Here is a 57,671-nt window from a genome sequence, read left to right as displayed (position 1 = left end):
ATCTGATTGATTTGGGGCTGTTCACCCCAGCCGAATTTGAAAGTTTGATCGCCTCTGAATATGTGGATGGCTATCACAAGTTTTTTGATGCCAACAATCCATCCCAATGTAAGGCCCCTGTTCTAAAGACGCCTACGGTCCTCAATATTGCCATTGACTCAGAACGACTGCTGCGGTTATGTGGTGAAAAGCTCAGGCAAGCCGGAGGAGAAATTTGGGACCAAACCGAATTTCAGCGAGTGGATATTGGCGAGGCCGCCTGTGTACAGGCCGTTCATCTACCGAGTGGTGCGGAAAAAACGGTCACAGGACGCTTACTGGTGGACGCAATGGGAACAGCCTCTCCCATTGCTTGGCAACTGAATGGCGGTCGGTCTTTTGATAGTGTTTGTCCTACGGTAGGGGCGGTGATTTCTGGCTTAGATCGCGAAGTTTGGGATGCCCGATACGGAGATGTCCTTAATAGCCACGGCGATATTTCCCGGGGCCGTCAGTTAATTTGGGAACTATTCCCTGGCAAAGGGGATGAGCTGACCTTCTACCTATTTCATTACCATCAGGTGCATCCCGACAATCCTGGCTCTTTGCTGGAAATGTATGAGGACTTTTTTACGATTCTGCCGGAGTATCGCCGTTGCGATTTAGAGGAGCTGAATTGGATCAAGCCCACCTTTGGCTATATCCCAGGGCATTTTAGTTTGGATAGTTCAGATCGCACCATTGCCTTTGATCGACTAATTGCGATCGGAGACTCGGCCTCCTTGCAGTCACCCTTAATTTTCACTGGGTTTGGCTCCTTAGTCCGCAACCTACCCCGACTGACGGATTTACTGGATACCGCCCTTAAACACGATTTGTTGCAAGCGAAACATTTGAATCAAATTCGGGCTTATCAGAGCAATGTGGCCGTCACCTGGTTATTCTCGCGAGGGATGATGGTACCCACGGGTCAGCATTTACCCCCTGAGCGCGTGAATGCCATGCTCAATACCTTCTTTGGCATCCTAGAAGAAGAAGATCCAGAGGTGACGGAGGCCTTTATTAAGGATCGGTTTGGCTGGCTACCCCTTAATCGGCTGGCCCTGAAAGCAGCCTTTACAAATCCCGCTCTCCTCCTGTGGATTTGGGTGGTGGTGGGTTCTAAGGACTTAATCCGCTGGCTAAGTAGCTATTGGAACTTTACCGTGGATGCCTTTGGCAATGCCTTGCTGCGCGCTTGGTTCCCTCGGATGGTGCGTTGGCTACAGCCTTTGCTAGAAAAGCGGTTTCCTCAACTGTGGCTGAGTTTATTAACGCGGAGCTATGCGGTGACTTATTCCCTGGGACAAGCCCGGGTGGAGCAAGTCCTCAAGCCTCAACCTAAATCCGAACCTGCAATTGTCAAGTAGTTGTGTTCTCCAACGAGTGGGCTGTTTCACATGCGATATACGGCAACTTTACGCACGAACTGCAGTATCAATTTCACTGATTTTGATGATGTCACAGTTGATTTTATAGCAACTGGATAGATTAATTTCTTTCTTTCACAGGTAATGATGCTAGCCATAGTGTTGCACAAATGGCAAAGAACATTAGCGTTAGATCAATCGTTTTACACATTTCAGGGGGCCAAAACCCCTTTATCATTGCGAGTAATAAAGCAAATTTAAAGCCGAGATATTCTAGAACTACAATAGCAAATCCAATAACGGGAAGATGAGCTTTCATTGAGTGACTTCCAATAAAGGTTATAAATACGGTCATCCTGAATTACAATAATCTAGACAAAATTTCGACTAGTTTGTATAAGAATGGCACCAGAACTAAGAAGTTAATGTATCAATTGCTGCAGTTCAGATATAGCGAATAGTCCACACTGACCTATTCTCTGAATCGCAACTTATTGAACGTCAATGATGCTGTTTCCAAAGTTTCTAACAGCGTTATTGTGCCACTGGATACTTGAAATGGCAGTAGAGAAAATCTGCCGCCATTCATCCGTTCTTGAAATTCAGTTACCCGTATTGTGCCCTCAGTTTTCGAAATTATGACCTTTACGAATAAACTTTTAAAGGTAGAAATAGGGAATGAATAGCAACAAAATCCTTAACAATTCTGCAACCTAAACCAGAATGGAAATGCGGGAATAGAATAGGTCGCTTTTATCTCCTGCCGAACCTCTCGATTCAAGTGCTATGTGCTTCACCTTAAATCTTTAGAAATCACGATGGTCTTGATGCGATCGCTATCTCGTACTGGATCTCCATACGTCTTATCAATTTCAAAGGAAATACCCTTTTTGGGGTAGGACCACTGCCATGTATTGGTGGGTGAGCGCTTAGGATTACCGTAAGCTTCTTTGATTTGTTTGCGTGTATCTCCTAACCCGATTCCTTCCTCCGTCTTCCCTTTATAGGGGCAATTATCTTTAATGCAATTTACACGGATCTCCTTTAAAGGTAATGCCCCTTCTCGTTGTAATTGATTAACCCGTTGTTCAAACACAAATTGAAACCCTTGGGATTTATAGTTCAGGGTGATAACGTCCAATTGCCCGGATGTGCACACTCCATCTACACATTTTGATTCAGTAAACCCACGGACGTTGCGTTTATAGTTCCGTCCTAACTGAGCCGTGATTTCTCTTAGTGAAGTAGAGCGAAGGTTAATATCACCAAAGCCAACGCCAGGCTTCAGGGTTGCATTGAGATACTTACTTTGAGTTTGAATCTGGGCAACTTCATTGCATGCACTTATTAGAGGAACGCTGAGCAACGTGACAATAGAAAAGAAAGATTTAGAATATTGCATCACTAACACGGACTGCAAAGGCAGGTTAATTTGTTAGGGTTAGGATGCCCATTTTCTAACTCATACTAAATCTGCTTCATCCGCCATAATATTGTCAAACTGTTTGTCAAAATCGTTCAAATTCCCATGGTTACAGAAAGTGGCGCATCGGCGGATAGCAAAATTAGCCAAAGGACCATTCAAGCTAAGCCAACCATTTATATACAGAAAGTGGCGCATAATTTGGAATAGCCATCATCTGAAACGACGGGTTTTCTTACCTACGTGCTTTTTTTCGTTCACCCGTGGCCAATATTCTGTAGATTGTAGAGAAGTGTCCCAACCCTGCTCATATCCAATCGCAAGGGTGCTGTAACCGCTGAATTATGCCCTGCATATGACTATGAAATGGACGGTTGAGCAAGTCATTGCTCTATCTCCGGACGATAAATCCACTAAAAACGGTAAAAGTTTAGCCAACGCAAGTAAATGGCCCACCCTAGGCACTAATGAACAGGCCATTTGGGGTGAATGTCGAGGAAGTGGCAAGAAACCGTACCGAACCCAAATTGATTTGAGCGAACCCGCCTTTCTCTGTAGTTGCCCTAGTCGCAAGTTTCCCTGCAAGCATTCCCTGGCCTTATTTTTACTGTTTGCCAATCAAGCTGATTTATTTACCCCGACCGATCCGCCCGATTGGGTACAGGAATGGTTAGAGAAGCGATCGCAAACCGCATCACGGAAGCAGACTAAAGCCAAGGCCACCGCTGATCCAGAAGCCCAAGCCAAGCGGATGGCCCAGCGGGAAGCCAAAATTAGTGCAGGCTTGGCGGACTTAGACCAATGGTTACGGGATTTGATGCGTCAGGGTTTAGCCACTGCCCAAACGCAACCCTATCGCTTTTGGGAAAATGCGGCTGCTCGCATGGTTGATGCCCAAGCCCCAGGTTTAGCTCGCCGTCTACGGGATATGGCAGGCATTCCGCATACCGGCGGCAATTGGCCCTCTCGACTGCTGGCTGAATTGGGCAAGCTCTATTTATTGGTGCAAGGCTATCAACGATTGGCAATCCTACCCGAAGCAGTGCAAGCAGAAGTGCGATCGCAAATGGGTTGGACGCAAAAACAAGAGGAGCTACTCACGAACCCATCCTCTCTGGTGCTCGAAGATACCTGGTCTGTATTGGGCAAACACATCACTACCGAAGATAACTTAAATGTCCAGTGCGTCTGGCTTTGGGGATGTACCCATCAACGTCCTGCATTAATCCTCAGTTTTGGGTATCAAAATCAACCCCTCGACACCAGTTTGATGCCCGGTACGGCCGTGCCCGCCACACTCGTGTTTTATCCGGGGCTTTATCCACTGCGAGCATTGGTGAAAGAACGGCAACCCAGCGTTGACCTCCCCCCGCCCACCTTAAGCGCAGCGACCCTCTCAGCAGCAATGACCCACTATGGGGAAGCCATAGCCACCAATCCTTGGTTAAACCACTGTCCCCTGCTACTGGCAGCCGTTATTCCCCAACTGAGCGATCAAGGCTGGCGGGTCATCGACCCCCAAGGGGATCAATTACCGCTGCGGCCAGGGTTTGATGCTTGGCCACTGCTCGCCTTAAGTGGTGGACATCCTGTCATGCTGTTTGGGGAATGGGACGGTCAGACCCTCTTGCCCCTTAGCCTCTGGGCCAACAACCGCTTTATGCCCTGCTAGGAGGTCATTATGCCCACTCTCTGGGAAACCTTAATCGCCAATGCCTTGATTGGCACCGATCGTCAACCCCCACAGCTGCCAACCGGCGAGGGACCCTTACAAGCGTTGCTCAGCCAAGTGTCGTTGGAGCCAGAAGCCACACTCTTGCAATCTGCAGGCATTTTGGCGAGTTATCAACAAGCCGGGCAATGTCCGATCTCTGGGTCGGGAACGGTCCCTAGCCCCTGTTCTGCTGAAACCTTATCCCAGTGCAGTGACCGCACCCATCACCATTTACAAACGATTCTCAATGGTGAGTACAAAGCGGTCTTGCCCGAACTACTGGGTTTGATGGCCCAGGCGAAGCAGCTTGTTCCCCCAGCAGCCTTGCCCGCTTTATTAGATCAAGGGCGAGGCCAAACCGAATTACGCTCCAGGATTCAAGCCGTCATTGGCGAACGGGGTCGCTGGCTTGCCCAGCACAATTCGATGTGGGCCTACGCTGTTGGGCAACCTTTACCGCACACAGAGGCTGGGGAAATCGATCAACAGGCTGTGGAAAACTTGTGGAAAACTTCTGATCCCCCCCTCCGCATCGATCTGTTGAAAACTTTCAGAAGTCTTAAGCCTCAAGCCGCACAGGAGATGTTAAATACCACATGGAAGCAAGAAAAGGCTAAGGATAGAGCAACTTTTTTAGCGCTGCTCCACGCTAATCTCAGCTTGGCAGATGAACCCTTTCTAGAGATAGCCTTAAACGACCGCGCTCAGGATGTCCGCACCCAGGCAGGCACGTTGCTGGCTGGCTTACCTGACTCTCAATACGGTCAGCGGATGGCCGACCGGGTGACAACCTACGTTCAGTTTGAGGACAATACCGTTACCGTCCAACTCCCGAAAGAGGATGGCTCTTGGAAACAGGAGGGCCTAGAGCCTATCCCCGGCCAGTTCGGCAAGCGTGCCAGCCTCCTCAGTCAAATCGTCGCTGCGGTTCCGTTAGGGAAATGGTCCGGGGAACCCGCCTCATTGATTCGTATTGTTGAATCCCATCAGCATGGCGCTGCCGTTTTGGCAGGGTGGACCTTAGCTGCCCAACAACAAGCCCATGGGACTTGGGCACAAGCGCTAAGCCAATATTGGCTCAGCCAACCGAAAGCCGAGAGTTTGATCGAGGCTCAGTTGATTTTTGATCTACTCCCAGCCCCAGATCTGGAAACCCAGTTGGAGAACTGGTTGCAAAGCATGAAATCTGATTCTGCTGTTTGGAAAGAAGCCCTAAATCATCTCACGTCCCTAGGTCCATCCCCCAGTTTTGAATTCAGCCGCAAGATTTGGGCCTGGGTGAAAAGCGATCTCTATCCGCAGCTGACTCAGACCAAGCGTGCGTATCAGATGCGATCGCAACTCCAATCCTTAGCCCACTACCTGCATCCAGAGATCATCCATGAGGTCGATGCTTACCTCAACACCTTAGATATGGAGGTGCTGTCTAACTATCATCAAGATAGTTTGCTCAACTGGCGAGATACCCTCAATTTCCGTCAGGAAGTGTGGTCAGCGTTTGATATAGCGTTTTAAAGCGGGACATTCCCGAGCCCATCCATCAGGCTTGGGGAATGCTTTGAAATTCAGGCACTAATTCACTTCAGAATCATAGGCGACACGGGGCTTCAGGGCGCGTACCAAATCATGTCGCGTAATGATGCCCATTAAGGTTTGATCCGTGTCCACCACAGGTAAGCGGTTAATTTTCTTGTCGAGCATGATGTTGGCCGCAGTGGCTAACGGCATATCAGGCTGAGTGGTGATTGGTTTTGCAGACATTACATCCTGAACTAGCATTCCCAAGGCCTTCTGCATATGTTGGTGGAATTGCTTGGGAGACTCAAAATAAATCACACTGCCCAGCAATGTCATATACAAAGGCGGTTTCATGGGAGATTCTCTCACCAATAAATCACCTTCAGAAATAATGCCCACAACATGATGGGCTTTATCCACCACCGGTAAACCACTAATCCGATGTTCCTCTAGCAGCTTAATCACAGTCTCTAGGGAATCCGTAGGAGAAACAGCAATAGGATCTGCCGTCATAAAATCTTTAACCACAGGAGAAGAGACTGTCATTGGCTTACCTACAATGTCTGAACGGACCAAAATAAGGTCGACCGATTAACTATCGAACTTAGCGAGACGGTAGAGGTGAAGGAACCCTAGACGCTGCCAACCCCCAGTCGGGACGTAAATTCTTAGCTTCTCGTTGATAGATATGGTGAATGGATTGATTGGCGTTGGGGGTATTGAAATGAATCAAACAGCGAATACAAAAATCTAAATCGCTCTCAACATACATTTGCTGAACGTCGAGCAGAGGGACATTTTCCCAATTGGGCCGTTGACGAGCAATTGCAGCCGGAAAAATCACATCCAGATCTCGGGTAACCGAAAACGTGACGCTAATAATCTCATTCAGATCGAGGTTGTTTTCTGTCTCGATGGCGGCCATGAGGTCGTTGACTGCTTCTTGAATGGCAACCACAGAGTTTTCAGCAGCAGTCGTCGCTCCCCGAATTGCACGCACTCTCCATGACACAGAATTATCCTCCATAGCTAGATCATGCCTCAGGATTTAAGCAAACCTGCGTCATGTTAGCAAACTTGACATCTTTAGGACATTGATGGGCGTCACCACCAACCAATGATGCTTCACCTTAACTATTTATTGAAGCATTTGAAGGCTTCTTAACCTTAATTGCCGACTCCCTCAATATTACCCCCACTTCTTCCCCCTCAAATTGAGGAGAAGTCACGGCCGATAGAGCCAGAGGGGGAGGCCATTCGTGGATAGCTCAAAATCGATCCAATCCAGCATGGGTTCAGACAAAGGCAGCTTTGCTTGTTGGCTTCCCGGTACCAGCTTGCTCCAAAAGGGCTTCTGTTCTTCAATGGTTTTGCACTTGGCCTCCTCAGGATCGAGTCCAGCTAGCTCAGCGGCCCAGCGCCTAGCATCCTCTTCGGTTCCTAAACGATCCACCAAGCCTAATTCCAAGGCTTGTTGTCCCGTAAACACACGGCCATCGGCAAATTGCTTGACCGTCTCCACCTCTAAATTGCGGCCATCGGCAACCGTCTGGACAAACTGAGAATAACTGGTATCGATCAGGTCCTGGAGAATTTGTCGCTCCGGCTCTGTGAGTTCTCGATCAAAGGCCAAAATATCCTTGTAGGGTCCTGATTTAATCACCTTAAACGAAACCCCGACCTTATCGAGCAAGCGTTCTAGATTATTACCGCGTAGTATCACGCCAATGCTACCTGTGATGGTGCCTGGGTTGGCCATGATATGCTCAGCACCCATACCGATATACACCCCACCCGATGCCGAAATATTGCCAAAGCTAGCGACAATTTTCACCTTTTCTCGCAGTCGCATCAGAGCACTATAAATTTCATGGGAGTCCACCACGGTGCCGCCAGGGCTATCCACTCGCAGCAAGAGGGCTGGATAGCCTTTTTCTTCGATGGTTTTGAGGGCTTCAAGAACATGCTTGCGGGTCGCACCTGCGATCGCACCCTTCACTTCTAAACGGGCTATTTGTTTGCGGGCACCACCCTTAAACGGCCAAATCATGGGCAAGATTTATCACTGAACGTAGTCAACACTATAAAACTAGGAAGGAACTGCTGACACAAATGGGCCAGAAACGAGGGTCTTCAGCACTAGACTTCAGACAGCGCCAGCCACCAGACAACAGGCTTCCCAAAGTTTGTATTCTAGCTTGGGTCACACACCCCTGCTTACCCCAGATAACCGCCTATGGAAATTGTGCTCTCCGAAGGAGACCCCCTATAATTAGACTAAATATTACAGAAACTTTAAGCTTCTCAGCTTAGATTTACGAAATAGCCCCTTTGCAACGATCCCTTTACGATCTGCATCAATGGTTAATCGCTTATCTGCCCTTTCGCCCCACCCTTTGGATAAATGATGCCCGATAGTCTGACAGACTCCCAGCGCTTCCCAGAACGCCTTGCCTTGATTGCTCCCTTCTTCCTTTGGGGAACGGCAATGGTGGCCATGAAGGGGGTGTTAGCCCACACTACACCGCTATTTATGGGGGGAGTCCGCATTGCACCCGCTGGACTGCTGGTGATCGGGGCAGCCGCGTTGCTGGGTAAGGCGCAACCGAAGGGATGGCGAGCTTGGTTGTGGATTCTGCTGTTTGCAGGGGTCGATGTCACCCTATTCCAAGGCTTTTTGGCCTTAGGCTTGTCCCGAACATCCGCGGGACTCGGTTCGGTGATGATCGATTCTCAACCCCTAGCCGTTGCCCTGCTGGCCCTAGTTTTGTATGGGGAGCGGATTGGTCTGTGGGGGTGGCTGGGACTGGGTATTGGCATCAGCGGCATTAGCTGTATTGGCTTACCGGATGCCTGGATTTTGCAGCTGGGGACGGGGGCATGGCTACAACAAGATTGGCAAGAAATTTTGACCTGGCAGTCCTTGAGCCAAGTTAGCCAGAGTGGCGAATTTCTGATGCTGCTGGCGGCCTTGTCAATGGCGGTGGGAACAGTCATGATTCGTCAAGTCTGCCGTTATGCCGACCCCATTAGTGCAACCGGCTGGCATATGCTGCTAGGGGGATTGCCGCTGTTTATGGGATCTGGTATCTGGGAATCTGAGCAGTGGGTTCATCTATCCCCTTCAGATTGGCTCTCCATTGCCTATGCCGCTATCTTCGGTAGCGCTGTTGCCTATGGTTTATTCTTCTATTTTGCGTCTAAGGGGAACTTGACTAGCCTCAGCTCTTTGACGTTTTTGACGCCTGTTTTTGCCCTGATCTTTGGCAATTTGTTTCTATCGGAGGTGCTGAGTCAGGTGCAAACCTTTGGGGTTTGTCTGACCCTCCTTAGTATTTACTTCGTCAATCAAAGAGAGCAACTACCGAAGCCAGGAGAGTTGTTTGCCACACTCGAGCGGTATTGGCTGGGCACGGAAAAATCCGAAGTGGCTGAAATTCCGGTCCGCGTTGATGCGAAAAGCAATGCTAAATAACTCACTCAATCACTTAGGGTTTGGCATGGGGTAAGAGTCCATTCAACATGACCCCCACTAAGCTGGAGAGTCCAATTCCCTCCAAGGTTAGGGGGCCAAGGGTGAGACTCATATTGCCAACCCCAAGCACCAAAATCACGCCGACAACCACCATATTGCGAGAGTGCAGGAGGTTACTGCCTGATTGCACCAGACTATTCATGCCCACGACGATGATGGTTCCAAACAGCACGATCAGTACTCCGCCCATCACGGGCGGCGGAATGGTTTTGAGCAAGGCTCCCAGCTTGCCGGAGAAGGATAGCAAGATGGCAATCAGCGCCGCCCAGGTCATAATGCCAGGATTATAGGTTCGAGTTAAGGCAACGGCTCCCGTGACTTCCGAGTAAGTGGTATTGGGCGGACCGCCTAATAAAGCGGCGATCGAGGTGGCCAGGCCATCCCCTAACAGGGTGCGGTGCAGCCCAGGATCGCGGAGAAAGGATTTCCCCGTGACCGTGCTGATCACTAAAATATCGCCGATATGTTCAATGGCCGGGACGATCGCAACGGGGATAAAAAATGCGATCGCAGGCCAATGCAGGCTTGGTGTTGTAAACGGTGGCACCATCCACCAGGGTGCTGCTAGGACAGGAGCAAAATCCACGACTCTAAGGATCAACGCTCCAGCATAGCCAATGGCGATTCCCAGCAAGATTGGCACAAGTTGTAACCGTCCCCGCGCCAGTAGAGCCACCATCGTTGTCCCCAAGGACAGAGCCGCTAAAAACTGGGCCATTGCCACACTATAGGTCGGTCCTGCCTCAGACGCCATTTGAATGGCAACGGGTGCAAGGGAGAGGCCAATCACCATAATCACAGGTCCCGTGACGATGGGAGGCAGGAAGCGCAATAGGGTGTCAGGGCCTTGCCAGGCCACCAGCCCACTCAAGAGGATGTAGAGTAGGCCAGCAGCCATTAATCCTGATAACGTCGCGGACAACCCAAATTTTTCAATGCCAGCCGTAATCGGGGCAATAAAGGCAAAGGAAGATGCCAGAAACACAGGTACCTTTCCCTTCGTAATTAATTGAAAGATCAGCGTGCCGATTCCTGCTGTAAATAAGGCCACATTCGGATTGAGTCCCGTCAGGATAGGGACCAATACCAAAGCGCCAAAGGCAATAAACAGCATTTGTGCACCCAGGAGCGCATCCTTGAGCCGTAGGGAATAGCTTGAGGAGGGTTCAGCAGGGCGAATCTTTAAGGGATTCATGTATAGAAAGATACGGTAGAGATCCAGATATTTTCTGTGTCCTTCGTATCACTAACCTGAGGCTCGATCGAGTTTAGTCCAGGTTATCTTCATAGTTTCAAGTCTTGTCGCTAAACGACCTTGGTAATCAGCAGCGCCTGCTGATGAATCGCGAGTAGTTGTTGGTGCAGGCTCTGCAATTGCTGAGACCGATGCTGAGTCATCTGAGTTTCAAAGTCCAAGTGATCCAGCTGATTTTCTAAGGTTACCAGTTGAACTTGCAGGGGGGCTAAGGCTACTTCAATCTGATCGATTACCGCTGCTAGAGAGAGTGCGCCCAGCCTTAAGGGTTGTTTCCGAGTCATTTCTGTTTGCAGCTGGGTGAGCTGAGTTTGCCAGTGCTGGAGGTTTTTTTGCAGAAGGGGTTGGCCGTCACGGCGCAGCTGCAACTGTGCTGACCATTCTGCTTGTTTGAGGGTCATCTGATGATACAGATCGGAGATTTGATCTTGGAGGAGGCGAGCCTGTTCGCTCGATAAGACCACTGAGCCCGGCTGGGGAAAGGGGGCTATCTGGGGGGCTAAGGACTGAACCTGAGCTTGCAGAGCAGACAAATCAGTCAACCAAGTTTGTCGCAATTCTGCACGAGCTGCATCCCAGCCAGAAGAGGCAGGCTGTTGGGCCAATTGGTGTCGAATCGTCGCTTTGAGTTCGGCCAATGGGGGCGGCGTTAAAGCAGAACGATTATGCAAATCTTGGATCAAAATCGTCAAACTCTGACCACATTGCAAGGCTTGGGTTTGGAGTGTATTCATCATGGCCTGCAAGTCTGTTAAGGGCAGTGGGTCAGCATTCTCTCCTGTCTCCTCTAGGGCTGCAACCTGATCGGTCAGGGCCGCTAAGTCTCGTTGAAGATCCTTGAGATCTGCTGGATGCCCCTCTTGAACCCGCTCAAGCAGTTGATACTGGATGCTCTGTAGATCCTTTTGCAGATACAGCTGGATTTTGGCCACTCTCAGGGCAGCATAGTGACCCGATAGCTGATCTAGCTGCTGACGATTGCGTAAATTAAGCAGAATCGACAAGCTGAGGGGAGCAGCGACTAGCCCCACCTTTTGAGTGGCAATTGTGGCAATTGCCCCCATCAATACCATTACAGTTGCGAGAGGCTCGACCCCCTGAAGCCAATCCTTTTTTCGTAGCGCTGGCTCTATAGCGTCCTTCGAGATGCTTGCCATGACTGCTCAGTCCTATCGATCGGCGTTGATGCTGGGAATTTTTGCTACTCAACCTTGACGGTTTCTCTATTGTCAGCATTCTCAACCAGAAATAGAGAAAGTCTTTACAGGAATTTAATTGTCCTCATCAGGGCATAGACCGAGTGATCGGGGGAGGAGTAGATAACGGTGACGCATCAGGGGCCTGCGGTGGTTCAAACCACTGCTGATTGGCGGTTAAGTACTCCTCAAGCTGTTGCCGATTGACTGGCGGCGAGAACAAATACCCTTGCCCATATTCACAGCCTAAATGGATCAGGTGTGTAGCCTCTGCCTCCGTTTCAATCCCTTCTGCGATCACATTCATGTTTAAGGTGCGTGCGAGGGAAATGATGGTGTTCACAATTTCGGTATCTTTCGGGTTGGCCATCATCCGGCTGACGAAGGAGCGATCAATTTTTAAGGTATCTAAGGGGAATCGGTACAAGTAGCTGAGCGAGGAGTAGCCTGTCCCAAAGTCGTCTAGGCTAATTTGAATCTTGCGATCGCGCAGTTGCCGCAACGTTGTAATATGCTTTTCCTCATGAGCCATCAGCATACTTTCGGTCAACTCTAATTTTAAATAACTTCCATCTAAACCGGACTGAGTCAATATCTGGTCTACATCATGGATAAAATTAGGCTCTTGTAATTGTTCACTCGCTAAGTTGACGCTCACTCTAAGGGTGGAGGCGGAGGGGAATTGCTGCTGCAAATACCGGAGCTGGATACAGGCTTCTTGGAGAACCCACTTGCCTATCTCGATAATTAACCCTGTATCTTCAGCAATGGGAATAAACTCCGAAGGCATGACTAATCCCCGTTCTGGGTGCTGCCAACGAACGAGTACTTCAACATCCGTTAACTGTCCAGCTTTCAGCGCAATAATCGGTTGGTAGTACAGCACTAACTCTTGACGGTCTACCGCAGAGCGCAGATCGCGCTCTAATTGCAGCAAGCTCAGGGTCTGGGCATGCATCTCTGGGCTAAAGATGACAAAACAGCCCTTACCTAAGGCTTTGGCTCGATACATGGCAATATCGGCATCCCGCAAAAGCAAGGTGGCATCTGTATATTGTTCGTGGCTGGAGGTAATCCCAATGCTCGCCCCCGTAAAGACGCTATGATCACCTACCTGAAAAGGAGATGTTAAGGTCTCTAAGATCCGTTCTGCCACTTGAGTGGCATCCTCAATCCCTTGGGTCCCATCCAATAAAATGGTGAATTCATCGCCCCCTAGACGGGCAACGGTATCTGCCGATCGGACACAATGTTCTAGCAGATTTGCGATCGCAACCAGCAGTTGGTCTCCCACCGTATGGCCCAAGCTGTCATTAATAATCTTGAACCGATCCAAATCAATAAACAGGAGGGCAAACTGGTAATTCGGAACCCGGCACTGACGCTTCAGGGACTGGGAAATGCGTTCCATCAGCAGGTTGCGATTCGGCAGTCCGGTTAATTCGTCATGGAATGCATCATAAAGCAACTGGGCCTGAGCCCGCTTTTGTTCCGTAATGTCGTAAATAATGCCATCTAATCGAATCGGGATTTCCTGGACATCGGTGATGACATGGCCTCGATTTTTTAGCCATCGAATTTCACCGTCTGGTCGCAAAATTCGATACTCAATACTTAAATGGCCTGCCGCCAATAAATGCTCAAAAAAGTGCAAAACTTGGTGACGATCCGCAGGGTGCACCACTTCTGACCATAAATCAGGGTTATTTAAAAATGAGGTCACCGCATAACCATGTACTTTCTCAGCGGCAGGATTTAAGTACAGGAGCTGAAACCCGTCAACGGCAGCCGACCAAACCACATCATCAAGAGAGTTGAGAATACTTTCTAACCGCTGTTCACTATCCTGCAGTTTCTGCTGCATGGATTGACGCTCATTCATTTGGGCATGCAACTGGGCATTCACCGCTCGCAGCGTTCTATTTTGGTCTAGAAGCTGTTCATCTTGCAGGTAACTCTGCAACGCGGCTTTCACCGTCAAGCCCAGATCCGTTTCATCCCAAGGCTTGGCAATATAGCGGTATAGGTTTGCTGCATTAATGGCATGGATAACCGCCTCTAAATTGGCGTCGCCCGTCAGCAGGATTTTTCGGGTTTTCGGATATTGAATCTGTAAGTAGCTGAGTAGAGAATCCCCCCCCATATCCGGCAGATTCTGGTCACAAATGACTAAGGGAATCGAAATCTGATCGGCTTCTAATTCTGAAAATAGCTCTAGCGCCTCTCCGCCACTTTCAGCCACCTCAATCTCATAGGTGCTTTTAATAATCCGCTGGAGTTGATACCGCAGACTACTTAAGATCAATCGATCATCATCAATACAAATAATGGTGCCTTTACTCACAGCTGTTTCACTACGCGTCCTGGGATGAAATGCAACACCTTTCCCTGCATGGTAGTGGGGAGTATTAATCTCAATAACGACTGGAACATGGCGAGGGGCAATGTATAGACAGGTTGGTTTTTATGCGGTTGCAATGGGTAACCAAACCTCAAACTTAGTATGCCCGGCTTGACTTTGGCATTCGACCCGCCCCTGATGCTTCTCGACAATCTTGCGGACAATATCTAGTCCCAAACCACTGCCTTCACCCACAGGCTTGGTGGTGAAAAAAGGGTCAAAAATCTTAGCTCGAAGGTCTTCAGGAATACCACAGCCTGAATCGGTAAAATGAACCACTATATGATCCTGATCGCGTTGAATGCCAATCTCAATCTGCCCATTGTAATCCATCGCCTGCATGGCATTATGCAGTAAATTGGTCCACACCTGAGCGAGTTCTTCTGGATAGCAAAGAATATCTGGTACCGATTCAAAGACTTTCGTCACTTCTATGCCTTGTTTAAGCTGATTATGGTAGAGGGTTAGCACCGTTTCCACCGTATCGGGGATTGCCGCTTTGACCTTCTTGTTGTTGAGATCTTGGCGGGCATAACTCTTGAGGGCAAATACAATTTTGGCAGCTCGTCCCACGGCTAACCGGATATTCTGAGTATTGTTATAAACCACCGTCAGATCATAGGCAACCTCCAAAACATCCGTATTATTGGGCAATTGCAATACAGGTAAAAAAGGCTCTAATGGAGGGAAGATTCCCATTTTACTGAGGGTCCCAGCTAACTCAATTTCAGACGCTATTTCCCATTCCTTTAACGCCTTTTTTAGGGTTCGCCTTAATTGCCGTTCTTCCCGAGATGTTAAGAGTTCTTGTGACTGTTGGGCAACATTAAGCAATTGAAAAAAAGCTTCTGATTCCTGTTGATTGAGCTGTTGTAATAGCTGAGGTAATCGCTGCAAAGACTGTTCGAGGGATGACGCAATATTTTCCCCGGCTGCTTGAATCGCGCCTAAGGGGGTATTAATTTCATGGGCCACGCCTGCGGTCAGTTGCCCCAGGGCCACCATTTTTTCGGACTGAATCAGTTCCTGCGATCGCTGTTGAACTTGCTGTTCCAACGTTCGATTGTATTCTGCTAATTTCTGTTCATTGTCTTGCAGGGCATTCACCATCACCTGCTTTTCTTGCAAAGAATGACGGAGATCATCGACCATATGATTAAAGGAGCGGGCCAGTTCCCCCAGTTCATCGGATCGGTTTAGCGCCACGTTTTGATCCAGATCGCCCGCTGAAATGGCCGTCGCCGCTTGATTGATTTTGAGAATCGGCCGAGTCACCCAACGGGCTGTGGCAATCCCAATTAAGATGGCGATCAACAACGCAGCAACGGATAGCCCAATCGTGGACCGGGTATTGGCATAGATTTGCTCCATAAAGTCGGCTTCAGGAACCACCACCACACTTAGCCAGTCCAAACCATGCTGATCGCGCAAGGGGCTGACTTGAATAAAAAATCGCTGTCCCTGAATCTCGACATCGAGCTGTTGGGGATGGGTAATCTCTGGTAAATTGCCAAAGCGATCCAGCAAGGCTTGAGTGGTTGATCGGGTGATGGCATCTTGGCTGTCCAGGGCAGATAGGCGTTGAGGCCCCTGTGCTGATGGGGTAAAGGGTTGCTCAGCCGTAGAGGTTGCCACTAATAATCCCGAACGCTCTAGAATAAAACTTTTCCCCGTTTTGCCAATTTTGAGGTTGCGTAGGAAGTCACTAAACTGGGCAATCGTCAAATCGGTGGCGATGATGCCTTGAAATTGGCCGGTTAGATCGTAATAGGGCTGCCCCAGGGTAATGGCCAAAGTGGGGGGATTGACCCAAGCATAAATGTCTGTCCAGGCGGGTTGATTGGCCTTTTCAGGAACGGTATACCAAGGTCGCTCATGGGGTACAAAATTGGGGGATGTTTCTAGTAACCGTCCCCTTTGCCCCTGTTGCTGAAGGGAATAGGTCTGCAAATTACCTGTAAATTCTGTGACCTGATAGGTGAAGGTGCCATCATCATTTGCAGCTAGCCCCACAAACTCTCCTTGAGGAGTGCCAAACTGAATATAGCTGACCCGATCAAAGACTTGAATTTGCCGCCAAAAATGGCGTTCCATACTCTTCAAATCATTCACTTGCAGCTGTCCCAGCTCTAAGGCATGTTGGTTCAGCTGGTTGACGGCATGGGGCGCAGCCAGATAGGTTTGGGTACGCTCAGCAATGCGATCTTCAACTTCTACGGTAATTTTTTGGGCCAATTCCTCAATAGACGCTTGACCATTCCGAAACGATAAATAGCCCACTAGCCCCACAGCCCCACAGACCTGTAAGACAAAGGGAACAATCAGAATGGTCCTCAGTTTCTGTCGTCGGGCAAACTTGCCTGGATAGGAGCGGAGGAACTGAATCAACATTCGTGAGTATCACCCACCGTTAAGGTTTCTAACCCCGACCGAATGACCTGTATGAGTTCTTCTTCGTTCCAGGGTTTAGCGAGATAAGCGTGAAGCTGCATGTTTTGATGAATGCGATCGACCGCAGATTCATCGGCTTGGCCGGAGAGGAGGACCGTCACAATTTCAGGAAATCGCTGATTTAACTCAATCAGAAATTCATCGCCCTTAATCCCTGGCATCAGCCAATCAGAAATAATCACCAATATCTTGATCTCATCTTCCTTGAGTTCATCGATGACTTCCCAGGCTTCTTCTACACTCTCAGCAATTTCGCATAAATGTTGATCCCCAAAGTACTTACCAATTTGATCTCGTAGACTTCGTAAAATAACAGACTCATCATCAACACAGAGGATTGCCGAATTTGCCATGGATTTATTCCACCAAAGGTCTGAATGGATATCGTCTGATTTGAAGTCTTAAGCGCTGCTTCAAGGAATAGCCTAGCCAGCTCAATTGCCCCAAGCTCCGGGCAAACCATCAAATCAGGAGTTATAAACGCTATGAGTTAGATTGCGATCTCAACTTATAGGAACCATACCCAGTTTGCCCACTTTTTGATCTGATTTGAAATCGATATAAGTGAATAAATTTTAAGTAAATAATTTTAAAGTAATGCTGCTGCCCGTTCAGCAAGTCCAGAACGCTCCCCCTGGTACAGGGTGATATGACCGGCAATGGGTTCAGCTTTGAATCGTTCAACCACATACGTTAACCCGTTGCTCGCGGCATCTACATAGGGGTTATCAATCTGTTCTGGATCGCCCGTCAACACAATCTTAGTGTCTTCCCCTGCCCGAGTGAGGATAGTCTTGACTTCGTGAGGGGTCAAGTTTTGGGCTTCATCCACAATCAAAAACTGTTTGGGGATGGTACGGCCCCGAATATAAGTCAGGGGTTCAATTTGCAGTAAGCCCTGCTCAATCAGTTCTTCATGTCCCCGACGCCAATGTTGGGGTTGTCCGTTTCTGTCTTGTGTGCCGAATATTAGATCAAAATTGTCATAGAGGGGTTGCATCCAGGGGGTTAATTTTTCCTCTATATCCCCGGGTAAATATCCTAAATCGCGTCCCATTGGCACAATCGGACGGGCAATCAGCAAGCGACTGTAGCGCTTTTCATCCGCAACCTTATGTAATCCAGCGGCAATCGCCAACAGCGTCTTCCCCGTTCCCGCTTTCCCCACTAAAGTCACCAAGGAAATGGAGTCTCGAAGGAGCAGCTCAAAGGCAAATTTCTGTTCTCGATTGCGAGCCCGAATTTGAGAAATGCCGTGATGAGGAAATTTAGGTAATGGCGTTACCGCTCCACTCTGTTCGCTGGCGAGTGCCAGAGCGGTATGGGAGGGATTGACACTGTCAATTAAGGTTACGGCTTGGTTGGGCCATGTTCGGGTCGTTAACGAAGTCTGGCCAGCCTGAAATAACTGGCTGATGGTTTCAGTACTCACCATCAGCTCTGCTATCCCTGTGTAGAGCCCCTCAAAATCTACTTTATCGGTGGAATAGTCCTCAGCCGCTAGGCCCAAGACATCTGCTTTAATGCGGAGATTCGTATCCTTGCTCACCAGCACGACTGGACAGTGGCATTGATGCTTGAGTTCTAATGCCACCGCCAAAATAGCATTGTCGGCCTGGTCTCCTTCTAATTCCGGGGGAAGTTCTTTAAGGGTGATGCGATCGCACAAGGCAACCCGTAGGATTCCGCCCTTCGGTAACTCAATGCCTTGGGTCAGCTGCCCTTGGATACGGAGGTCATCCAGCGTCCGTGAAACCTGGCGAGCATTTCGGCCTGTCTCCTGCGGTTGTTTCTTGAACCGATCCAATTCTTCAATAATCGTAATCGGCAAAACGACATCGTTGTCCTCGAATCGAAAAATGGCATTGGGATCGTGCAATAGCACATTGGTATCGAGGACAAACGCTTTTTTCATAGGGGGAATTATAGCCTCATCAGAGAGTAAGAAGCCTAACACTCTAATTTATTAGAGTACACTAGCCATGACGATACCGTCCCTAACAACAAAAGGGATTCAGCCTTCTCCCTCAATCATCCGAACGACTCAGATCAGCAAACAGCTAACTGCTCCACCAACCAGGCTGCAGCAGTTAGCCATAGGGTCCTCTGCTTAGAGAGCAGAAATTATGTTTGAGAGCGCAGCCGACGAGTTGCAAATACAGCCGATCCCATCCCGCCAGAAAGCACAATCGCCACCAAGGGAATCTGTGGAGATGGGGTGGTGGGGACAGTACTAATTTCATTGAGATTGACGCCTTTATGGGTAACGGGAACCGTCAGAATATCCTGATGTCCAGACTCACCAATACTCACTTCCCATTCCCCAGGCATCTTTTGATCCGTCTCAAGGGTGAACTGGCCGTTTTCGTCTGTTTGAGTTTCCAGCACCGGCTTAGATAAATCATTAGGAGCATAGATTTTGACTTTGGCATTTTTATGGGGTTCACCCGTACTAAAAACAGCCGTAAACTGAACCTTGTTGGTATCCTCTAGCACATAGTTTGTTTCCAGCGCATGGGCCATCGCTTTAGCTGGCAAGCCTAATATAGCGAAGAGGATAAGGGGCATTAGTACTTTAGATTTCATATGCATCAGTTCTCCCAATGATCTCTAATTCTTAACGATGGTGCTAGGGCAGAAAAAGTTCGCTCTCAGTTGGCTACATAATATCTACAAATTCTGAAAATTTCACCTCTCTCATTCCATGATTCCCCATAAATCCAACACCGAAATCCTCTAACCTTAATCTCGATGCCAAACCTTGATTGCACTATTTTGGCTGCTACTGACTAAAGATTGCCCATCGGCAGCAAAGGCAAGTGAATAGATATCTCCCTCATAGCCCGTTAGCGTATGACGTAACTTCCCCGAAGAGAGGTTCCAAAGTTTTACGGTGCGATCATGACTGCCTGTTGCTAACGTGTCACCATCTGGACTAAATGCCACCGCCGTCACCGGCAGGGTATGGTCCGTAAACGTCTGACGCAGTTGTCCTGACTGCATATCCCAGAGCTTCACTGTCTTATCTTGGCCAGCACTCGCCAGCTGTTGACTGGTTGGACTAAAGGCAATAGAAATCACCCGACCCGAATGTCCTTTGAGGGTCCGGACCAGCTTTCCCGTCTTCAATTCCCAGAGCTTCACCGTCTGATCTGCACTTGCACTGGCGATGGTCTGACCATTTGGACTGATGGTGACAGACCGAACTTGGCTGGAATGTCCCGTCAGAGTGCGAACCAATTTCCCCGTTTTGATATCCCATACTTTTAGCGTTTGATCTTCACTCCCGCTTACCAACAACTTAGCATCTGGGCTAATCGCAACAGACCATACCGTTGCTGGATGGGCCGCAAACGTTCTCAGTAATTTGCCCGTTGTCACCTCCCATAATTTGATCGTGCAATCTCCACTCGCACTCGCCAATATCTTCCCTTTTGGTCCCAAGGCAATTGTCCAAACCTTGTCTTTATGATCCGAGAGCGTCCGAATCAATTGACCTTTGCCTAAGTTCCAAAGGGTAATATCGTTTTGGTCCCCGCTGCTGATTAGCGTCTCGCCATCAGGACTTAAGGCAACGGACCAAATGTCTTGATTGGGCAGATTGGGAACGGTTTTCTGGTGGGCATTTTTCCAGTTAATGCCAGCCTGACACTGGGAGAAGAGTTGTTGGGCATGGGTATACAACTCAGAGTCTTTGGCCACGTCTTGAGTTTGAGCAATACAGTTTTCGTAGCGTTTTTGTTGAGCAAGAGACTGCCAGAATTCCAGCTGTTGGGCTTCTTTTTGCTGCTTTTGAGTCTCTTGCTGATGACGGAGAGCCGTCATCAGCAAGAGGAGAGCAATCGTTCCCGCTCCTGTGACCCACCAAACTCGCTTGGGAACAGACTGTAATTGGCGCGAGGATACAGACTGTAATTGGCGCCAAGAGAGGGAAGAGAGATTGGTCCAGTTACGCCAGTGACGTAAATAACGACCTAGGTTGCTAGACCAGTTTCGCCCCATAGTGGCCAGGCGACTTACAGCAAGCTTATGCTGTCCTAATCCCAAAGCATGATGAAACGGCATTGCCGTGTGATTACTTTGAGCCGTTGCCCTCGTCACTTCAGTGGCTTGTCCTGGGGATTGAATCACCTGAACCTGGCGAATAATAGCGGATTCAACCGGAATGGTGTCAGCATCCGTTAATCCTAAAGTCGTTTGAAAATGTCTAAACTGATCCTGCAAATAATCACTGACTGGATATTCTTGTCGCACCGCCTCCACAAAAGCCACCGCATATTCTTGCAACTTAGTTTGGTAGAGTTGCCCAGGTTTACTGACCTCAGCCTCAATCACCTGAGCCCTTTCAGAATCTAGATCTAAGCTGGCCTGGAGGTTGTCCAGAATCACTCGATTAACAGGAGACACCTCACCTTGATCCGCATAAGATTCAAACTGCCGACGATAGATAAACTGAGGCTCATGTACAGGAGATTGCGCTAAGGCTAAATTTTGCACCGCCTTTACGTTATAGATCTGAGGATCAATCGCCGGAATCTCTTGTTTCACCTTACGCCTAGCATAGGCATACCATTCCTCAACTGAAATAGTGCCATCACAGTTTTGATCAGCCGCCCCCGTTCTCAACCCTTCTACCAAATAAAACGTATAAGGCGACAACTCCGATCCCTTATGAACGAAGGCATGGTGAGACTGAGTCGCTGAAGCCGATATGGTTCGTCCTACCCCGCCTAAATATTGGGGCAGGTTTACATGGCCAGACTGTTGAGACAGCGTAGCAGGTGAGGTTTGTCGGTAGCAGCAGTCCAACATCACAACTTGGCGCTCTGCTTTACAGTCATTCAGAATGTCCTGTAATAAGTCGACAGACACCAGCGTTGATCGCACCACCTTATCTTGGGAGTTGGTCCGACTCATACTAGTAGTTAAGCCAAACCTGCCATGTTCGTCTAGAACGACACCATGTCCTGAAAAATAGATCAGAATGAGGTCATCCGCGTCCCGATCCTGGCAGAAGCTTTCTAAAGACTCGGCTAAGACCTGGGGATTCGGATTGAGTAGCGTATGTACCTCATTAAAAGCCGCAATTTTGGGATGTTCCAGCACTTGCTTCATCACGGCAATATCCTGTTGCACGCCGGGAAGCGGCTCAAAGCCGTACTCACAATGGCTCACACCAATCAGTAGCGCATTTTTAGTGGTAGGCACTCGGGCCATCGAGTCTAGCGTAATCTTTGGAGCGTCCAATAAACGCTCCAAAGAGTTGAGCAGCGGCTGGTTATCCGCCTCAGGGGGAAGGGAGAGGGGATCCGTCTCTAACTCATGCTCAAGAGAATCCTCTTGCCCGTGACCCGCTTGAGCATCTCCAGGAATGGCAATTGAAAAGCTCAGTAGTTTTTCCTTATTCAGCAACAAGCGACAACGAGCGCGAGTCCCTGAAGGGACAGTGACCCCAGGCAGTTTAGGGGGGCTGTGATCAACACCATCAATCACAACTTTGCTGACTTCAAGGGGAATACTGTGAGGCTCAATGAACGTAACCGGTCCACGTTCTAAACAGGTATAAATCCTATCCAGCAAAGGGTTGTCAAGCTTCCCCATTAAGCAGTAGGCAATAAAGTAAGGAACATGGCAACGGCCTAGATCATCGTTCCCTTGATTAAACATCCAGCCAAATAATGTTTGTTCAGTTGAGATTTGGGCTAGATAGGCGGCTCGGTATCCTGGCTGTGGAGGGGCATAGGAATTCCAATACTTATAAACTATCTGGGTGAGAAAAACCTGCTTAACATCCTCACCCACATCAGGACTACTCAGTGTTTGAAATCCCTGATCAGGGAAACTTGTATAAACCAGTTGACCGAGATCTAACGTTAACATCGAAAGATATCCCTAGAGTACGATTACGGGTTAGGTTTAGACCGAGCTTGGGCTTCTTGAGCCATTTTCCGAATTTCTTGCTTTAATTCATCCGTTGGGGCTGCTGTCTCGGCTTCAGCAAATAATGTTGTCGCTGCCTCAGTATCTCCCTCATCTATCCGTAGGGTGGCCTTACTGGTCAAAGCCAGAATGCTTTTGGGGTCCAGCTTAAGGATTTTGTCATAGACATTCTCTTCTTCTTTTTTCTTCCCATTGAGGGCATACAAGCCTGCTAACTCAAATAGAAAGTCTGATTTTTCCGGCTGCTGGCTCACTAGTTTTTCCATCAATGGCAGCGCCTTATCAAACTCGGTTAAATCGGAATAGAGTCTAGAGAGATTCAGTAATGCCTCCGGATCATCTGGCGACTGTTCGAGAATTGCCTGATATTTCTGCACCAGTTCTTGGGGGGAAAGCTGTGCTTGTTCTGCCGAGTTTTTGAATAACCCCAATCCATCAAACCCAATCAATAACGCGATCAGTAAAGTGAGAAGGCTCGCAATGCCAGCAACTCCCCAGAGTTGCTTATTTTTCAACACGCTGTCTAACTGTCGAGACTTGGTTAGGGGTTGAGCTGTATTATCCAACAGGCGGCTAAATCCACTGGCCAAAGATTGCGGACTTTCTTGCCGATAAATCTTACTGAGTTCTGTAACCAGCCAGAGAAAGGGAGCAGATGCCCCTTTTGCTCGCAAAACTGACATTTTCCCCTTAGTCGCAATGGGAATGGTCGAGTAGAATCTACGGTAATTAATTTGATTGGCATCCAAACGAGCCATTAATGGCTTGATATTGTCCTCTATTTTGAGTAATTTCTGAGGATTTTCTGTTAAGAGATCGCATTTTGTCAAAATAATAGCAAATAGATACTTTATGCCACTTTGTTGAGCTAAGGAAGCGATGGTCTCTACTTGCTTTATCGTACCTTGAAGGATCTGGGTATATGTACCATCATTCAATAGGGTATAGGTATCGATAAATACGCAGCATCCATGGGACTCCAGCACCATTTTTTGGAAGTTGGGATTCTCATTTTTGCAGATTTCTCCAGGAATATCCCACCAGCGAAATCGACAGAGATTCCTTGTGCCAAAAAGGTTCTGACTTTTAGCTGTAAACGTAAAATTGGTAATCTTCATCGTGGCTGGTGGATATTGGCCCGTTTGGGCAATATATTCCAGCAACGTATTGAGATTTTTTTGGACTTGAGCATCCTGACACTCAAGCCAAGTAGATGATTTTTTGGATACACTACTTGACTTTTGTTCAGCATAGCTACCTGCTAAAAAAACAGTTTTACCCACACCCCGGTGACCAATACTGAGTAGGTTAAACGTCTTTGATTTAGGTTTAGACGGAGCATTCATAGGTTAAGTACTAGTGCAAAAGTGGGGGGCATAGATAATAGAGATGAAAACTAAACTATTTTAGTTAATCACTCTAACCTACATAGATGAATATCTATTAGGGAAGTTTTCTTAACTATTGTTGCATAGGGGGGATGCTCCAGAAGTCAGTGTAGGTTTAGCACCAAGCTGCTGACGTAACCTGCCTTACAATTTATTCAAGCCTTTAGGCAGATAGACTGAAAGCGTTTTATGGGATTAACTTTCAGAATATGGATACAAATAGTCTTAAATAGCTCCTGATTGCGATTATTGGCAATTTGTGGTATCCCTTTGGGCAAGACTATATTTGCTGCAGGATATTAATAAGTAAAGAAAGGCGATTACTTCTCTTTGTTCCGATGGGAACGCCATCGATAGTGGGTCTGTAACCATGGGTTTGGTTGCGGGTGCGATGACCTCCGGTCGGTCTTTGACCATCGCACATTCTCTGGCCTCTTCCTAAACAGTATTGTAAATGCACCCGCTCCTAGCCGAGATTGAGGCCACATCCGATAGCAAGGCATATCTGTTAAGTGGGATTGAAAGTCTTGTAAAAGCGAGACATGTTGTGGCTCAAACTCAGGGAATTTCCGCAGAAACCAGGCGCAGACTCGCTCATCCTCGGCTTCGGAAAAAGCACAGGTCATATAGGCGATATACCCTCCCGGAACAACTAATTCGGCGGCATTGGCTAAGATTCGCCGCTGTCGTTTGGCATTGTGTTGGATAGAAACCGGGTGAAAACAACCGGGGGCCGCTTCTCCTTTGGCTAACAGCGATTGTCCTGTACAGGGAGCATCTACTAAGACGACATCCGCTACTTGCGCCATATGATCAGCGAGGCTACGGGGATCAGCACTTAACACCTGCACCGGATGGACCTGACATCGCTTTAAATTACTAATCAACCGTCCGACCCGCTTGCCAATCACCTCATTACTGAGGAGCAAATGGGGATGCAATAACCGCCATGCCAGCAGGCTTTTTCCGCCAGGAGCAGCACAGAGATCGAGCACGACCTGCGGGGTAGAGCTGACTGCAGTGAGTGTTGTTGCAGCAAATACGGATGAAAAATCTAGACAGTAATAGGCACCTTGTTGATGCAAGGGGTGTTTGCCCGGACGGTCGTCTACCGCTAAGCGATCGACGCAGGAGGGTTGCCAAGATAGAGGGGGGATTGTTTGAAAGCAGGATTGATGCGATCGCTCTGTGACCCACAGAATGCAGGGATGAAACGGCTGAGGATCGATGAGAGCCTGAATAAACGCTTGCCGCTGTTGAGCATCTGACCAGAGCTTCAGACTGAGCTTTTCCAACAGCTTAGACACAGTCATCCCTTGATAGAAATAAGGCTGACTTGCAATGGGCTTTGTTGCATTTGTCCTCGAAGATGCACCTTAGTCTCAGCCTACCGTTTATGATTTGTGTGATCTAGTTTTACCATTGCGTTGTCTAGATCCCCACTGTGTTAACGTTGCTCAACGAGTCTGGCATGTCTGCTGAACCTGACAATCAATATCACCACCTCGATCAAACATTTGTACAGGCAACTAAAGCTGTGCTGACGGGTTCAACGCCGAAATTACCGCCCCAAACCTTGCTGCGTTCACTGTTGGAGCGGGAAAAAATGGCTCAGGTTCAACCCTCTCCTACCTTTGCCCAGTTTATCGGGACTTGGCAATTGTGTTTCGTCACTGGGACTCACAAGCCCCATCAACAGAAGGAGCGCATGATTGGTAATGGCTTTTATATTCCGCGATGGGTGACGATGCAAATTGTCTATTCTCCCGGCAATCCTACAAACTATGGCCCTCAAACGTCAGATAAGGTGGGTCAAATTGCAAATCAAGTACATTGGGGAGGGCTAAGTCTCTCTTTAACCGGACCAGCCCGCTGCTGGGCCAAGAAAAATATTATGGCCTTTGATTTTACGAGAATTGAGTTTAAGGCCTTTGGAAAAACGCTCTATCAAGGGTTTATCCGAGGAGGACAAGCCGGTGAGCAGGAATTTTGGCAGGGCCATGTTCGCACCCAAGCCTTTTTTGTGTATTACCTGATTCATCAACAGGTTCTGGCTGCTCGGGGTCGGGGCGGTGGAATTGCTCTCTGGGCAAAAACAGAGTCCTAGCGCTCACTGAGCTGGTGATCCTCTCTCCCCAAAGGCTGATCAGCAATACGGATTTTAACATCGACAAAGTTAGACAGTTAGCATAGTCTAGTTAAAGTCATGAGCGCTCGTAGCTCAGCGGATAGAGCAGTTGCCTTCTAAGCAATTGGTCGCAGGTTCGAGTCCTGCCGAGCGCGTAGACCTTAAAAATCAATAATGCATTACAGTATTCATGATCCGCTGAGCAAACAGCGATGGTGTGAGTACAGGAAAATTGATGACAACTTACGACGTATATGGCCTGGGTAATGCCCTAGTAGATATCGAATGCGAGGTTTCTACAGATGTATTACAAGAACTTGGGGTAGATAAGGGGGTGATGACCCTGCTGGAGGAAGCTGATCAGCATCGAATTATTGAACGTTTAGACGGCCATCCACTGAAACGAGGCTGCGGCGGCTCGGCTGCCAATACGATGATTGCGGTCAGTCAGTTTGGCGGGAAAGCTTGTTATTCTTGTAAAGTCGCCAACGATGAACCCGGTCAGTTTTATCTCGCCGATCTGAGTCGTTGTGGCGTCGATAACAATTTACAGCAGCATCAACCGGAAGCTGGCGTCACGGGAAAGTGTTTGGTCTTTGTAACGCCTGATGCCGATCGCACAATGAATACTTTTTTAGGTATTTCAGGTCGGTTCTCAGAGGCTGAGCTGTTACCGGATGCGATCGCAGCCGCAACCTACACCTATATTGAAGGCTATCTCGTGACGTCCCCTGATGCCAAAGCAGCCGCTATTAAAGCGCGTGATATGGCCAAAGCGGCAGGGCAGAAAGTCTCCCTCACCCTTTCTGATTACAACATGGTCAGTTTTTTCAAAGAAGGGCTGCTGGAGATGATTGGCTCCGGCTTAGATTTAATTTTTGCCAACGAAAGCGAAGCCTTAAAAATGGCAGAGACAGAAGATATAACGGCAGCCATCGATCATATGAAGACGCTGGCCACCTGTTTTGCCATCACTCGCGGTCCCCAAGGCTCGTTGATTTACGATGGTCAGCAAATCTTGGAAATTGCCCCCACCCCCGTTAAAGCGATTGATACCGTTGGCGCTGGCGATATGTATGCGGGTGCGGTCCTCTATGGCATCACCAACGGTATGAGCTACACCGAAGCAGGACAACTGGGATCAGTTGCAGCAGCCAAGCTGGTCGCGAGCCTCGGTCCCCGCATGCCCACGGAAGTGACGCGTAGCCTATTGGCAGACGTTCAATAAAATTGGGTTACTTGTTCGTACGTTCAGGATGATTGCGGGGAGGGACAGAGCGGCCTTTATGGAATCTCTGTTCCAGCTGTCCCAAACTGAGCCAAGCGATCGATGAACCAAAAATTAGCACCGTCGCCGCAATGGACAACTTGAGCGAGAACATGCCAAACCCAAAGGCCAGTAGTGGGGTAAGGGTCCAAGCCAGTAAAGTCACACCGACCATCACTTTTCGCAACCGCTTGACATTTTTAAGGGCCTGAGAACAGCTGGAACAGTGAAGGGTGTGGGAATAATACCGATCCAGTAACTGGTCACGGGTCTGTGCCGGAGGAAGGCTTTGGCCAGGAAATGGATTCGCCTGAAACCGTTCTTGCCATTGGTGCAACGCCAAGACAAACCGATCCGCCCGGGTGGGTAAGTAAAAGGCTTGAGCGATCGATTTACGTTCCCTTGTCCGCTCTAGGTAACGTTCTTGGAAGTGTAAGAAGATTTGATCGTCTTCCAAAATGGCATTTTGTCCCAAATGGGAGAGCCAAGTTGGGGTATGGCTAATCATCCATGCAGGAAACTTAGAGGCAAACTGAAAGGGAAACCGGGCAAAAATACGACATTCGCCTTTGCGGATAGGCGTAGCATAGACAACTGTCAGGGTTCGCCCGAACTGGCGAGAGGTTAAATCATGCCACATCAACCCTGGGGCCATAAAAGTTGTGGTCTGTGCGCCCAGCTTGCCCTGTCGAGGACCTTCCTCCCAAATTCCCTTGAACCCTTGCTTCCCTGACTCCATCACCTCCAGCTCAACGGGACCGGCATTATCGCGGTTACCGACCGAGCGGTGGTGAGTATAGGGTAGGTGACTTGGGTCTAAAACATTCTCTAAGAGCGTCAGCACATCATAGGGTAAATCTCGGAAACCATCCAAAATAATCCAGTCCTCTGGCGAGTCCTCAATCGGATCAACAATGGGGACAGGCGTTAAGGTTGCCCGTTCTTTTTGCCCTGGATACACAAATAACAGCCCTTGCTGGATGCTGATGGGAAGAGAAGCAACACAAGCCCGAGGAGACACCTCAGCCGTGCGCCCCTGTACCTGTTGAGGAATGCGCTCACAGTCTCCCGACCCTGAAAAGGCCCAACCATGGTAAGGGCATTCCAGCAAACCTTCTTCATCAATGCGGCCTTCAGAAAGACGCGCTAAACGGTGGGGACATTGATCATCAAAGACCCGCCAAGTCTGTGCATGATGATCCCACCAGATGACTAAATCTCTTTCTAGCAAGGTAAAGGTGGTCAGTTGCTCTGGGTCTAAGTTCTGCACATAGGCAATCGGGTACCAAGCCTCCTGCCAGTCAAAGCGACTAGGATCATCACCCCCTGCTGGCAATGTCTTTAAGGTGTTACTGAAGTCTGAGGTCGTCAACGGTAAATCTGACGGTTTCTCAATATCAACCAAGGCTGAAAGCGATTTCATGGGGCTATTCGAAGTATGTCGGATATGAGTGGAATGGGTCTACACCCATCAGGGTCTAATTCGACTCGTGGATGGCAGTCCAACCCAACCTGTTCATAACTGCAATTTAACAAAAAATTGAGTATTTGTGTTTTTTTGTTTCATTTACTGCAATTTATATTGTTATATTTCGCACAATGTGTAATGTGAAAATTACTACCATCCTTTATCCTTAAATGCTATTCCACTGTGATCGAGGATAAGGTGAGCCCGACTTCGCATTGAACATCGAAACCTTAAGAAGAGATGGCGATCCCATTGCTGTTGCCTTAGGGAGCAATAGCCCCATCGACTCCTTTTGAACAGCAAAAAAGCCGCTTCTCCGAAGAAAAGCGACTTTTTTGTTATGGTATTTAAAATTTATTTTTAGAGCCTTTATTAAGCTGGCCCCAATTAATTATGTTTATATATTGACAAATATTTCCTTATGTTGAAGGTTTCATAATATTTATTTTATATTTTTACCTTCCTTGATGTTTCTGTAACGATTCTCAATCAAAGACTCTCTTAGCTTAAGATGCGCTCTAAATTCTTGTAAATCCAGAGTTCTACCTGACGCAGTATGCTGCCATGACTCACAGGCTCTACCAAAATCGTAAACAGTCCTAAACGGTTCCCCGCCAGAACATCCGTAAACAGTCGATCGCCAACCATCGCCACCTGCTCGTACGGTAAGTTCATGGCTGAAACCGCTTTCCGTAATTTTCGCCGAGACGGTTTACTCGCTCCATAAATATAAGGTAGGTCTAAACTAACCGCAATTCTCTCTATTCGAGAGCGTTTGATATTGTTGCTCACTAACCATACGGGAACGTTGGCCTTAATTTGGGCTAGCCAATCGAACAGTTCCGGCGAAACATCGATCGCTTTAGTAGACACCAAGGTATCATCAACATCCAAAACCAGTCCCTTCAGCTGATATTGCTCCATCAGCTTGGGGGTCAATTGCAGAATGGAATCCTCCAGTTGCAAATTGGGTTGTAACAGAGAAATCCAGGAAGAAGCTGGAGACATCGGATAAAAGAAATAAGAAGGACGTAACTAAAGATTAGAGGAGTTCTGTTGCGCGTCTTGTTGATCACGAATTTTAGCCTGAGCCCGTAAATGCTCAGACAGCGTCCGGCTAAACACATGGGTGCCGTCATATCGAGCAACAAAATACAAGAAGTCGGTTTCCTCCGGTGCAACAACCGCTTGCAGACTGGCCAGTCCCGGACTGGCAATCGGGGTTGGTGTTAAGCCAGCGTTGATATACGTGTTGTAGGGAGAAGGCGTTTCCACTTGAGCATAGGTTAGGGGTTGATCGGGCGTTTGGGTAATGCCTAGACCATATTCTACGGTTGGATCAGAACCTAGGGTGATATTTTGCTGTAACCGATTCCAAAACACGCCCGCAATGAGCGTTCGTTCATCAGCAACCACTGCTTCTTTTTCCACAATACTGGCGAGGGTCACCCAATCCTTTAAGCTTAAATCTGAAAAACCGGATCGAGCCTCATAAATCGGTAAAGCCGATTCTTGAAAGTGATTCAGCATGACCCCAATGACGGCCTCTGGCGTCCGCTGATCTAGACCGATCTGATAGGTATTCGGGAATAAAAACCCTTCTAAAAAGGGAATATCGGGGGGCAGCCAAGGGTAGCGATCTCGGGGGATTTGTTGGGTCGCGTCTAAGAACTCCTGGGCTGCAAACCATCCTAGCTCTTCAAAATAACGGGCCATTTGTTTTTGGGACCAGCCCTCGGGCACCGTAAAGCTGACTTGCTGGACTTTTCCAGACCAAATGGTTTGGGCCAGATCAGGTAACGGGGCTTGTGGAGAGAGTTGATAGGTTCCGGCATGGAATCCACTTGCAGACTGCCATAGTCCTGTCCATCGAGTCCATACTTTCCAGGCGGTGATCGAGCGAATCAGTCCAGCTTCCTGCAAGATCTGTCCAATTTCTTCGGCGGAGGCTCCTTCTGGAATATTGACCTGAAGCAAATTGGGAGAAGATGGAGAATTGCTCTGCATGGGTGCGATCGCAGATTGCCACCAATACCAACTTCCGCCACCAATTCCACCGACTACAGCAACAATGGCAACAGCCAAAGAAATGGCCAGCTTGCGGTAAGGTGGTCGAGTCTTTTTATTCACGGTCAGCAATGATTGTCGTCTACAAATTCAACAGTTAATCTAAATCATCCATTAAACGTTCCTCTAATAGCGGTTGCAGCTTGGGTTGTAACGTTCGAAACTCTTCAGGAGAGAGAAGCTCTGGCTGCATATTTTCCCGCAACCTAACTACAAATAGCACTGGATCTATAGGAGTATAGATCGAATACTCCTGTTCTTCCTCAAAAAACGTAGCCAAGAGCTGATACTCTTCCTGCTCAGTAATCGAATCGCCATCTTCCATTTCTAAAATCAAGATTTCTTCTTCATCAATATCAGGCAGATCGCCTTCCACCGTTAAGGACAATGCACTGCGCTTGAGTTTCAGATTCTGCTCTGATAAAACAGCTTGGGCGGTAGGGAAAATTTTGGCTAATTCTTTCTCTTCAACGGGCTGAATAATCTCATCTTCACCTTGGCTAACGACCCAACCGAAAATATCAACAGGGTAATCGACAGGATTTAAGAGAGCATATTCTTCTTGATCAATTGGGACGGATACTTCGACATAGCAAGTTAACGAATGTCCTGCTTCATCCATCAAAGTTACCGTGGATCGGTCCATTTCCATGCGCGTTTTACCTCTGCTCCCCAGACTTACGGACTACACAACTGTTGCGCCTATAGGCTTAAGTTTAGGCGTTAATGGGCTTTATGGATGAGAAAGTTGGTCAAAAAAACGAAACCCATGCAGTGAATTACAGCGAAGCGCGCCCGGGCTTTTGATCCAGCCACCGTTGCAGAATTAGGGCAGCCGCTTTGCGATCAATGATCTCTCGATGCTCTGATGGAGTGAGTTGCTGAGCCCGCATCATCGACTCCGCTTCCTGGGACGTTAATCGCTCATCGACATAGTTAAGGGGTAACTCTAAGGCCCTAGCAATCCGGCGGGCCAGTTTTTGAGTTCGCTGAGCCTGGGTCCCTAGCTCCCCATTCATGGTGTAGGGTAACCCAACAACTAAGGTTTGGACGTGCCGCTCCGCCACGATCTGCTGTAACTGCTCAATATCCTGGGCAAAAGTGGTCCGCCGAATGGTCGTCAAACCTGTGGCGATTAGCCCCATACCATCACAACCTGCAACCCCAATCCGACGATGCCCTAAATCTAACCCCAACGCTGATATCCGCGGCATAAATCTCAATTTAGAATTTTTGAGAACGATAGCTGGACCGTTTGGACGAAGGGTTCGGGGCGGACCATCCACTGGAACTACCAGGGTGACTATCTGTGACTGAGTACGTTGGGGATGGGTGGGTTAACCAATAGGTCATGCGACCAGGAACAGGATTCCGTTTTGGCTGGAGCCCCTGCAACATATCCGATAATTGTAAGGTATCGAAGGAGATAGAACGAGACTCTCGCAGCTTATGCCAAACCGAACGAGACATCATCAAGGTTTGCTCTAAATCCTCAGCACCGATCTGCTTTAAATATTCTTCCCGCTCAGGTTGATAATCTGTAGAATTCAATTGAAGAGGAGCAGAAGGATAGACCTGAGTCAGCTGAGCCATATGGGTGAGCAGTTCTGGATACAGCCAGGTATAGGCTGGATGAACCGTCAGACGGGCTTCGTGCGGTTGGGTCGCATTGCGGCAGAGGTTAATCTCAAAATATCCGATTGCCGCTTTACGCTGAGGTTCAAAAACGTAGGCTCTCACTAATTCTTGCGCTTGTCCCCACAGCCGCAGCCCAGAGGTAAAGGAGGTGATTAAACTGGTTTTAAAGTCTTGAATATGGCGATCAAAGACCTGTCGAACTAACGGTGGCATCGATGCGGTATCTAATTGATATAGCAACGGGGCATCGGCGTTATTAACGGGCAATAAATTGGGAAGCACAGGTTCTCGTTCAGCCAATTCACTTAACTGTTCAGGTGCAACAGACCAGTAGGTAATTTTGGCCAAAGGTTGAAACCCATTATGGCGATATAAAGCCAAGGCAGTCGCCTGATTGACTTCGATTTCAGTCAACCAGGTACGCGCTTCCCAAATATTTTCTAAGCAATATCGTAATAACTGAGTTCCGACATCTTGCTGGCCCACTGCTGGGGTAACACTCACCTGGTCAACCCGCCAGGTACTCCGAGAATGGTTAAAGGGAGAAACTTGTACCACCCCAGCCAGTTGATGATTTTGCTCCCAAATGTAAGTTCTGAGTTGATCAAGATGGTGAGGGAAGAGTCGCAGTAGTTTTAACAAGCTAGACCAACGCTGGAGTTGCTGGAGCTGCTGCTCATGTCCATAAAAGGACCCCACACAGGTCTGATCGTGCTGATCAACCAATATCTGCTTAACGGCTTCTAAATCACGATACTGAATCGGTCGAATTACAGGTTCTAATTTGGGGGCTGCTAAAGTCATACGAGTGGCCAGTCATGCGGGACTTAAAGCGTATGGAAGTCATTCGCGCGGAGACAATACTTGAAGTGAACCTGCTAGCTTAAATGGATAAAATTAAGCTGTGCAAATGAGCTCAAATCACGGGTATAGGCGTCCAGAACTGAATCTATGGTATCGGATCTCTCCCTAAAAAGGGGATAACAGACGTCTAGGTCTTAAATTTTTCAAGCATTAACCCTCTATACAATAACGTTAACCGCTAAGCCTGGGTAGGTCTAATCAAAACGACAGGCGTTTGCTCATCCGCATTGCCGGCAGGATTACTCCTTAATGCCTCTTCGATCAAGGATAGAGGGGCATCTTTTGTTGCGGCTAAAATTTTAACGCGTCTTAGATCGTTAACATCGACAATTGCCGCAGCTAAACCGGTCTCGGATTGAATCTGGTCCACGACTTTTTGGGGATCATCAGGCCCCAAAACAATGAACTGATCGTAGGGGGGTAAGGTCCCTGTCACATCATCAATCAGCCGAGCCTGCTCTCCTGCAAGTCGGTAGAACATGCCTGCCTGGCCAAACACTTTTGCGATCGCACCCACCGCAAATGCCAAAAACACACGCACAGGCCCCTCAATATTGACTAGGGTCTGTAAACCACAGGCCGTTGCCAAACTCGATGTGGGCAAAAAGAAATAGGCCAGTCGGGTTGCCACCCAACCCGGTTGGATCGTGCTGGGATGAATCGTACGCCCCTGCATAATCGCCACCGGCGTCTCGCCAATGGTGACAATATCACCAGGTTGGGCATGGGGGCTGACATATCGTCGAACAATATCTGGGCAAGTATCCAGTTGCGTAAGCAAATGCGTCGGCACAGGCAGAACTTGTCCATCTGATACGGAACGCCATTCGAGAGGATTTTGAGGATCGGGAAAACGCAGTGGAATGACTTCATGATGGGTATTGTGGATCCGTCCCTTAGGCCCATAGGAGATGTAATGAATTCGGACCCAAACCGCTTTTAGTTGCGTCAAATCAGGCCCTGTAATCTCTACGGAAATTTCCGCCGTTGTTTGATAACGAGATTTAACGATATACGCAAACCAATATCCATCTGGGCGAGCTTCCACATCAGCATGTTTGGGGGTAACCTTAACCCTATGGTGAATATCCTCTAAGCTGCCCTTCGATAACAGCGTGATCTCCGCTGACATCTCCGGGATCATCACCTCTAATTTGCGCGTGGGATTAAAAAAGGACTGCTCACCCACTAACCGATAATGTTGGGGTTCACGAGACTCAAATTGCCAATTTCCGGGCAAGGCTTCTAAGGCATTTCCCTGGCGTCGACGATGTGTCCATTCCAGCCCCCCCCAAGCGAGGAGAAAGACACCAATCAAACCCATTACGATACTTTCAATGATCATTCTGTATTTTGAATCCTTACCTTGAGACTCCGATGAGACTTGGAGAGTGAGCGCTGACTTTTGCTCAATCAGAGAAATTTTTCTGAGCGAACCGAGATGATCATGCCATATGACTGACTTTTCTCCCACCTGGGTATCCATCTCAATTGGGGAGGCTAGATTAATTTAGCCTGTCTGATAGGTCTGTACTCCCTTAATTCGCAAGTTTTTTTTGACCCGATGCAAAAAATTAATACTCATAAAAGCAAAGACTTTCTCCAAATAAACTTTGCTTGCAAAACGCAATCCAACCATCCATCAATGCCTATACTGGGAGGTGAAGCGAGTTCGCTTCCCTGGCAGATAAAACAGCCAAATTCAAATCCATAGAAGAGGTAAATGAGCTGTTGACACTAACATCTGTCTCGTCAAAAAAGAATAACACCCAAGGCAAATGCTAAGTTTCCTTTAATGTCGTTATGGGAGAAGGGAGTCGGGGCTAACCTCTGATTTTTCCTAATCTCCATATTTTCTTTATCAATGTAAGGAGCAGATATAGCGGTTGGTCTTTGGGTGTTATTTGTTTTAAGATTCGGCCTTTTATCCTTCTGCTAAATAATCGGTTAAAGCCAAACTACTTGAAAGCCCTAAGTTCCTGATTTTTAGAACTTAGGGCTTGGCTTAATGCAGTGTGACTCGCAATAAATTTGGATTGACTTAGAACTTGAAGGTTGTACGGATGACTCCAACAACAACATCATCAGCCGTTGCACTATGCTCTGGATTCAGGATCCAAATCACGCCAGGGGTAATGGCAATGTTGTCGTTCACCTTAAACTTATAACCAGCCTCGATGTGATAAGGGGTAGCAGCATTATCTGGATCTGCAAATCCCCCACCAGTTGCAACAACTTCATAGGGTTGACCAAAGAGTGCATAGGCTAAATTCCCTTCAGCTCCTAAATCAGGAAACTGCAGTGAAGCAGCCCAGTTTAATAGCTCCGCAGAATCATTATTGACATCATTGGCCGTGCGCGCAAAGGTATAACCGACCCAACCCGAAAAATTCACCCAATCAGCGGCTTGAATGGTGGTTTGAAAACCCAAGTGATCGGCTGTGGTGTCTAATCCATTCCCAAAGGGTCTACGTTGAATATCGTTTGTAGTACTTGAGGTAACATTGACATTCCCCGCTTCATCAAAGGAGCGAACATAGGTGAGGCCAACCTTCACCTTTTCCACTGGCTCAACCGTCAATTGGGCTAAAGCAGCATAGCTCCCCCCAAAAAGACCACCCGTTGGATCATCGATATCGTCACCTGCACCTGTCGCATTTTGTCCTTGATCTGCTAGGTAGCCGACCGATAAGGAGGCTTTCTCAGCAATATCCCAAACAACCGTTGCACCAACCCCACCACTTCCTTGACGGTAAATAGGGTTAAAACGACCAAAGCGTGAAAGAGCACCACTACCACTACTTTGAAGATAAGGATTTAAGGTATCGACATTATCCTGATACTCACCCGCATTGGCATCAATCTTTACTTTGAGATTCTCAATAGGCTTGAACTGGTAATTCAACTCATCTAAAGTAAAACCATTACCATCTTCACCATCGAAGCCTAAACGGGCCATACGAGTGTTTGTGGAATTATTGAGTTCTGGAACATTAACGGATTCAAGACGCACTCGCAAGCGATCGTCTCCGTTGAAACTCGTATCTAAATTTAGACGAACGCGAGGAGCCAAGAAAACGCGGTCTTCCTCAAATGCTCCACCAGGACCAGTTGCATCACCTTCATCTGCCGCTTGGCCTTGATCAAAAACATAGCCAGCTCCAAAAACCACTTCACCTTTAAGCTTGGTTAGGGTAGAGAATTGCTGGGCTTCAACTGTGGCTACTCGGGCTTCGAGGCCATCAACCCGACCCCGTAAGGTTGCTAGCTCAGCCGCAAATTCATCCTGAAGAGCTTTGAGGGTATCTAGATCTTCCTTGGTGGCAAAGCGATTGCTCAGGTTATCTAAACAAGCATTGACCAGAGCGGCAGCTTCTCGACGGGACATCGCCCGGCTTGGACGGAACGTGCCATCAGGGTAACCTGCAACACATCCATAGCGCTCAACCAGAGATTGGATGGCTTGAAATGCCCAATCATCCGGTTGGACATCCGAAAGCTGGGAAACAGACGTGACTTGCTCCAAGCGGTTCCCCTCGGTTGTCTCCATTAAATCCGAAACAGAGGGAGTGGGAACATCAGCATCCGCCAACACGAAGCTCTCTGTTTCTAGCGCTTTAACAGAAGCAGTCTCATGTAAAGTGTCACCTGCAGGTTCTAGGGATTCTGCCGCAACTGCATGGGTGGGTAGCAACAACGCTAAACCTACCCATGCAGGGTTCAGTCGCCCCAACTTACGCCAAATCGTTGACATTTCAATTTTCTCCTCACACTGATGTTGGAATAACCATTTGTTTGGTGAGTTAATCTAGAATATCTGCCATTTTTCATAGAAGCAGGACCTTCTAAACATTGAAATCTCACCCAAATTTCTAGGAGACGCAGCTTATTCGCACTCCCCGAACAAGATTGGATTTCAGCTAAGACAGTTCATTCAGATCTACTCCAGCAATCAATACCATCAGAGAAAAGCTAGAAACAACAAAGATTAGGTTAAGGAAGGGAGGATAATCCTGAGTGGTCAATCATTCTTGTCATCTTAATTGACAGATATTGAGCAGGATATCTATAAAAAAACCCGTAATCAAACCAATGATTACGGGTGAAACTGGATTAATTGGGATCTTCAATTGAGATCTAAAACTTGAGATCTAAAACTGAAAGGTTGTACGAATCACTCCGACAACAACATCATCAGCCGTTGCACTATGCTCTGGATTAAGGATCCAAATTACACCAGGAGTAATGTGAATGTTGTCATTCACGGCAAACTTATAACCAGCTTCGATGTGATACGGGGTAGCGGCATTGTCTGGATCTACAAATCCCCCATTTGTTGAAACGATTTCGAAGGGTTGACCAAAGAGGACATACCCTAAACTTCCTTCTGTTCCTAAATCAGGAAACTGTAGAGAAGCTGCCCAATTCAACAGTTCTGCAGATTGATTATCTACATTATTAGAAGTGCGAGCAAAGGTATAACCGACCCAACCTGAAAAATTCACCCATTCAGCGGGTTGAATAGTGGTTTGAAAACCCAAGTGATCGGCTGAGGTGTCTAACGCATTGCCAAAGGGCCTACGTTGAGTATCATTTGTGGTACTTGAGGTGACATTTACATTCCCCGCTTCATCAAAGGAGCGGACATAGGTGAGGCCAACCTTAATCTTTTCGACAGGCTCAACTGTCAATTGGGCTAAAGCAGCATAGCTTCCCCCAAAGAAACCACCCGTTGGGGCAGCAATGTCTTCGCCAGCACCTGTTGCATTTTCGCCTTCATCCGCTAAATAGCCGACAGATAAAGAGGCTTTTTCCGCAATATCCCAAACAACGGTTGCACCAACGCCACCACTTCCTTGACGATAAATAGGATTAAAGCGACCGAAGCGTGAGAGGGCACCACTTCCACTGCTTTGAAGATAGGGATTGAGGGTATCGACATTATCCTGATACTCACCTGCATTGGCGTCAATCTTAACTTTGAGGTTATCAAGGGGCTTGAACTGATAATTCAATTCAGTTAGCACAACATTTGTGTTGCCTCTGCCATCAAAGGACAGCCGAGACATACGTGTATTAGTTGAATCACTCAGATCAGGGACATTGTTGATGTCAAATCGGGTTCTCAAGCGATCTGTGCCTGAGAAACTTGTGTCAAAGTTAAGACGAACCCGAGGCGCGAGGAAAACCCGATCTTCCTCAAATGTTCCACCAGGACCAGTTGCATCGCCTTCACCTGCGCCTTGACCTCGATCAGATACATATCCAGCCCCAAAAATGACTTCCCCTTTCAATTTGGTCGTGGTGGAAAACTGCTGAGCTTCCACTGTGGCCACGCGGGCTTCTAAGCCATCGACGCGACCCCGTAGAGTAGCAAGTTCAGCCGCAAACTCATCCTGAAGGGCTTTGAGGGCATCTAAATCTTCTTTGGTGGCAAAGCGATTGCTCAGGTTATCTAAGCAGGCATTGACCAACGCTGCAGCTTCTCGACGAGACATGGCTCGGCTAGGACGAAACGTGCCGTCAGGATAGCCCGCGACACAACCATAACGTTCGACCAAAGATTGAATCGCTTGAAAAGCCCAATCATCGGGTTGAACATCCGAAAGCTGAGACACAGAAGTCACTTGCTCTAAGCCGTCATTTTCGGTATCACTCATCAACTCGGAAACGGATGGCGTTGGCGCATTAGCATCAGCTAAGACCAAATCTGAAGAAGGTTTCAAATTTTCTTGAGGAAAGCTTTCCTCAATCTCAGAAGGAACCAGATTTAATTCTGAAGTGCTTTGGGTCTGATGGGTAGTTTCAGTTGCAAAAGCAGAATTTGGCGATAAGACAGCCAAACCAAACAATGCAGGACAAAGTAAGGCCAGCTTTTGTAGTTGCATTGACATTGAAGTTAACTCCTCACACATAAAGACCTGATTTAGTCCATCTTCTTGGTTTTTAAGAAGATTAGAATTTTTGAGTCATAACTTGACTAATTGGGACTAAATCAAGACAAGATTAAGAAGATATTAGTTCTTAATTGATTTTTTGTGCAAACAAAAAATAGCAGGGCTATCAAGAAGCTTGAGATATACGTTTAGCACGAGCTATTGTAGCGAGACGATTGAGCTTGGTTTTGAGTCTGAGGAACTCACTCGTTTTAGTCTTTAACTAGATTGATAATGAGGTTCAACAAGAGTTAGCTTTATTTACATAAGTCCATGCACTATTCGAAATGTTTAGCTGTATAACGCAATTGCAATTTCAGTATCCATCGTTTCAAGACTGCTCCAGTCGCAACACTCAGCTTAAGATGAGTAAGCTGCCACATTACAAACCATGGAAGCACAGTCTACCTGGAAGCAAGGCAACTTGCTGGAGTTGGAAATCACTGACCTTAGCCCCAACGGAGATGGCGTAGGTCGATGGGGAGAACAGCAGCGCGTTATTTTTGTCCCCAACACGGTTCCAGGCGATCAAATTACGGCTCGGCTGATCCGAGTTAAACCAAGGTATGCCTATGGCCAGCTCCACAAAATCATTCATGCTTCTCCCCATCGGATTAGGCCCCAATGTATCGTGGCTGACAAATGTGGCGGATGTCAGTGGCAAGCCGTAGAGTATGCCCATCAGCTGATAGCCAAGCAGAATCAGGTGATTCAGGCATTGGAAAGAATTGGCCAATTTCAGTCTCCTATCGTGGAGCCAGTACTAGCAGCGGCTTTTCCCTTTGCCTACCGCAACAAAGTCACTTATCCCCTTGCTTTTAACCCCAACTCTCAACGAGTACAGGCTGGCTACTATCGTCAAGGTAGCCATAAGCTCATCAACCTTAATCAATGCCCAGTCCAGGATCCTCACTTTGATAGGTTCTTAGCAGAAGTCAAAGAAGATCTCCAAAAACGAGGCTGGCCTATCTATGACGAACACAAACATCAGGGCCTGATCCGTCACCTTTCCTTACGCATTGGCCGTCGCACGGGAGAAATATTGATGACCTTGATTGTCAATGCAGATCAGAATCAACCTTTATCTTTAGAGCTAGACACTCAAGCGCAGGAATGGTTAGAGCGCTATTCCCAACTCGTGGGGATTTGTTTGAACTTCAACCCCCATCAAACCAACCGTATCTTTGGGGCAGAGACTGTCTGTCTGGCAGGCCGCCACTATCTACATGAGATGTTTGCAGGTTTGACCTTTCAACTTCGTCCCGATACCTTTTTTCAAGTCCACACCGAACAAGCCGAAGTGTTGCTGAACACGATCCTCGACCATTTGCAATTAGGGGGAAACGAACAGGTGGTGGATGTGTACTGTGGGATTGGTACCTTAACCCTGCCCCTAGCGCAGCGAGTGAGAGAGATGGTGGGAATTGAGATGCAAGCCGCAGCGATTGAGCAAGCGCAGGCTAATGCTGCTCTTAATCAGATTACCAATGCCACATTTACAGTGGGCGCAGCCAAAGATTGCCTGAAAGCCATTCCCTTCAAACCTGATGTGGTTCTGTTAGACCCCCCTCGCAAGGGTTGCCATATGGATGTGATTGAGCAGTTATTGACTCTGAATCCCCGACAAATGGTGTATGTCAGTTGCCATTCAGCAACATTAGCGCGAGATTTGAAGCCCCTTTGTCAATCCAGCTATGCGATTGATCGGGTTCAACCTGTGGATTTCTTTCCCCAAACATCCCATATCGAATGTGTGGCTTTTTTGAGGAGATGCGTCGATTAATATTGGCAAAATGTGACGATACATTGCGTAATATTTATTTAACCCATCAATCTCGTAACATTACATAATATTGTGGGGGATCATTTGGTCCGCCCTCGGTAGCTCACTTCTTAATCTTGAATTTCCATGATTACCAAAGCCCCAGAGCGGCCCCAGCAGTCTCTTGGCCAGTTGCAGCAACCAACGGTAACGCCTGTTGACGACACTGCTGTTTCGCCTTCTGCACCTGTTGTTCCCTTCGTGGCCCTGATTGCTGCCGTTGGCATTTTGTCATTTTCAGCAATTTTTACACGCCTGAGTGAACAAGAGCTGAGTGCTAGCGCCACCATCTTTAATCGATTTTGGATTGCGTCTCTAGCCTTGGGGATGTGGAGCGGTTTTCATCAATTTCGTCAACCATCTCTAGAACCAACCCGTCCCTCTCCACCGTTGCAGGGACGTGATTTATTGTGGTTTTTGTGTTTGGGAATTTTAATCTATGGTCGAGCAGGCTCATGGGCGTGGTCGTTAACCCAGACAAGCGTGGCCAATTCCAATCTGCTGCATAATATGACTCCCTTATTTGCCACGTTGGGGGGATGGTTATTTTTAGGCCATCGGTTTAACCGCCAATTCTTGATGGGGATGGGATTAGCCTTAACGGGCGTATTAGCGATTGGTATTGGGGATTTCCAGGTCGGAACCAGCAGCCTGGTGGGAGACGGAGCTGCTTTACTCTCTGCGGTGTTTTATGCTGCTAATTTTCTAGTCATTGAGCGGCTAAGGGTAAAATTCTCTACCTCTACGATTATGTTGGCCTCTTGTATGGTCACCGGGTTGTTAACGTTACCCATTGTTTTGTTGGGCGGCAATCAGCTTTTTCCCACATCCACGACCGTTTGGTTAGCGGTGATTGCGTTGGGTGTGATTAGTCAAGGGTTGGGGCAAGGATTATTGGCTTACTGTTTGAAGCAATTTACGTCGGGATTTGTTTCTGTGTTTATGTTGTTGGAGCCTTTGATCACTGCTATTCTGGCTTGGAAAATCTTTTCAGAACAGCTTAATTTACTCAATTGGATTGCCTTTTTTGTGGTCTTAATGGGACTGTACCTGGCAACCATTAGTAAAGGAGCCTCAAAATCAAGCCTCGCCCACTAATGTTTCGGCTAAACTGAACGTTAACCAGGTTATGCTTCGGTTAAAGACCAGTCTAGTCAAGAGATCCAAGAGTATTCAGTGTTAGAATCGGCCTGTCACCGTTTCAGCACTATATCCGTATGCTATCTACTGATTCGAATACTCGCTCCTTTGAGCAACTGCCAACCACAGTGGGGCAGATTCTATTAGTAGAAGACGAGGAAAATATTCGAGAGACCATTGCACCTGCACTGCAAAGCGAAGGATACCGGGTGATTACGGCGGCGGATGGCCAAACGGCTTTGGATGTTATTCAGCTGTTTAAATCGCGATCGCAACAGGCATCTTCGCTCGATCTGATCATTTTAGATATCATGCTTCCCGGTATTAACGGCATCGATCTCTGCCGTTTTATCCGGAGAGAGGGAGCGACCGTTCCGGTTTTAATGCTGAGTGCTAGAGACACGGAAGCGGATCGCGTTGTGGGTCTAGAAGTGGGGGCCGATGACTATTTAACGAAGCCCTTCGGCATGCGGGAATTAGTGGCTCGGTGCCGAGCGCTGCTTCGGCGGCAGCGATTGAACAGTACTGATCCTCAAGGCGCTTTACTTACCTGTCGTGGTATTAGTTTGAATCCAGAGGAATGCCGAGTTACGGTTCGGAATGAAGAGGTGAGTCTTTCGCCGAAGGAGTTCAGGATTTTGGAATTGTTTATGAGCTATCCTCGTCGGGTTTGGCCCAGAGAGCAAATCCTCGAAAAGATCTGGGGGCCTGATTATATTGGGGATAGTAAGACGGTTGATGTTCATATTCGCTGGCTCCGAGAGAAAATAGAGCTTGATCCCAGTAATCCTGATTACTTGGTTACTATCAGGGGATTTGGATATCGATTTGGCTAAGGACGGTTGCGGGCTTAATCACTGGAGAGTGGTGTGGAATTGGTAGGGTTCCTAGCAGGGTTAGGCATTGGTCTGGGACTATTAGCGTGGTCTGCTCGCCAATTTAACTATCGCTTAGAACAGATTATTCGCACATTACCCAGAGATTACTATCAATCAACTCTGTCTCCTCTCAGCCGCTTAACGCAATTGACCCACCAGTTGCAGGAGGAGCTGCAGCACCATGAGCAAGAACGTCTAGGTTGGCAAGATATTCTCTATCGATCGCCCATAGGTTACTTGCAAGTCAATGATGCTGACAATTTATATTGGATCAACCAACAGGCCTGCAATCTCCTCAAGCTTCGTTTTCAGTCCTGGGAAGCCCTGCCCAATCGCTTGCTCCTAGAAGTTGTGCGATCAATAGAGCTGGATCAGCTGATCAATCAAGTCCGCACCGGTCAGCAGGGACAAAAAATTGATTGGACGATGCACCTGTCTGACTGGTCTCAAGGAAAACCCTTAAGAGCTTATGGTATTCCTCTACCTAAGGGGCATGTAGGTATATTTATTGAAGATCGGACCGAAGCAAAAAATTTAGCAGAGGATCGCGATCGCTGGACTTCAGATGTAGCTCACGAACTGAAAACTCCCTTGACGTCAATTCGGTTGATGGTGGAAACCCTGGAACATCAGATGAGTGGACAGCATCAGACTCGAATTGAACGCCTGCTGCAAGAGGTCATTCGTTTAAGTGATTTAGTGAAGGATCTTCTGGAACTGAGCCGGATCACCTTTCATCAAGCTCAAACGCTGAAGCGACAAGCGGTGAACGTTCCCAGCCTAATCCATAAAGCTTGGCTCAACTTAGAACCTCTGGCTCAACAGCGAAATCTATCCCTCTTCTATCAAGGATTGGAAGAGTTCACCTTAGACGTCGATAAAAATCGTCTCTATCGTGTCTTTTTAAACCTATTGGACAATGCCATTAAATATAGTCCAGTGGATCAGCCGATTATCGTTCAAGTGGAGGTGGCTCAATCCGCTGCCGACGTTGATCAATGGCTCTGTATTGACATCATTGACACGGGTTCAGGCTTCCCTGCAGAAGCCCTCCCCCATATATTTAAACGCTTCTATCGATCTGATCCCTCTCGGGTGCGAGGTCATACCCCTCGTACTGAAGCCGTTGATATTAACCCGCATACCGCCTTAGATCCTGCACCAGCGTCCTTATTGCTGTCTGAGTTAGACCATGGAGCATCCTCGGCGCTTCCCGCTCTGGGTGGTAGTGGTTTAGGACTTGCGATCGCACAGCAAATTATCCTGGCTCATCAAGGCTCCATTCAAGCTCGCAATCACCCGCAAACTGGAGGGGCCTGGTTACGGGTCCAACTTCCTTGTCCCTAGTCATCAAACTCAGTCTGTACTTTCCCAAAGACATTAGAGATGCTGCACATCAATCTCCACGGTGACTGGCGCATGATCGCTGGGTTTAGGCAATCGACGCGGTGCAGTATCAATCGTGCAGGCGGCTGCCTGCTGGTAAAGCGCTGACGTTAGGTAGTGATGATCGATCCGCCAACCTAAATTTCGTTGAAAAGAGGCTGCTCGATAATTCCACCAACTGAACTGTCCTGCCTCTGAATTGAACTTACGGAATGCATCCTGCAACCCTAGCGCCAACACTGCCTGTAGGGCGTGTCGTTCTCGATCAGTGGCCATAATATGAGTCTCCCGATGGCAGGGATCATGGATATCATGGTCTTCGAGAGCAATATTAAAATCGCCGCAGATTAACAGATGCGGTGGGCCAAGAGACAACAGCGCTTGAATATAGTCATGCAGCAGCGCCAGCCATTCTAGCTTGTAAGTATATTTCTCACTCTCAACTGCTGAGCCATTGGGGACATACAGATTCAAAATACGAATACCTGGCGATACGATCCCTGTGATCAGACGTTTCTGCTGGTCAAACACCTGAGTTGAATCATGATCTCCGAGTAAAGGAGTGAAGCCTGTGCTCACATCCGTTAAAGGGGTGCGGCTAATCAAGGCCACACCGTTATAGGCTTTTTGCCCTGAAACATAGACCTGATACCCCTCATCAATAAACTGGGCTCGGGGAAAATCATCGTCAATCACCTTAGTCTCTTGTAAGCACAGAACATCAACCGATTGTAAATACAACCAGTCCAAGACCTGGTCCAAGCGTGTTCGAATTGAATTTACATTCCAGCTCGCAATTTTTAACACGACGTTCTTTCGCTTCTCCATCCAAATTTTTAACAAATATCTGAGCTTATGTTTGTCGTCCTCTAGTGAGAATTAGTAGCCAATTTGACTATAAGTTTTGTGAATCTCTATCAGAATGAAGTTAAGGAGACGACATTTTTTTATACTGTCACCCAATAAGTATTTAGACTCAGTATTATTTCTAACTCTTCCCTTCAAAGCCCTAATAGTTTTTTGTGAAAAATGGGTACCCTATGTGACGAACCCCCAGTTTGGTATTGGTTTTGAAATTTTTTATAGGAATCTCTGTGGCAAACATAAAGAAAACATGAATGCAGTATTAAGGCTTGGGGATCACCTAAGGGCTTGCTATTAAAGGTTTTATCAGCAATTGAATGAGCCAAATCCGCGATCCAGGAAACTTAATATAAAGAGGGCCAATACCTCATCCCAAAATCCTTAATTAAGTTAAGGAAAATGCTTCTGAATTATTAACAAATATTACGAAGCGATTCTGTCCGTTAAAACTACTAATTTTCAACTCACTCTATGAATACTTTGAGTTCTCCCACCTTCGCTTGCCGCTACTGTCAGCATTACTTACCTGAAGGTAGACGTGGCGGCCAGTGTCAACGGCTTGGGGCTCCAGTTCGTGGGGAGTGGAAAGCTTGTTCTTTAATGATCCCAAGTTTCTCTTCTGCAATCGAGGTGCTCTCGATTAGCCATCAAAACCGTACTTTAGGGTCATACAGTATTGAGACCGCTCCTAGCCATCGAGTTCTAGCCAAATCCCGATAAGTGTAGCCATCTACATTTCCCATATTTGAGAAATCAGCGTTTAATTCAACCTTTCACAGTCAACTTTTTAATAATTTGTAATTCAGAAACAGGGGGCAAGTATGCTTGCCCCCTGTTTCTGATCTTGGCGATCGACCCACTTATGCAGACGCATTGTTTACGGTCGCCACGGAAATTGTCGAAAGTCTGGATCACGTTTTTCCAGAAATGCGTTTTTACCTTCAGCACTTTCCTGGTTCATATAGAACAACAGGGTGGCATTCCCCGCTAGCTCCTGTAAACCAGCCTGACCATCACAATCAGCATTGAAGGCTGCTTTAAGACAACGAATCGCCAGAGGGCTTTTCTGTAAGATTTCTTGAGCCCAGCGAATGCCTTCAGCCTCTAACTCAGCAATCGGTATGACAGTATTCACTAACCCCATCGATAAAGCCGCTTGGGCATCATATTGTCGGCATAGAAACCATATTTCTCTGGCCTTTTTTTGGCCTACCACACGAGCAAGGTAACTAGCGCCAAAACCACCATCAAAACTTCCCACTTTTGGACCGGTCTGCCCAAAGACTGCATTATCGGCGGCAATCGTTAAGTCACAGATCAAGTGCAAAACATGTCCTCCTCCAATGGCATACCCTGCGACTAAGGCAATCACAACCTTGGGAATGGATCGGATTAACCGCTGTAAATCTAGGACATTGAGGCGAGGCACACCATCATTCCCCACATAGCCTGCGTCCCCTCGAATACTTTGATCCCCGCCCGAACAGAAAGCGTATTTGCCATCCGTATGAGGGCCAGCGCCTGTTAGCAGAATGACACCTAGGCTAGGATCTTCTCGGGCATCAATAAAGGCATCATAAAGCTCAAAAACAGTTTGCGGGCGAAATGCATTGCGCTTATGGGGGCGGTTAATCGTGATCTTGGCAATACCATCTGCTTTGTGATACAGGATATCTGTGTACGACTTAACGGATTGCCAGGGAAAAGACATGACTTACGCCTAATTGGAAACTTCAGCAAATTCGATCACAGAACCTTCGTAGGTCTTCACTAGAAAGTTTAGTGGTTTTTCTCGCCGAATCTTATATTTCACATAGCGAGTTTGCACTTTCATTAAAATTTGCTCTAGGCAGTCATGATCAAAACAGACATGACGCTGACGATTCTTATCACCGATGCTGGCTCCGCCAATGACGTGAAGCTGGACATTTTTCTTAAGTTGGTACCAAAATCCATCGGTGCCACCAAATTGTTGCATAGCGGGCCGACCAAAGTCAGTAGACATATACAGCGGATCAATTCCTGATAAACCTAACGTTTGCTCATAGTTGTAATAGTAATGAAGCGGCACCTCTGCCGCTCGGAGCTGTAGCTCTCCTTCAAAGAACTGGCGGGCAATTTCCAGGTCTGACACCATCAAGGTATAGACCTTGGGGGCACTAGAAAGAAACATCCACATAGCGCCAGCATAGGCAACCAAGAGCATAACCATGACGCCTTGGGTGGAAAATAGACCATCTATCGGTAAAAAGAATCCAGCAAGCGGCGCCCACTGGGGTAACAAGTTTGAATAAATCTGGAAAGTCATTCCGGTTTCTATGGGGTTCTATAAGGATAAAGATAGGACAAGGATGTAGGGTACAGACTTATCTGAACAGCTCAATCATTCAACAACGCTTTACTATTATAAGAACCCTCGCTAATTTCACGAGTTCGACAACGATAGCAACACGATATCTAGAATACTCAGACGTTAGCCTAAATTAGGGGCTACAGGTACATGGATTTTGCGATTGACCGTAATGCAACATATTTTGGGCCTAGACCCAGGGTTAGCCTCGCTTGGATTTGGCTCTATTCGTGCTGATACCGATAGCCTAGGTCTTCTTGATTACGGAATTATTCAAACCCCTGCTAAAACTGATATCGGTCTGCGATTACAGACCATTTATGATGATTTGCACCAATTACTCACAACCCACAAACCCGATTTGGTCGCTTTAGAAAAACTTTTCTTCTATCGGATGGGCAATACGATCCTTGTGGCCCAAGCTCGTGGCGTGATCTTATTAGTTTTAGCTCAGCATCAACTTCCTATTATTGAATACACGCCAGCCCAAATTAAGTTGGCCCTGACAGGATATGGCGCTGCAGATAAACATGCTGTCCAAGAAGCCGTCGCGAGGGAGTTGAAATTAGACGCTCTTCCGCGACCGGATGACGCCGCCGATGCCTTAGCAGTAGCATTGACCGCCTGGTTTCAAAGATAAGTGCAGCCTTTCTAAGCGAAGCTAGTCTTTCCGATAGAGTAATAGCTGATATCAACTATGTTTGATATCAACAGCAAAGAAAAATCGTTCTAAACGCTCCAAAGACGTCTTGATATGGGCATCCTGAGTAGGTTGATAAGCCATAGCTGCCCCTAGAGATTTTTTGCTAGGGGCTTTCCTGTTCGTCCTTTAGTCATCGGTAATACGCAGAACAGCCATAAAGGCTTCTTGCGGAACATCGACTCGCCCCACGGATTTCATCCGCTTCTTACCTGCTTTTTGTTTTTCTAGAAGTTTACGTTTACGGGAGACATCCCCGCCATAGCATTTTGCTAGTACGTCTTTTCGCAAAGCTGGAATGCTTTCGCTGGCAATTACTTTAGCCCCGATCGCAGCCTGTATCGGAATCTTGAACTGATGGCGAGGGATTAGTTCTCGCAGTTTACTCACTAAGGCTCGCCCTGTGTAGTAGGCCTTATCCCGATGAACAATAGCAGCCAGAGAATCAACGGGATCGGCATTAATCAAAATATCGAGCTTGACCAACAGATTTTCACGATAGCCAATTAGGTGATATTCCATGCTGGCATAGCCCCGCGATCTCGACTTCATTTGATCAAAAAAATCGGTAACCACTTCGGCCAAGGGCAACTCATATACCAATGTTGTCCGCCCAGGCGTGAGGTACTTCATATCCTTAAAGGTCCCTCGGCGACTCTGCCCAAGTTCCATCAGCGTACCGACAAATTCCTCCGGTGTAATCATATCCACCTGAACAAACGGTTCTTCAATTTTTTCGCGATGCTGAGGCTCAGGCAGGGCACTAGGATTATCAATCAGTAAGGTTTCACCCTTAAGGGTTGTGACGCGATACACCACTGACGGGGCTGTAATAATTAAATCTAAGTTGTACTCTCGCTCCAATCGCTCTTGCACAATTTCCATATGCAAGAGTCCCAGAAATCCACAGCGAAAGCCAAAGCCCATTGCACTGGAGGTCTCCGGTTCATAATTTAAAGCGGCATCATTGAGCTTCAAACGTTCTAGGGCATCGCGCAGATCAGGAAATTGGTCCGCATCCGTGGGAAACATACCGCAGAACACCATCGGTTTAGCTTCTACATACCCAGGTAGGGGATCAGCGGCTTGGGCTTTGGCTAGGGTAATGGTGTCCCCTACACGGGCATCCTCAACGGCTTTGATCGCAGCAGCAAAATACCCGACTTCACCGGCATGAAGTTCATCGACTTGGACTTGAGTAGGGGACAGCACGCCTAGCTCATCAATGTCATACTCTTTGCCAGATGCCATAAGACGGACACGATCCCCCTTTTTGACCGCGCCATCCATAACTCGGAAGTAAACGACAACGCCCCGATATAAATCGTAATAGCTGTCAAAGATCAAAGCTCGCAAAGGTTCCTTCGTGGTCTCTTTGGGGGGTGGTACCAGATGGACAATCGATTCCAAAATATCCTCAATGCCAATGCCCGTTTTGGCTGAGGCAAGAATGGCTCCACTACAGTCCAATCCCACAATTTCTTCAATTTCCTGTTTAACCCGCTCTGGCTCGGCTCCAGGTAGATCAATCTTATTGAGAACCGGAATAATCTCTAGATCATGCTCAATCGCCAAATAGACATTGGCTAAGGTTTGGGCTTCTACCCCTTGGGAAGCATCCACCACCAGCAAAGCTCCTTCACAAGCGGCCAACGATCGAGAAACCTCGTAAGAAAAATCCACATGACCCGGTGTATCAATCAAATTAAGCACATAATCCTGCTGGTCAGAAGCTTTATAAGCCATTCGTGCCGCTTGGAGTTTGATTGTAATGCCTCGTTCTCGCTCCAGTTCCATATTGTCGAGGAACTGTTCCTTCATCTCGCGATCTGCTACTGTACCAGTCGTTTGCAACAGTCGATCCGCTAGGGTCGACTTACCGTGGTCGATGTGGGCAATGATGGAAAAGTTGCGGATACGGGAGACGGGAGCATCAGTCATGAAATTAGGGCGATCCTTAACGGAGAGATAGCATTATCGTTCTGTAATGAATTGTAATCTAGTCCATCTCACCCTACTCATTTGAAAATCCTGAATGAACTCCCCCTTTTTTTCGATTATTAGCCAGAATTGGCCAATTAGCAAAGCATGAAAACAATAAATCAGGGGTTAATAAATCATTCAGAGAATGATTATATTGTCTGGCTTTTTAAGGCAAAATGCGAGCTAGTTATCCAGGCCGTCCTTAAACTTACAGCATCTATAACTTCTAAGAATTAGCAAAGCTGGATTAATATCATTTATTGACAGCTAAAATAGCTTATATACTCTTGCCAAAATAATTTACGCTGGTATCAAGGATGTAAGCTAGCAGTAGTTTTAGGCGGCTTTTCACAGTTATTATGCTGAAGTTAAAGTAAATTACCTTTCATTAAGAATGACATAGGAATATATTCTTTCGGTAATTTCGGCACCTTATAGATCACGATTCTGTTCACTACTTTTTCACAATAGCTGTATACCATTTTGAATGTCGGTGATATTTAAGGAGCATCTGTGTAATCGTCCCGAATGACTTTTCCCAACAGAATGTTTGTTATCACCCCATACGAAGTAACTAGTGCTTTTACCCTAGTAAGGAGTTGACAGACTTTTTATACAACCTCTGAGCGATTTTCGATGGAGATTTTCCATGAGCCTTCACTTCCTCCCACTAGCATTACGTAATTTGACTAATGGTAGTCCTTCCTACCCTTATCAATCGTTTTCTGCTAATAAGAGGTGTCATCAATATCACTGGCAGGATTTAAATGGCCAATTTGTGTTGGAGGCTGCACCAGACCAAAGCCTGTACTACATGACCACTCAAAAAGAAGGCGTTACCCCAGGCGACTATATTGAAATATCTGGACTAGGGGAAACGAGTCGTTACCAAATTATTCAACTAGAGCGCTATTCTGATCCACCCGATATGTGGATGGCGACATTACGCAAACTGACTTAAGGCTTGCAATATAGCTAAGTGTAGGGTAGGGGCAGGTTGTAAAATAAGGAGCATGAGAGTCTGCATCGCTATTTTATAAGTTGCGTCTGGGCTCTGATCCGTTCTCATTCTGTTGTATACAGCGGCTTTTTACCATCGTAGACACATTTGGTAATGGGATTCGTCGCCAACTGTTTCATTCTGGGTGTTATGGCTCCAGTAACCCTTGACTTACGCCTTCTCTTGGCTCTGACAACAGTGTTTGTTCTAGCTCCCAGTGAGGTAGGACAAAGCAATTCACAGTTTTCACAAGTCCCGTTTGCGCATGCAATGGAACGTTTAGTTCCATCACAGCCGGATCGCCCTCCTCAACGACCATGGACACCGTCATCTAGGAATGGTGCTGAACAACAGCATCCTACTGCTGAGGTTGATAGCGTTGGAGCAGACGTTCACCGGACAAACGTTAGCGAAGCTTTATCCGCTCCTCAATCAGAGACAACGCCATCTCGTCCTCAATCTTCGCCTCAAAATACGCCAATTCAGACGGATAAAGCCTCTCCACAAACGCCAGCTACACAACAGCCAGATACTGGCGGGAAAACATTATCCCCAGAAGAACAGGCCAAGCTGATGATTGAGGCAGATCAGCTCTATCAGTCGGGACAGCGATTGGAAGCTGAAGCCCTATATCGGCAAGCTAAACAGCCTTTACCTGACAGCTCAGGGGTCAAGCCCCCTGCTGAACCCATTCAAGATCCAGCTCAATTGCCGCCGGGGGGGCGTGTCTATTGGCGAGAGGCAAAAGCTGGATTAGACCTAAATCTGAAAACCCGTATTTTTGTGCCTTTGAAACTGTTGGTTAAGGAATATCCAGAGTTTATCCCTGGCCATCTCCGGTTAGCAGAGGCTTTGGTGGCAGACCAAAAAACGGATGAAGCATTGGTGGTAATGGGGCGAGCGGCTTCCCTTTACCCTAATCAGCCTAGCTTGCAAAAAGGGTTGATCAAACAACAAGTTCAATCTAAGAAATGGATGGAAGCCTCAATTACGGCTCGTCAATTTGCACTGCTGAATCCAGAGCATCCGGATGCCCCCGAATTCTCTAGGCTGTCTGAGGACTATCAAGATCGCTTCCGCGCTCGGTTGCGAACGCAGATTACCAATAACACCATTGGTAGCTTTATCACAGGGGCCTTGGGCATTGCGATTACAGGTAGTCCACTACCAGGCTTATCGGCGTTGCAAACCTCGATTCTGTTATTGCGTGGAGAAACAGCGGTGGGCAATGCGATCGCAGATCGAGCCAAGCGCCAACTGCCGCTAATTAAAGAACCGAAGGTACAAGCCTATGTGGATGGCATTGGCCAGAAACTCACGGCTTTAGCGGGGCGAGAGTTTAACTACCAGTTTTTTATTGTCAGTAATGACCAACTCAATGCCTTTGCCCTGCCCGGAGGCAAAATCTTTATCAATGGGGGGGCCATTCTCAAAAGTAAGTCTGAGGCTGAGCTGGCGGGCTTGATAGCCCATGAATTGTCCCATGCCGTGCTCTCTCACGGCTTCCAGATCGCCACAGAGAGTAGCGAAGCAGGCGGATTAACCCGCCTTATTCCCTATGTGGGCGGGGTACTCACAAATTTAGTGGTTGCGGATTACAGTCGGGAGATGGAACGACAGGCAGATATATTAGGGACTCGTTTATTGACCTCTGCCAACTATGCCGCAGACGGCTTACGGAACCTGATGGTCACCTTGAGTCAGGAAAAGAAACCCTTTGTTGCCCCTTGGTTTTCATCCCATCCTGGCAGCTTAGAGCGAGTCCGTTATTTGGAACAGTTGATTATCGAGAATGGCTATAATCGCTATGCCTACGAGGGCATTGAAGAACATCAGCAAATTCAAGCACTCGTAAAAGCTGAACTTAAGAAGGCCAAGGATAAAGAGGGGCAATCTGAAACGTCCTCAGATCCATCCGAGAGTGATGCCAACTCTGATAGTGATACTCCAAACGATAGCGGCTCGGATACGAAGTCTCAAACACCCTCTACGTCCTCTCCAGAACCAGCTCCTTCTCCAGAGAGAACAAAGTCCAGTGCTGACCAGGATGCGCCTAATTCATCACCAGGAGTACCTAAAACAACAGATTTGAATAAAACCCCACCGATTGACCCGCCAGATCCTGCCCAATAACACACAATCCTGCTCATAAATCTGCGTTGCCAAAGGGAAAGTATGCCTGCCGTCGTTTTTATCGTCCTATTGGGACTGAGCATCCAAATCACTAAAATGATGCTGTTTTGGCCCGTTGATGCTTTTCATGCGCTAGGGGTACCCAAGCTAATAACGTTAGGACTTGTACTAGGACTTTTTTCCTGGTTATTTGGGGAATAGCTTCGGTTCCTAGCAAATATCTTGACGAAGGGAGAGTGTTATCTCAGGAGAGTTACTAGACACGTAGTCAGGGAATGAATATGCATCATAGTGATAATGGATGTTGTCTTGATATTCCCCATCTTTGATTGGCAAATTCTCACTCAGATTGTTTAAGGCCGCAGGAGAACCGATGATCTTAAGTGTAGTGTCAACCACAATGAATTGATTGGGACCAGAACCCAATTGAACCTGAAGCTGTTTGCAACTGTTCGTATAAGGTGAGGGATCCACTTCTTCATCACATTGAATTACAACTTCTGTCTGATTGCTAGAGGTTGTAACTTGCTTGATCGCAGATTTGAACTCCATGAACTCCTGGTTAGTGCCTTGAATATCTAGCTCATTGTCTGCAGAGCGTATTTGCATCATTAAGTTGTTTGTGAAGTCAAATAGAAGCAAAGTAGAGGAGTGAAAAGGAATTGAAGACACAACAATTGTGTGAAACTTTGATTCAGCTTCACCCTATCAAAATATGGTTCGGTCAAGGTCGAGAATGTTACGTTCCCCATCACAGCATCAATAGGGGACAACTCTAGTAGTAGACTAACGGGTGAATTTTGAACCGCTTCGGTTAGCCTATGAACCCTCAACGTCTTCCCAATTATTGGCGTCAAAACACGGCGTTGATCCGGACATTACTCTTCGTGTGGGCTTTAGTGTCCTTAGTTTTGAGCATTCTTTTAGTGCAGGCTCTCAATAAAATTTCTATTGGCACGCTGCCCTTAGGGTTCTGGATGGCTCAACAAGGCTCCATTTTTGTGTTTGTGGCCTTGATCTTTCTCTACGCCAAGCAGATGGATAAGCTGGATCGCCAGTACAACATCCCTTCCTCTAAGCCTGACGAGCAATAACGGTATGACTGTTGAAGTTTGGACTACGATTTTTGTCATCCTCACCTTTATGGTGTACCTCTACATTGGCTGGCGTGCCCGTGTGCGGGATAGTAAAGGCTTTTTTGTGGCTGAACGAGGGGTACCTGCGATCGCAAATGGGGCAGCCACCGCCGCCGACTGGATGTCGGCAGCCTCCTTTATGGGGATGGCAGGTATCATTTCAGCCTTGGGCTATGACGGGTCAATTTATTTAATGGGATGGACAGGGGGATATGTCCTGCTGGCCTTACTGCTGGCCCCCTACTTGCGCAAGTTTGGCAAGTATACGGTCCCGGACTTTGTGGGCGATCGCTACTATTCCACTGCGGCTCGATTAGTAGCTGTGGTCGCAGCGCTGTTCGTTTCCATTACCTATGTTGCTGGCCAAATGCAAGGCGTGGGCATTGTTTTTAGTCGTTTTTTGCAGGTGCCTGTCGGGATTGGCGTCATGATTGGGATGGTCATCGTCGCTTTTTTCGCCATCCTGGGCGGCATGAAGGGCATTACCTGGACCCAAGTGGCTCAATATATCATCTTGATCATTGCCTATTTAATTCCGGCGGTTGCCATCGCCTGGCAGTTGACCGGCAATCCCATTCCCCAGCTTGCCTTCACCTTTGGTGATGTAGTCGGCAATCTCGACCAAGTCTGGGTCGATTTGGGATTTGGGGCCTATACGGAGCCCTTTGCTCGTAAATCGATGTTGGATGTCTTGTTTATTACCATTGCCCTCATGGTGGGTACGGCTGGACTTCCCCATGTGATTGTGCGTTTTTATACCGTCCCTAATGTGCGGGCGGCTCGGTATTCAGCGGGATGGGCGTTGCTTTTTATTGCCATACTTTATACCTCTGCCCCCACCATTGCCTCCTTCTCTCGGTATAACCTGATTACGACGTTGAATAATCAGCCTCTTGAACAGGTCCAACAGTTAGATTGGGTGCAAAAGTGGCAAACAACGGAGCTGCTGACCCTCAAAGACGAGAATCAAAACGGTATCGTCGAGTGGACACCGGACGAGAAAACCAGCGATATTTCCATCCATCCCGATATGATTGTGCTGTCCACGCCAGAGGTCGCCAAGCTAGCTCCTTGGGTGGTGGCCTTGGTGGCAGCAGGGGGTTTGGCTGCAGCTTTATCAACAGCGTCTGGGCTGCTGCTGGTGATTTCTAGCTCAGTGGCCCACGATATCTATTACAAGCTAATTAACCCCAATGCCACTGAAGGACAGCGCGTCTTGGTGGGCCGGATTATGGTGGGAGTGGCGATTTTGATTGCGGGTTACTTTGGGATTGAACCGCCAGGATTCGTTGCCCAAGTGGTGGCTTTTGCCTTTGGCCTAGCGGCGGCCAGCTTCTTCCCGGTGATTTTGCTAGGCATCTTTGATAAACGAACCAATCGAGAAGGTGCGATCGCAGGTATGGTATCAGGCCTGTTATTCACCACGATCTACATCATAGGGGTCAAGTTCTACAGCATGCCCCTCTGGTTTTTGGGTGTTTCAGCGGAAGGGATTGGCACAGTGGGTATGTTAATTAATCTAGTCGTGACCCTAGTGGTGTCCCGACTCACTCCAGCTCCACCGCCTGAAATTCAAGCCTTAGTTGAGAACCTACGAGCCCCAGGGGATGCCCCCTTAGCTCTCACCGATATTGGGGAAGAGCAACTGGATTAATCGAAATTGAAGCGCCTTTACTAGGTGGTTTGTAAATAAGAATGGCCTTGGGTTTCAGTATTTTCACTGGAACACTGCCATTAAACTCTGGGCACTATAAAACTGTACAAGATATACCCATCTTATATATCCATCTTATACAGCCAGACCACTAATTAGTTCTGAAGAAGCCGTTTGGCTGCTCTATAAATCCCTTGCGAACCACTCCGCTATTGGAGTGGTTCCCTATGCCCCTGCTCAGTTACTTAATTGTAGGAGTCCCTTCATTATGCCTTCGTGCCACCGTCTGATAGGTGCGATCCTCCCTCTTGCGACCCTCATTAGCTTGCCCACTATCGTTCAAGCCCAACCCTCCACTCAAGCTGATGATTTGCGTATTGGTGCCCGCATTGGCGTTGGTGCCAATAGTCCCAACGGTGGCACAGAAACCACGACGCGTCTCGAAACCTTTCTGCCGATTTGGCAACAACCTGGACAATCCCTCACCTTCTTGGAAGGTCGCCTCCTCATTGATGATCGTGGCAATCCCGGTGGCAATGTTGTGCTGGGACATCGCCAGTATAGTAAAACGTTTAATCGTACCCTTGGGGGGCATCTCGGCTTTGATATTCGCAACACCGACGCCAACACCTTCCAACAACTAGGACTGGGCTTAGAGAGCTTAGGCGAGGATGTCGATTTATACCTCAATGGCTTCTGGCCAGTTGGTGCCACTCAACGCCAAACAGGACAAAGTATCGTCGATACAGGCTTACAGCTTAATGGTCAACCTCGCTTTGGCGGTAATGCCCTCCTGCTCGACCTCCAACGACAGCGTTGGGTGACTCGTCAGTTTGAAGAAGCCCTAGCAGGGGTTGATTTTGAAGTGGGTAAGCAGCTCCTCAAATTCAAGAATGGTGGAGATTTACAAGCTTTCTTAGGACCGTATTTTCTCCACAGTGGCATTCGCGGCAATACTTTTGGGATTCGGTCACGCTTGCAGATGCAGCCCACTCGCAATATCAGTGCGGGGGTGGGACTACAGCATGATGATTTCTTTGGTACCCAA

44 protein-coding genes, 1 tRNA gene and 1 pseudogene (1 of these 46 running past the window's edge) are annotated in these 57,671 nt (G+C 47.6%); 17 read left to right on the top strand and 29 right to left on the bottom strand.

Features of this window, described 5'->3' with window-relative positions:
* On the top strand, positions 1-1,388 hold the 3' portion of the coding sequence (locus tag Q0986_RS21620) for a flavin-dependent dehydrogenase (protein WP_299415772.1). 646 nt of this gene lie to the left of the window's left edge; the window shows 1,388 of its 2,034 coding nt (coding positions 647-2,034); its start codon lies beyond the left edge, outside the window; the stop codon is at positions 1,386-1,388.
* Positions 1,389-1,509: 121 nt separating this feature from the next.
* On the opposite strand, the gene Q0986_RS21615 is transcribed toward Q0986_RS21620, so the two are convergent.
* Positions 1,510-1,707 (bottom strand): hypothetical protein, encoded by a 198-nt coding sequence (locus tag Q0986_RS21615; protein ID WP_299415768.1) that lies wholly within the window; start codon positions 1,705-1,707, stop codon positions 1,510-1,512.
* A gap of 474 nt (positions 1,708-2,181) precedes the next feature.
* Positions 2,182-2,790, bottom strand: a complete 609-nt coding sequence (locus tag Q0986_RS21610) for a hypothetical protein (protein WP_299415764.1) — start codon at positions 2,788-2,790, stop codon at positions 2,182-2,184.
* Positions 2,791-3,172: 382 nt separating this feature from the next.
* On the opposite strand from Q0986_RS21610, the gene Q0986_RS21605 reads away from it, so the two are divergent.
* The gene (locus Q0986_RS21605; protein WP_299415760.1) at positions 3,173-4,483 is read left to right on the top strand and encodes an SWIM zinc finger family protein; all 1,311 of its coding nucleotides are present in this window, start codon (positions 3,173-3,175) and stop codon (positions 4,481-4,483) included.
* Positions 4,484-4,492: 9 nt separating this feature from the next.
* The gene (locus Q0986_RS21600) at positions 4,493-6,040 is read left to right on the top strand and encodes a DUF5691 domain-containing protein (RefSeq protein ID WP_299415757.1); all 1,548 of its coding nucleotides are present in this window, start codon (positions 4,493-4,495) and stop codon (positions 6,038-6,040) included.
* Positions 6,041-6,097: 57 nt separating this feature from the next.
* Here Q0986_RS21600 and Q0986_RS21595 read toward each other — a convergent pair whose 3' ends face one another.
* The 3 genes from Q0986_RS21595 to sppA all read right to left on the bottom strand — a co-directional run bounded on the left by Q0986_RS21595 (position 6,098) and on the right by sppA (position 8,093).
* Positions 6,098-6,589, bottom strand: coding sequence for a CBS domain-containing protein (locus tag Q0986_RS21595; RefSeq protein WP_299415753.1), 492 nt, complete (start codon positions 6,587-6,589; stop codon positions 6,098-6,100).
* 58 nt (positions 6,590-6,647) lie between these two features.
* Entirely contained in the window at positions 6,648-7,070 is a 423-nt protein-coding gene (aroH, locus tag Q0986_RS21590; protein ID WP_299415749.1) for a chorismate mutase, read from the bottom strand.
* Positions 7,071-7,268: 198 nt separating this feature from the next.
* The gene (gene sppA, locus Q0986_RS21585) at positions 7,269-8,093 is read right to left on the bottom strand and encodes a signal peptide peptidase SppA (RefSeq protein WP_299415745.1); all 825 of its coding nucleotides are present in this window, start codon (positions 8,091-8,093) and stop codon (positions 7,269-7,271) included.
* A 357-nt stretch (positions 8,094-8,450) separates the two neighbouring features.
* Between sppA and Q0986_RS21580 the strand changes: the two genes are divergently transcribed.
* A complete protein-coding gene (locus Q0986_RS21580; RefSeq protein ID WP_366918658.1) occupies positions 8,451-9,518 on the top strand; it encodes a DMT family transporter in 1,068 nt (355 codons plus the stop codon).
* Between the two features lie 13 nt (positions 9,519-9,531).
* Here the strand turns inward: Q0986_RS21580 and Q0986_RS21575 are convergent, their stop codons facing one another.
* From Q0986_RS21575 to Q0986_RS21530, 10 genes are all read right to left on the bottom strand, one after another.
* Positions 9,532-10,773, bottom strand: coding sequence for a uracil-xanthine permease family protein (locus Q0986_RS21575; protein ID WP_299415737.1), 1,242 nt, complete (start codon positions 10,771-10,773; stop codon positions 9,532-9,534).
* A 110-nt stretch (positions 10,774-10,883) separates the two neighbouring features.
* A complete protein-coding gene (locus Q0986_RS21570; protein WP_299415734.1) occupies positions 10,884-11,990 on the bottom strand; it encodes a hypothetical protein in 1,107 nt (368 codons plus the stop codon).
* A gap of 127 nt (positions 11,991-12,117) precedes the next feature.
* The gene (locus Q0986_RS21565) at positions 12,118-14,373 is read right to left on the bottom strand and encodes an EAL domain-containing protein (protein WP_299415730.1); all 2,256 of its coding nucleotides are present in this window, start codon (positions 14,371-14,373) and stop codon (positions 12,118-12,120) included.
* Positions 14,374-14,493: 120 nt separating this feature from the next.
* The gene (locus Q0986_RS21560; protein ID WP_299415727.1) at positions 14,494-16,821 is read right to left on the bottom strand and encodes an ATP-binding protein; all 2,328 of its coding nucleotides are present in this window, start codon (positions 16,819-16,821) and stop codon (positions 14,494-14,496) included.
* Positions 16,815-17,234 (bottom strand): response regulator, encoded by a 420-nt coding sequence (locus tag Q0986_RS21555; RefSeq protein WP_299415722.1) that lies wholly within the window; start codon positions 17,232-17,234, stop codon positions 16,815-16,817. Before Q0986_RS21555 ends, Q0986_RS21560 begins: the two co-directional genes overlap by 7 nt.
* A 236-nt stretch (positions 17,235-17,470) precedes the next feature.
* Positions 17,471-18,796, bottom strand: coding sequence for a PhoH family protein (locus Q0986_RS21550; RefSeq protein ID WP_299415718.1), 1,326 nt, complete (start codon positions 18,794-18,796; stop codon positions 17,471-17,473).
* A gap of 209 nt (positions 18,797-19,005) precedes the next feature.
* Entirely contained in the window at positions 19,006-19,467 is a 462-nt protein-coding gene (locus Q0986_RS21545) for a hypothetical protein (RefSeq protein WP_299415715.1), read from the bottom strand.
* 156 nt (positions 19,468-19,623) lie between these two features.
* Entirely contained in the window at positions 19,624-22,761 is a 3,138-nt protein-coding gene (locus Q0986_RS21540) for a caspase family protein (protein ID WP_299415712.1), read from the bottom strand.
* A 23-nt stretch (positions 22,762-22,784) separates the two neighbouring features.
* The gene (locus tag Q0986_RS21535; protein WP_299415709.1) at positions 22,785-24,167 is read right to left on the bottom strand and encodes a tetratricopeptide repeat protein; all 1,383 of its coding nucleotides are present in this window, start codon (positions 24,165-24,167) and stop codon (positions 22,785-22,787) included.
* A gap of 362 nt (positions 24,168-24,529) precedes the next feature.
* Entirely contained in the window at positions 24,530-25,516 is a 987-nt protein-coding gene (locus Q0986_RS21530) for an RsmB/NOP family class I SAM-dependent RNA methyltransferase (protein WP_366918653.1), read from the bottom strand.
* Between the two features lie 164 nt (positions 25,517-25,680).
* Between Q0986_RS21530 and Q0986_RS21525 the strand changes: the two genes are divergently transcribed.
* From Q0986_RS21525 to Q0986_RS21515, 3 genes are all read left to right on the top strand, one after another.
* Complete coding sequence (locus Q0986_RS21525) at positions 25,681-26,316, top strand: hypothetical protein (protein WP_299415702.1); 636 nt, start codon at positions 25,681-25,683, stop codon at positions 26,314-26,316.
* Positions 26,317-26,419: 103 nt separating this feature from the next.
* Positions 26,420-26,492: transfer RNA gene (locus Q0986_RS21520), tRNA-Arg, on the top strand.
* 80 nt (positions 26,493-26,572) lie between these two features.
* Positions 26,573-27,565, top strand: coding sequence for an adenosine kinase (locus tag Q0986_RS21515; protein ID WP_299415699.1), 993 nt, complete (start codon positions 26,573-26,575; stop codon positions 27,563-27,565).
* Positions 27,566-27,572: 7 nt separating this feature from the next.
* On the opposite strand, the gene Q0986_RS21510 is transcribed toward Q0986_RS21515, so the two are convergent.
* The 9 genes from Q0986_RS21510 to Q0986_RS21470 all read right to left on the bottom strand — a co-directional run bounded on the left by Q0986_RS21510 (position 27,573) and on the right by Q0986_RS21470 (position 39,535).
* Entirely contained in the window at positions 27,573-29,027 is a 1,455-nt protein-coding gene (locus tag Q0986_RS21510) for a Rieske 2Fe-2S domain-containing protein (RefSeq protein WP_299415694.1), read from the bottom strand.
* Positions 29,028-29,573: 546 nt separating this feature from the next.
* A complete protein-coding gene (locus tag Q0986_RS21505) occupies positions 29,574-30,080 on the bottom strand; it encodes a YqeG family HAD IIIA-type phosphatase (RefSeq protein ID WP_299415690.1) in 507 nt (168 codons plus the stop codon).
* A 27-nt stretch (positions 30,081-30,107) separates the two neighbouring features.
* On the bottom strand, positions 30,108-31,208 hold the full coding sequence (gene mltG, locus Q0986_RS21500) for an endolytic transglycosylase MltG (RefSeq protein WP_366918657.1): 1,101 nt from the start codon (positions 31,206-31,208) through the stop codon (positions 30,108-30,110).
* A gap of 28 nt (positions 31,209-31,236) precedes the next feature.
* Entirely contained in the window at positions 31,237-31,791 is a 555-nt protein-coding gene (locus tag Q0986_RS21495) for a DUF3727 domain-containing protein (protein WP_299415682.1), read from the bottom strand.
* A gap of 127 nt (positions 31,792-31,918) precedes the next feature.
* Positions 31,919-32,353, bottom strand: coding sequence for a Holliday junction resolvase RuvX (gene ruvX, locus Q0986_RS21490; protein ID WP_299415678.1), 435 nt, complete (start codon positions 32,351-32,353; stop codon positions 31,919-31,921).
* Positions 32,354-32,363: 10 nt separating this feature from the next.
* The gene (locus Q0986_RS21485; protein WP_299415674.1) at positions 32,364-33,581 is read right to left on the bottom strand and encodes a GNAT family N-acetyltransferase; all 1,218 of its coding nucleotides are present in this window, start codon (positions 33,579-33,581) and stop codon (positions 32,364-32,366) included.
* A gap of 238 nt (positions 33,582-33,819) precedes the next feature.
* Positions 33,820-34,986, bottom strand: coding sequence for a F420-0:Gamma-glutamyl ligase (locus Q0986_RS21480; protein WP_366918652.1), 1,167 nt, complete (start codon positions 34,984-34,986; stop codon positions 33,820-33,822).
* A 696-nt stretch (positions 34,987-35,682) separates the two neighbouring features.
* Complete coding sequence (locus Q0986_RS21475; protein WP_299415665.1) at positions 35,683-37,395, bottom strand: iron uptake porin; 1,713 nt, start codon at positions 37,393-37,395, stop codon at positions 35,683-35,685.
* 397 nt (positions 37,396-37,792) lie between these two features.
* On the bottom strand, positions 37,793-39,535 hold the full coding sequence (locus Q0986_RS21470; protein WP_299415660.1) for an iron uptake porin: 1,743 nt from the start codon (positions 39,533-39,535) through the stop codon (positions 37,793-37,795).
* 433 nt (positions 39,536-39,968) lie between these two features.
* Between Q0986_RS21470 and rlmD the strand changes: the two genes are divergently transcribed.
* From rlmD to Q0986_RS21450, 4 genes are all read left to right on the top strand, one after another.
* Positions 39,969-41,360: a 23S rRNA (uracil(1939)-C(5))-methyltransferase RlmD gene (gene rlmD / locus Q0986_RS21465; protein ID WP_299415656.1), complete on the top strand. Its 1,392-nt coding sequence runs from the start codon at positions 39,969-39,971 to the stop codon at positions 41,358-41,360.
* A 126-nt stretch (positions 41,361-41,486) separates the two neighbouring features.
* Complete coding sequence (locus Q0986_RS21460; RefSeq protein ID WP_299415653.1) at positions 41,487-42,497, top strand: DMT family transporter; 1,011 nt, start codon at positions 41,487-41,489, stop codon at positions 42,495-42,497.
* 119 nt (positions 42,498-42,616) lie between these two features.
* Positions 42,617-43,375 (top strand): response regulator transcription factor, encoded by a 759-nt coding sequence (locus Q0986_RS21455; protein WP_299415649.1) that lies wholly within the window; start codon positions 42,617-42,619, stop codon positions 43,373-43,375.
* Between the two features lie 33 nt (positions 43,376-43,408).
* Positions 43,409-44,764, top strand: a complete 1,356-nt coding sequence (locus Q0986_RS21450) for a HAMP domain-containing sensor histidine kinase (RefSeq protein ID WP_299415645.1) — start codon at positions 43,409-43,411, stop codon at positions 44,762-44,764.
* A 33-nt stretch (positions 44,765-44,797) separates the two neighbouring features.
* Here Q0986_RS21450 and xth read toward each other — a convergent pair whose 3' ends face one another.
* The 3 genes from xth to Q0986_RS21435 all read right to left on the bottom strand — a co-directional run bounded on the left by xth (position 44,798) and on the right by Q0986_RS21435 (position 47,975).
* Complete coding sequence (xth, locus tag Q0986_RS21445; RefSeq protein WP_299415641.1) at positions 44,798-45,631, bottom strand: exodeoxyribonuclease III; 834 nt, start codon at positions 45,629-45,631, stop codon at positions 44,798-44,800.
* A gap of 913 nt (positions 45,632-46,544) precedes the next feature.
* Positions 46,545-47,378 (bottom strand): 1,4-dihydroxy-2-naphthoyl-CoA synthase, encoded by an 834-nt coding sequence (menB, locus tag Q0986_RS21440; RefSeq protein ID WP_299415636.1) that lies wholly within the window; start codon positions 47,376-47,378, stop codon positions 46,545-46,547.
* A 9-nt stretch (positions 47,379-47,387) separates the two neighbouring features.
* Positions 47,388-47,975 carry a glyoxalase-like domain protein gene (locus tag Q0986_RS21435; protein WP_299415631.1) on the bottom strand — a complete coding sequence of 196 codons (588 nt, stop codon included), beginning with the start codon at positions 47,973-47,975 and terminating at the stop codon, positions 47,388-47,390.
* Between the two features lie 214 nt (positions 47,976-48,189).
* Between Q0986_RS21435 and ruvC the strand changes: the two genes are divergently transcribed.
* Positions 48,190-48,657 carry a crossover junction endodeoxyribonuclease RuvC gene (gene ruvC / locus Q0986_RS21430; protein ID WP_299415886.1) on the top strand — a complete coding sequence of 156 codons (468 nt, stop codon included), beginning with the start codon at positions 48,190-48,192 and terminating at the stop codon, positions 48,655-48,657.
* Between the two features lie 189 nt (positions 48,658-48,846).
* On the opposite strand, the gene lepA is transcribed toward ruvC, so the two are convergent.
* Positions 48,847-50,658, bottom strand: coding sequence for a translation elongation factor 4 (gene lepA, locus Q0986_RS21425; RefSeq protein ID WP_299415627.1), 1,812 nt, complete (start codon positions 50,656-50,658; stop codon positions 48,847-48,849).
* Between the two features lie 691 nt (positions 50,659-51,349).
* Between lepA and Q0986_RS21420 the strand changes: the two genes are divergently transcribed.
* Together Q0986_RS21420 and Q0986_RS21415 are read left to right on the top strand one after the other, a co-directional pair.
* A complete protein-coding gene (locus tag Q0986_RS21420) occupies positions 51,350-51,661 on the top strand; it encodes a hypothetical protein (protein ID WP_299415623.1) in 312 nt (103 codons plus the stop codon).
* 309 nt (positions 51,662-51,970) lie between these two features.
* Positions 51,971-53,833, top strand: coding sequence for a M48 family metalloprotease (locus Q0986_RS21415; protein ID WP_299415619.1), 1,863 nt, complete (start codon positions 51,971-51,973; stop codon positions 53,831-53,833).
* Between the two features lie 210 nt (positions 53,834-54,043).
* On the opposite strand, the gene Q0986_RS21410 is transcribed toward Q0986_RS21415, so the two are convergent.
* On the bottom strand, positions 54,044-54,505 hold the full coding sequence (locus Q0986_RS21410; RefSeq protein ID WP_299415616.1) for a hypothetical protein: 462 nt from the start codon (positions 54,503-54,505) through the stop codon (positions 54,044-54,046).
* Positions 54,506-54,654: 149 nt separating this feature from the next.
* Between Q0986_RS21410 and Q0986_RS21405 the strand changes: the two genes are divergently transcribed.
* The 3 genes and pseudogenes from Q0986_RS21405 to Q0986_RS21395 all read left to right on the top strand — a co-directional run.
* A complete protein-coding gene (locus Q0986_RS21405; RefSeq protein ID WP_299415613.1) occupies positions 54,655-54,927 on the top strand; it encodes a DUF4212 domain-containing protein in 273 nt (90 codons plus the stop codon).
* A gap of 4 nt (positions 54,928-54,931) precedes the next feature.
* Positions 54,932-56,623 carry a sodium:solute symporter family protein gene (locus Q0986_RS21400; protein ID WP_299415609.1) on the top strand — a complete coding sequence of 564 codons (1,692 nt, stop codon included), beginning with the start codon at positions 54,932-54,934 and terminating at the stop codon, positions 56,621-56,623.
* Between the two features lie 268 nt (positions 56,624-56,891).
* A pseudogene (locus Q0986_RS21395) lies at positions 56,892-57,671 on the top strand (hypothetical protein); the annotation flags it as partial.

Origin of the sequence: Acaryochloris sp. IP29b_bin.148 (assembly GCF_028285565.1) — a bacterium.
In the GTDB taxonomy this organism is placed as follows: Bacteria; Cyanobacteriota; Cyanobacteriia; order Thermosynechococcales; family Thermosynechococcaceae; genus Acaryochloris.
The sequence above is the reverse complement of the archived record's forward strand: the minus strand, read 5'-3'. Positions and strand labels throughout refer to the sequence as shown.

Coding starts and splice junctions, on each gene's coding strand:
- Q0986_RS21615 (WP_299415768.1), bottom strand. CDS start 1,707: ATGAAAGCTCATCTTCCCGTTATTGGATTTGCTATTGTAGTTCTAGAA.
- Q0986_RS21610 (WP_299415764.1), bottom strand. CDS start 2,790: ATGCAATATTCTAAATCTTTCTTTTCTATTGTCACGTTGCTCAGCGTT.
- Q0986_RS21605 (WP_299415760.1), top strand. CDS start 3,173: ATGAAATGGACGGTTGAGCAAGTCATTGCTCTATCTCCGGACGATAAA.
- Q0986_RS21600 (WP_299415757.1), top strand. CDS start 4,493: ATGCCCACTCTCTGGGAAACCTTAATCGCCAATGCCTTGATTGGCACC.
- Q0986_RS21595 (WP_299415753.1), bottom strand. CDS start 6,589: ATGACAGTCTCTTCTCCTGTGGTTAAAGATTTTATGACGGCAGATCCT.
- aroH (WP_299415749.1), bottom strand. CDS start 7,070: ATGGAGGATAATTCTGTGTCATGGAGAGTGCGTGCAATTCGGGGAGCG.
- sppA (WP_299415745.1), bottom strand. CDS start 8,093: ATGATTTGGCCGTTTAAGGGTGGTGCCCGCAAACAAATAGCCCGTTTA.
- Q0986_RS21580 (WP_366918658.1), top strand. CDS start 8,451: ATGCCCGATAGTCTGACAGACTCCCAGCGCTTCCCAGAACGCCTTGCC.
- Q0986_RS21575 (WP_299415737.1), bottom strand. CDS start 10,773: ATGAATCCCTTAAAGATTCGCCCTGCTGAACCCTCCTCAAGCTATTCC.
- Q0986_RS21570 (WP_299415734.1), bottom strand. CDS start 11,990: ATGGCAAGCATCTCGAAGGACGCTATAGAGCCAGCGCTACGAAAAAAG.
- Q0986_RS21560 (WP_299415727.1), bottom strand. CDS start 16,821: ATGTTGATTCAGTTCCTCCGCTCCTATCCAGGCAAGTTTGCCCGACGA.
- Q0986_RS21555 (WP_299415722.1), bottom strand. CDS start 17,234: ATGGCAAATTCGGCAATCCTCTGTGTTGATGATGAGTCTGTTATTTTA.
- Q0986_RS21550 (WP_299415718.1), bottom strand. CDS start 18,796: ATGAAAAAAGCGTTTGTCCTCGATACCAATGTGCTATTGCACGATCCC.
- Q0986_RS21545 (WP_299415715.1), bottom strand. CDS start 19,467: ATGAAATCTAAAGTACTAATGCCCCTTATCCTCTTCGCTATATTAGGC.
- Q0986_RS21540 (WP_299415712.1), bottom strand. CDS start 22,761: ATGTTAACGTTAGATCTCGGTCAACTGGTTTATACAAGTTTCCCTGAT.
- Q0986_RS21535 (WP_299415709.1), bottom strand. CDS start 24,167: ATGAATGCTCCGTCTAAACCTAAATCAAAGACGTTTAACCTACTCAGT.
- Q0986_RS21525 (WP_299415702.1), top strand. CDS start 25,681: ATGTCTGCTGAACCTGACAATCAATATCACCACCTCGATCAAACATTT.
- Q0986_RS21515 (WP_299415699.1), top strand. CDS start 26,573: ATGACAACTTACGACGTATATGGCCTGGGTAATGCCCTAGTAGATATC.
- Q0986_RS21510 (WP_299415694.1), bottom strand. CDS start 29,027: ATGAAATCGCTTTCAGCCTTGGTTGATATTGAGAAACCGTCAGATTTA.
- Q0986_RS21505 (WP_299415690.1), bottom strand. CDS start 30,080: ATGTCTCCAGCTTCTTCCTGGATTTCTCTGTTACAACCCAATTTGCAA.
- Q0986_RS21495 (WP_299415682.1), bottom strand. CDS start 31,791: ATGGAAATGGACCGATCCACGGTAACTTTGATGGATGAAGCAGGACAT.
- ruvX (WP_299415678.1), bottom strand. CDS start 32,353: ATGCCGCGGATATCAGCGTTGGGGTTAGATTTAGGGCATCGTCGGATT.
- Q0986_RS21485 (WP_299415674.1), bottom strand. CDS start 33,581: ATGACTTTAGCAGCCCCCAAATTAGAACCTGTAATTCGACCGATTCAG.
- Q0986_RS21480 (WP_366918652.1), bottom strand. CDS start 34,986: ATGATCATTGAAAGTATCGTAATGGGTTTGATTGGTGTCTTTCTCCTC.
- Q0986_RS21475 (WP_299415665.1), bottom strand. CDS start 37,395: ATGTCAACGATTTGGCGTAAGTTGGGGCGACTGAACCCTGCATGGGTA.
- Q0986_RS21470 (WP_299415660.1), bottom strand. CDS start 39,535: ATGTCAATGCAACTACAAAAGCTGGCCTTACTTTGTCCTGCATTGTTT.
- rlmD (WP_299415656.1), top strand. CDS start 39,969: ATGGAAGCACAGTCTACCTGGAAGCAAGGCAACTTGCTGGAGTTGGAA.
- Q0986_RS21460 (WP_299415653.1), top strand. CDS start 41,487: ATGATTACCAAAGCCCCAGAGCGGCCCCAGCAGTCTCTTGGCCAGTTG.
- Q0986_RS21455 (WP_299415649.1), top strand. CDS start 42,617: ATGCTATCTACTGATTCGAATACTCGCTCCTTTGAGCAACTGCCAACC.
- xth (WP_299415641.1), bottom strand. CDS start 45,631: ATGGAGAAGCGAAAGAACGTCGTGTTAAAAATTGCGAGCTGGAATGTA.
- menB (WP_299415636.1), bottom strand. CDS start 47,378: ATGTCTTTTCCCTGGCAATCCGTTAAGTCGTACACAGATATCCTGTAT.
- Q0986_RS21435 (WP_299415631.1), bottom strand. CDS start 47,975: ATGACTTTCCAGATTTATTCAAACTTGTTACCCCAGTGGGCGCCGCTT.
- ruvC (WP_299415886.1), top strand. CDS start 48,190: ATGCAACATATTTTGGGCCTAGACCCAGGGTTAGCCTCGCTTGGATTT.
- lepA (WP_299415627.1), bottom strand. CDS start 50,658: ATGACTGATGCTCCCGTCTCCCGTATCCGCAACTTTTCCATCATTGCC.
- Q0986_RS21420 (WP_299415623.1), top strand. CDS start 51,350: ATGAGCCTTCACTTCCTCCCACTAGCATTACGTAATTTGACTAATGGT.
- Q0986_RS21415 (WP_299415619.1), top strand. CDS start 51,971: ATGGAACGTTTAGTTCCATCACAGCCGGATCGCCCTCCTCAACGACCA.
- Q0986_RS21405 (WP_299415613.1), top strand. CDS start 54,655: ATGAACCCTCAACGTCTTCCCAATTATTGGCGTCAAAACACGGCGTTG.
- Q0986_RS21400 (WP_299415609.1), top strand. CDS start 54,932: ATGACTGTTGAAGTTTGGACTACGATTTTTGTCATCCTCACCTTTATG.